Source organism: Desulforamulus putei DSM 12395 (assembly GCF_900129195.1).
In the GTDB taxonomy this organism is placed as follows: Bacteria; Bacillota; Desulfotomaculia; order Desulfotomaculales; family Desulfotomaculaceae; genus Desulfotomaculum; species Desulfotomaculum putei.
The window spans coordinates 346,029-403,085 of record NZ_FQUY01000001.1 but is presented as its reverse complement, the minus strand read 5'-3'; the positions used below and the strand labels follow the sequence as shown (position 1 = coordinate 403,085).

The following is a 57,057-nucleotide window of genomic DNA, read 5'->3' as shown; positions in this document are numbered from 1 at the left end:
ATACTATATAAAAAATACAAAATTTTAAGTGAGAGGAGATAACACTTTGTTTTGTAATGATGATCAACCCATGTTTAACATAGGGGTTATTGCTGATCTTTTAAAGGTACATCCGGAAACCCTGCGCATTTGGGAAAAGCATAAGTTGGTTCAACCATCACGTCGTAACAAGCAGCGTTTATATAGCAACAATGATGTAAAACGGCTGCAGTTTATTCATTATCTTATTAATGAAAAAGGTTTAAACATTGCCGGCGTACTGCAAATCATCAGCATGTATCCCTGCTGGAATACCAAGAACTGTAGCGGCGGAGGCAACAGCGCTAAAGGTGATAACGTGAATGTAAACAAGCCTTGTTGGAAAGAACAGGGTACATATTGCTATGTCATAGAAGACAAAGCAGACCACTGCAGTGCTTGCCCGCATTACAACAAAGATTGTCAGTCCAAATAAGTAAAGGTCGCGTTAAAAGCGACCTTTATATTTTTCTCATCAGACCTACCACCTTGCCCAGGATTTTTACATCACGGACATAAATGGGTTCCATAAGGCTGTTCTCCGGCTGCAGCCGGATTCTGTCTTTTTCCTTATAAAAGGTTTTAACGGTTGCTTCATCATCCAGCAGGGCCACAGCTATCTCGCCGTTATTGACGGATTCCTGTCTTCTTACCAGGAGCAAATCCCCGGGTAAAATGCCTGCATCAATCATACTTTCGCCACGAACTGTCAGTATAAAAAATTCTCCGTACCCGGTAAAGCTCCGGGGAAGGATCACCCTGTCGTCATAATTTTGCACGGCCAGGAGGGGGAGACCGGCGGCTACTTCACCCACAACCGGGACACTGACCAGTTCATCCTGGTTACATGGTTTGGTTTCCGCAGCATGGTGATCCCTACCATTTTCCAACCCAATTACTTCAATGGCCCGGGGTTTTGTAGGATCCCTGCGTAAATAACCTTTTTGTTCTAACCTTTTCAAATAAGAGTGGACGGTAGAGCTGGACGAAAGACCCACAGCCTCACCGATTTCCCTGACGGACGGGGGATAACCTTTTAATTTTACATTTTCTATAATAACATTTAAGACAGCTTCTTCCCGGGGATTTAACATGGAAGGGTTCACAACCTTTCTTAAACACATAGGATAAGACTTGTATTTGGTATATTATAACATTTATCGGCAGGTTATGCAAAACATTTGTTCGACCGGTCGTCATTTTTTTAGCAGGTTTTTGCTGTTAACGGGCGAATAAAGGAAGGGGGGTGATGGTTATGCTGCCCATAGAAATGATCTCCGCCATTTTGGATTCGGTGCAGGAAGCCATTGAAGTGACGGATCGAGATGGTAATATTATTTACGTCAATCCCGCCTTCTGTCGTATTACCGGACTATCCTTTGAGGAACGTACCAGGCAAAACATTTTTCAGGCCTCTCCCGATGGCGCCCTTGCGTTGGCCCTTAAAACAGGCGTACCGGTAAAAGGTTATCGCACCAGGGTCGGGGGAAGCAATGCCGAGGTCATTTCCAATGCCGTACCCATCATAATCGATCATCAAATAGTCGGTGCTGTGGTTATTTTTCAACACATTACAGATATTATTAAATTAATCGAAGAATTAAAGAAAAGCACCAGCATTATTCAAAATCTTTCCGACAAGTATGGTCAGGTTACCAAAAGTAAATATGATTTTGAACAGATCATTGGTCGTAGTCAGGCCATCAAGGAATGTATAATGACCGGGCAGATGGCCGCCAAAAGCAGCAGCACTGTGTTGCTGCTGGGAGAGAGCGGTACCGGTAAGGAACTTTTTGCCCATGCCATTCACCATGCCAGTTCACGAAAAGATGGACCCTTTATCGTCATTAACTGTGCCGCCATCCCGGAAACCCTGTTGGAAAGCGAGTTATTTGGGCATGTGCGGGGAGCTTTTACCGGGGCCATCAAGGATAAGATCGGCAAATTTGAATTGGCCAATTCAGGCACACTGTTTCTGGATGAAATTGGGGACATGAACCCGTTGCTGCAGGCCAAGCTGCTAAGGGTTCTGCAGGAGAGGGAATTTGAACGGATCGGGGGAACCAGACCCGTTTCCGTCGATGTTCGGGTTATCGCTGCCACTAACAGGAACCTTAAACAGTTGGTACGGGAAGGTTTATTCAGGGAGGATCTGTATTATCGCTTGAATGTGGTGGAGATCAACCTACCTCCCCTGCGGGAACGCATTGAAGATATCATGGACCTGGCCAATTACATGATTGTCAGGTTGAACCGGAAATTAGGTAAAAAGGTGATCGGTTTGTCCAGGGAGGCCATGACGGCGCTGCATCACTATCACTGGCCGGGCAACATCAGGGAACTGGAAAATGTTTTGGAAAGGGTTATGGTTTCTTTAGATACTGATATCATTACCTACAAAGAATTGGCGCCCCACCTGTCCGTAAATTACCCGGAGGCAGTAAACACCGAAGCAGACTTGATGCCTCTGGATAAGATGGAGCAGATGATGATTGAACGGGCGCTGAAGAAATACGGGACCGGTGTAGAGGGAAAAAGGGAGGCGGCCCGTCATTTAAATATTTCCCTGGCTACCTTGTATAATAAAATTAAAAAACACAATATAAACATTTCTAATAATTAGAAGGATTGTAATTATTAGAAACAAGTGACCCTGAAATAGTTGTTTTTAGGGCTTTAATTTATAAAAATTAGAACTGCTTTCAGTAAAAATACCGGCACATTTACTTAAATTTGTCACATAATATAGTATATAATACTATATTATGCAGCATTAATGATCTGTTTAAGGGACTGTCATTTAAGACCGGGCGCATTGTGGCTTGTGGTACGAATATTGCATTAAGATGAATCCGTAAATCAATATCATCAAACTTAAGGAGGTTGCCAGCCATTAGGACCATTGATTGCAGTGTCATCATTTCAGAAGTGGCCCGTTTATGCCAGGAAGCGAACTACCGACTGGGAGAAGATGTCATAAACTCCTTTAAAAAATCCTGCGAGACCGAAGTCTCCCAGAGCGGCAAGGAAATTCTCAACTTATTGGTGGAAAACGCCGGGATTGCCGCTGCTGAATCCATTCCCATGTGCCAGGATACCGGGGTTGCGGTGGTTTTTTTGGAACTGGGGCAGGACGTGCATATTATAAACGGCGATCTCTATGAGGCTGTTAACCAGGGTGTCAGGAAAGGGTATCAAGAAGGTTTTTTACGAAAATCCATTGTTGGACACCCATTGGAAAGGGTCAATACCGGTGACAATACACCGGCAGTGATCCACACGAAAATCGTTCCCGGAGAGCAATTAAAGATTACAGTGGCTCCCAAAGGCGGGGGCAGTGAAAATATGAGCGCCCTAAAAATGCTTAAGCCCGCCGAAGGGGTGGAAGGTGTCAAAAAATTTGTTCTGGATACTGTCAAGAACGCCGGACCCAACCCGTGCCCTCCATTGATTATCGGCGTAGGAATCGGCGGTACCATGGAAAAGTGTGCGATGTTGGCCAAAGAAGCTTTGTTAAGGCCGGTGGGGGAGCCGCACCCGCTGCCTGATATCGCCCGGTTGGAACAGGAACTGCTGGAGAAAATAAACAAACTGGGTATCGGGCCCTCCGGGCTGGGTGGCCGAACCACTGCTCTGGCCGTTCATATCGAAATTTTCGGCTGCCACATTGCCAGTCTACCTGTAGCGGTAAACATCAACTGCCATGCTGCCAGGCATAAGTCTGTTGTCATATAGGGAGGATGTAAAAGTGACCCGAGTTCGTTTAACCACACCCCTTACTGATGAAACCGCGGCCAATCTCCGTATTGGTCAACAGGTTTTGATAAACGGAGTCATATATACAGGCCGTGATGCGGCCCATAAAAGGTTGGTAGAGTTATTGGATCAAGGGAAAGAATTGCCGGTGGACCTTAGAGGACAAATTATATACTACGTGGGGCCTTCCCCGGCCCCTCCGGGCAGGGTGATCGGCTCCGCAGGGCCCACCACTGCAGGTCGCATGGATGCTTATGCCCCCAGGCTTATTGAAATAGGCCTCAAGGGCATGATCGGCAAAGGCGCCAGATCAGAGGCTGTGACTGAAGCTATGAAAAAATACGGTGCTGTTTATTTTGCTGCGGTCGGCGGCGCTGCGGCGCTGATCTCCAAATGTATCGAGCAGGCAGAGGTTGTGGCCTATCCGGATTTGGGGCCGGAAGCCATTTATAAATTTACGGTGAAAGACTTCCCGGCCATTGTGGTAAATGACGCCTTTGGTGGAGACCTTTATCAGGAGGGAAGAAAAATCTATGCGGAGGAGTAAACTTGATCAAGTTTACTCCCTTAGGTATGAATCAGTCAATTAACTGGCTAAAGGTCGCGGCAGGTTCCCGGTGGCAGTCCTTCCACTGTCTAACTGTTTTTGATTTAAGTAATCAAAAACAAAAAGGATTGCTAATCCCTCTTGTGTGTATACAGTATACAAAGGGAATAAAGGCGAGGGAATTGTCTTTATGGAAAGGGGACAGATGTATGGAAAAGCTTAAACGTAAGGTGGATGCCAAAAAAATCATTGATAATCCTACCCTGGAAGAGTTGAGAAAACTGGCGTCTCATAAAGAACGAACCACCAAATACGGCAGCGCCAGTTATATTTCCCGGATGAGAAACCGCAGTGCCAGGGCTACCTTTATCGTGGAATGCGAGGGCTTTGAACCGGGGGTAGACCAGCAGGGGATGGCACCGGAAAAGGCCCTGGATCTGGCTGACCAGGTTCATGAGTTTTTAAAGGACAAAGAAGTGATTCGTATGGACCGGCAATTGTGCCTGCACTCGTCCTGCAGTTTTCATTGCCGTTTATACATTACCAAAGACTTCGCCAGTATTCCCTTTCAGTGGAAAAACATGACCTTTGAGCCGAAAAACAAGGATGCAGAACCGGATTTTGTAAGCATTTACGTGCCCGAATGGCCCCAGCGCATTATTTTCTGTCACCCCCTGGAAAAAGTTACTTATATATTGGGGCCGGATTATTTTGGCGAGTGCAAAAAGTCCTTTTTGCGGAAGGCCATGTTTGCCATGAAGGAAAGGGGAGGGCTTGGTTTCCATGCCGGCAGCAAGGTTTTAAGGGTCAAAGCGCCGGATGGTGGACTAAGGGATGTTGGCTTTATTATGTTCGGCTTGTCCGGTACCGGCAAAACCACCCTGACCATGCATGACCACGGCCTGGCAGCTCCGGAAAAAGTCATGATTCGCCAGGACGATGTGGTGTTGATGGATGAGCGGGGTTACTGCTACGGGACAGAAAACGGTTTTTATATTAAGACAGAGGGTCTGGATGAGTCCCAGAGAGTTCTCTACCAGGCTGCCGTTTCTCCCCATGCCATTTTTGAAAATGTGATGGTTCTGGAAGACGGCACCATTGATTTTAACAACGTGGAACTGACCTCCAACGGCCGGGGCGTTATTTTGAGAAGCGAGGTTATCGGAACGGACGATAAAATCGATTTGGAAAAAGCCAATAAGATTATTTTTATCACCAGACGGAACGACATCATTCCACCGGTGGCAAAACTCACGCCGGAACAGGCGGCTGCTTATTTTATGCTCGGGGAATCCATTGAGACATCAGCCGGTGATCCCGGCAAGGCCGGGCAATCCAAGAGGGAAGTGGGCACCAACCCGTTTATCATGGGCCCCGAAGCGGCAGAGGGCAACCGTCTGCTGGAAATATTAAAGGCCAACCCCGACATGGAATGTTATCTCTTAAACACCGGGTCGGTGGGCGCGCAGCCGGGCCGGGAGGGGAAGAAGATCACCATTGGCATGTCCACGGACATCATGAAGGAAATTGCCAGGGGCACCATCCGATGGGAACAGGATCCGGACTGGGGATATCAAGTCCCTGTGGAGATCCCGGGAGTTGATATGACTTCTTATCTGCCCAGGAATTATTATGATTCGGACACCTATCATGAACTGGTTAACAAATTGCGTCAGGAGAGAAGAAACTGGCTCAGCAAGTATAAAGGCTTAAGGGATGAAATACTAATGGCCGTGGAAGCTCACGGCAATTAACGGTTCGTCTTGTATACATGATCTCCGGGGGGTTTTTATTAAGTTTGACTTTAAAAATATGATATAATTTTCCTTGTAAGTTCATTATGGAGGGGTTCTGATGTCGCAAGTGAGCGTAGTACCGTCAGAAAACAGCGGATTGGCCAATTATCATTTCTTTGTTCGGAAACTTCACTCTTTTCTCGGAGTCTTTCCCATCAGTTTCTTTCTAATGGAGCACTTAATCACAAATTCGCTTGCGGCAATTAGCCCGTCATTGTATGATACCGCGGTGAGCCGTCTGCAAAGCATTCCTTTTTTGGGTGTCATGGAAGTCTTATTGATTGCATTTCCTCTTACCATTCATGCCTTGTACGGTCTCTATATTGTTTACGTTGCGAAAAATAACCTTACCCGGTACTGCTACACCAGGAACTGGACGTTTTATCTGCAAAGGGTAACGGCCTTGATTACCTTTGTTTTTGTACTGGTTCACGTTTGGCAACTGCGCATTGCCCATTCTTTGTACGGGCTGGAAATTTCTTATGTCACCATGCAGAACCTGCTGGCAAACCCATGGTGGCTGGCCTTTTACATGATTGGTCTGGTGGCCGCTGCTTTCCATTTTGCCAACGGTCTTTGGAATTTTACCGTAAGTTGGGGCATTGTGGTAGGGGAACAAGCACAGGATTTTATCTGGAAGCTATGCATGATTTTGTTTTTAATCTCTTCCTATGTTGGTCTGACTGCGATTTGGGCCTTTATCCAGTAATCCGGGAGGTTAAGCTATGCAAAGCAAGATAATCGTTGTGGGCGGCGGCCTGGCAGGTCTGATGGCAACCCTGAAAGTTGCCGAAATGGGTGTAAAGGTTCAAGTCTTTTCCCTGGTGCCAGTGAAAAGGTCCCATTCGGTCTGTGCCCAGGGGGGGATTAACGGGGCTGTAAACACCAAGGGGGAGGGCGACTCCCCGCTGATCCACTTTGATGACACCATTTACGGCGGGGATTTTCTGGCCAACCAGCGCCAGGTGCTGGATATGTGCCAGGCGGCCCCGGCCATTATTAATTTGATGGACCGGATGGGGGTCATGTTTAACCGTACCCCGGAGGGGCTGTTGGACTTCCGCCGTTTTGGCGGCAGCAAACACCACCGGACCGCCTTTGCCGGGGCCACCACCGGGCAGCAATTGCTCTATGCCCTGGATGAACAGGTCCGACGCTGGGAAGTGGCAGGTCTGGTAGAGAAATATGAGGGCTGGGACTTCTTATCGGTGGTCCTGGATGACAACCAGGTCTGCCGCGGCATTGTGGCCCAGAACCTGAAGTCCATGGAAATCCAGTCCTTTGCAGCCGACGCCGTCATCCTGGCCACCGGCGGTTGTGGGGTTATCTTTGGCAAGAGTACTAACTCCACCATTAACACCGGCGCTGCAGCCAGCGCTGTGTATCAGCAGGGTGTGTATTATGCCAACGGAGAAATGATCCAAATTCACCCCACGGCTATTCCCGGGGATGACAAGCTCCGGCTCATGAGCGAGTCGGCCAGGGGCGAAGGGGGGCGGATTTGGACATACAAGGACGGCAAGCCCTGGTATTTTCTGGAGGAGTGGTACCCGGCCTACGGCAACCTGGTTCCCAGGGATATCGCCACCCGGGCTATTTACAAGGTTTGTTATGAATTGAAACTGGGCATTGACGGCCAGAATATGGTGTACCTGGATGTCTCTCATATTGACAGAGACATCCTGGATAAAAAGCTGGCGGGAATTCTGGAGATATATGAAAGGTTTGTGGGAGACGACCCGCGCAAGGTTCCCATGAGGATCTTTCCGGCGGTTCATTATTCCATGGGCGGCCTGTGGGTGGATTACGGCCAAATGACAAACATCCCAGGCTTGTTTGCCTGTGGGGAGTGTGAGTACCAGTACCATGGAGCCAACCGCTTGGGCGCCAACTCACTGCTGTCGGCCCTTTACGGCGGTATGATCACCGGGCCCAATGCCGTCAACTACAGTAAATCGTTAAATAAGAGCTGCCAGGATTTGCCCCAATCGATTTTTGATAGGGAAGTCAAGCGACAGCAATCCTTTATGCAGCAAATTTATCAAATGGACGGCAGCGAGAATGTATATAAACTACACCAGGAGCTAGGCAACTGGATGACCGAAAATGTCACGGTGGTCCGTTATAACAAGAAACTCCAGGAAACAGATGACAAGATTCAAGAACTGATCCAGAGGTGGCACAGGATTAAACTGGCCGATAAAGGGGTCTGGGCCAACCAGGAGGCTGCCTTTACCCGTCACCTGTGGCATATGCTGCAGCTGGCCAGGGTCATCACCCTGGGTGCCCTGGCCCGCAATGAGAGCAGGGGGGCCCATTATAAGCCCGAGTTTCCCGAACGTGACGATGTCAACTGGTTAAAGACCACCAAGGCCAGGTTTACTCCCGACGGCCCCGCATTAAGTTATGAAGAGGTGGATACATCATTAATTCCTCCTCGTCCCCGGCGTTATGATGTTGATAAGGAGGCGGTGGGCAAGTGAGCGATCGGTATGTTTCTTTAAAGATTAAGCGGCAGACGGACCCCCGCAAGCCCGCCTATTGGGAAGAGTTTAAGATCCCCTATAAAGATAAGATGAATGTGATTTCTCTTTTGATGGAGATCCAAAGAAACCCGGTCAATGCCAAAGGGGAGGCCACCACGCCGGTGGTCTGGGAATGCAATTGCCTGGAAGAAGTATGCGGCGCCTGTACCATGGTGATTAACGGCAAGGCCCGGCAGGCCTGCTCTGCTCTGGTGGATCAACTGGAACAGCCTATCGTTCTGGAACCCCTGAGCAAGTTTCCGGTGATCCGCGATTTGATGGTGGACCGGACGGTCATGTTTGAAAACCTGAAAAAGGTTAAAGCATGGATTCCCATTGACGGTACCTATGACCTGGGGCCCGGTCCCCGGATGGCTCAAAAGGTTCAGGAAGAGTGTTATCCCATCTCCCGCTGTATGACCTGCGGCTGCTGTATGGAAGCTTGTCCCAACGTTAATAATAAAAGTAAGTTTATGGGGCCGGCGCCCCTGGCCCAGGTGAAATTATTTAATTCCCACCCCACCGGGGCCATGAACCAGGAAGAGCGACTGGATGCCATCATGGGAGTGGGCGGCATTACCGATTGCGGCAATGCCCAAAACTGTGTCAAGGTATGTCCCAAGCAAATTCCCTTAACCAAGTCCATCGCCCAATTAAACAGAGACACCACCATACATGGGATTAAAAGATGGTTAGGCCGTTAATAAAACGTCCTAATCTCACGGCGTGTGGATGTCACTGTCTTGATATGTGATAATTAATCAATATGGGAGGAACTGATAGGATGAAAAGAAAGAAAATTACCATTGTCGGGGCCGGGAATGTGGGAGCCACCTGTGCCCACTGGGCTGCTGCCAAAGAGTTGGGGGATATCGTTCTCATTGACGTGGCAGAGGGTATTCCCCAGGGGAAAGCCCTGGATCTGATGCAGGCAGCGCCGGTGGAAGGATATGACAGCATTATTATCGGTACCAATGATTATGAGGATACCGCTGAGTCCGACGTTGTGGTGATAACTGCCGGCATGGCCCGCAAGCCGGGGATGAGCCGGGATGATCTCTTAAACATCAATGCAGGCATTGTACGCAGCGTTACCGAGCAAATTGTAAAGTATTCCCCAAATGCTTACATACTGGTGGTTACCAACCCGGTTGATGTCAGTACGTACATTGCTTATAAGACCAGCGGTTTTACCCCTAACCGTGTATTTGGCCTGTCAGGGGTGCTGGATTCCGCCCGTTTCCGCACCTTTATTGCCAGGGAACTGAATGTTTCCTTTGAAGATGTGACTTCCTTTGTGCTGGGCGGGCACGGTGACGACATGGTACCGATGGTTCGCTACACCTATGTTGGCGGCATTCCGGTAGAAAAGCTGATTCCCAGGGACCGTTTGGAGTCCATGGTTGAAAGAGCCAGAAAGGGCGGCGCTGAAATCGTCAACTATCTCAAGACCGGCAGCGCCTATTATGCGCCCAGTGCATCCGTCATGCAAATGGCTGAATGTATCTTGAAGGATAAAAAGCGTATTTTACCCGTCTCCGCCTACCTGCAGGGCGAATATGGCGAAACCGACGTATTTGCGGGTGTTCCTGCCATCATCGGTGGCAACGGGGTGGAGAAGGTCATTGAATTGGATTTAAATGATGAAGAAATGACTGCCCTCAAGAAATCCATTAATTCCGTAAGAAACAATATTGCCAAGTTAGGTTAAGATTGAATGATGTAAAATAGTTAGGCCTGTCCTAACTATTTTGCACTTTATGAAATAATACCCGGCCCTATGGATGACCAGGGTTAAGGTATAAAATATCAAAGACGCTTTCTTGTTTAACCAATTCTTAACTAAGTGTTCAGTAAACTTTAACAAATCCCCTATACAATTTAATTAAAAATAAAAACAGAGCAGGGGATCGTGTTGGCGAAAATACTTGTTGTGGACGACGAAACCAATATTTTGGAGTTAATAAAATTTAACCTGGAAAAGGACGGACACCTGGTGATGACCACCACCGGTGGGGAAGAAGGGTTGCGTTTAGCGAAGATGGAACTGCCGGATTTAGTAATCCTGGATGTCATGCTGCCTGAACCCGACGGTTTAGAAATATGCAGAAGGCTGCGCAGTGACCCGGCCACTTCCATGATGCCAATACTGATGGTTTCTGCCCGGGGAGATACTCTGGACAGGGTGGTGGGGTTGGAGATGGGGGCCGATGACTATATTGCAAAACCCTTCAGTCCCAGGGAACTGTCGGCCAGGGTTAAAGCTGCCCTGCGTCGGGTCAAACATGAAAAACCGGCCCTTATGACCGGCCGGGAGCTGAGATCCGGCGGCATCGTCCTGGATACAGAAAAGTTTCAGGTGGAGGTTGAGGGACAGCCTGTCAGCTTTACGCCCAAAGAATTTAAGTTGTTAAAGATCTTAATGTCTCACCCCGGTAAAGTCTTTACCAGGGAGCAGTTGCTGGACAGGGTTTGGGGATTTGACTTTAATGTGGATACCAGAACGGTAGACGTTCATATCCGGTATGTACGCCAAAAGATTGAACCAAACCCCGCCAATCCCACATATATTAAGACCGTCCGTGGTGTGGGTTATAAGTTTTCAGAGAATACCGGCAGTAGTGAATGATCAACAGGCTTACGGCAAAGTCCGTAAGCCTGTTGATTTTATATCAAAATATGTCGATAATTCTTAATTTGTTGTTATAATATAAGAAAGTCAAATTATAACAGAAGCCTAGGAGAGGTGCAAATGCATCAAAACAAAAATGTGTTAAAAATCGTTCCGGGCATTCTTTTAATGTTTGCTATAGCCGTTTTTACCATGGGGGGGCAAGACATAGGAATTCCCTGGCCCGGTTTAGAGGCATATTTTCGCTCAAATCCCATCACTCAAAAAATACTTATTGATATCCTGCGCTTAAATTACATACTCTTGTCTATCATCATCGGTATGCTGATCGGAAATTTATTTACGCTTCCCGATTGGATCTTAGCAGGTGTCTCCACTTCCCGGCTGTTTATCAAACTGGGAGTGATCCTTCTGGGGTCATTGTACAGCTTTGTGGAAGTAGCACAGCTGGGTGTAACGGCAATCATCCTGGTTCTTTCCTTTGTTATAATGACACTGGTTTTCACCCTGTGGCTGGGTAAAAAAACAGGCATGGACCCGGCCTCTGCCGCCGTGCTGGCAGCCGGGACTGCTGTGTGCGGGGTTTCGGCCATTGTCGCCACAGCGCCGGCCGTCAGGGCCAAAACCACTGATGTGGTTTTCTCCATTGCCACCGTTCTGTCCTTTGGGGTGGTTTCTATTTTTTTGTTTCCAGTGATTGGCAATTTCTTAAACCTGAGCCCGCATCAGTTCGGTGTATGGTCAGGAACAGGGATCCTCAGTTCGGGACAAGTTCTGGCGGTTTGTCTCATCTATGACCCCGGGACAGCCAACCATGCCTCGGTTAGCTTGAAAACCGGCGAGATCTATAATCTGGCCAGGGTTTTGTTTTTGCCCTTTGTTGTGTTGGCGCTGGCAGCCCTCAGCAGCCGTTCCGCCCGGCTGCCGGATGACCATATTAATATACACACCGGTTTATGGAGTAAGTTTCCCGTCTTTGTCCTTGGTTTTTTAATTATGGTTTTTCTTACTTCATTCGGACTGCTGGGACAAAACTCGCCTCCATCACCGGAGCTTATCACTATACGGAAACTGTATAACTGGTTTTTTGCCATCGGTTTAACGGGGCTTGGCATGCAGATCTCTTTCTCGGAGTTACGAAAAGCGGGGGGTAAGCCTTTGGCAGTAGGATCGGCGGCCGCGTTGATGAAAGCCGTGCTGGCGCTGATCGTTGTGATGCTTTTTATTTCTGAAAATCCATAAAAATGTCGGGGTGATGAAGTGCCAAAAGAAAGAAAACCAACCAAACCGGATGATTATGAACCCAGGATGTATACGCTCTTTGCCACTGAGAGGATGGAAGATTACGTCGCACTTTCACTGGCGCTGTTTATCGTTATTATTGTTTTAATCGTTCACCAGTAAAAAAACTACCCTTACCGTTTCTCTTATTTAACGGTAAGGGTAGTTTTTATTTTAAAGAACTGCATGTGAGGATGATATCATTTTGTATTACAACCAGTGTTCCCGTATAGATTCCGTCGTCATCATAGACCGGGGTTACCTCACAGGTAAGGCCGCCGGAGAGTTCCAGCCTTTTTGTTGCCCTGGAATCAATATTGTTATAAATAAAGGCAGCCAATTTACGGTCAATGACCTCGATGCTGGTACCAGGGATTAAATTTTTAAGGTAACACTTGGCCATTAAATTTGCCAGGGAAATTTCATGATCCTTGTTGACAAAAATGATTCCCTGGGGCAGGGCATCTATTAATTTGTCCAGGATTTGATGATAAATATTATCTTCCTTGACATCGGTCCTGATGACCGTCAATGAACCTAGTATTTTATTGTTCTTGATGATGGGAGAATGAATTGCTTTAAGCAGTTTATCTCTGAATTTCAGCGTTAAGGTGGTAGATCCTTCATTTTCTCTTTGAAAATCATCTGTATTGCCGAAGAGTTCTTTTAACTTAATATTTCTTAACGTGTTTTTTCGATCGGCAAACATATGATGGGCCGCTTCATTGGCGAAAATGATACGGCCTGAATTGTTGGCGATGATAACTCCCTCGTGAATCTGATTAAAGATGGCAAAGTCGATATTTTCAAAGTATGTCTTTGCAGTATTAACTCCCCAAAATTCAACCAGCAACTCGTAAAGACAGATATAAAGGGCAAATACCAATAATAAAACCGTTATGGCCCTGTACAATTCAAAATTATTGGTTTCAAAGAAAAAATACAATCTCCAGAGACTGTCACCTGCATCTGAGGCTACGATAGTATATCTCTTATTGTCATAGTAAAAAGTCTCTTGCTGAGGATCAAAAACATTTGCCTTTACCTTCTCAAAGGGCCAGATCACAGGATTACCGGAAGAATCAAAAACAGCAACTCGGTAGTTTTGGTTCATAAAATCTTGAATAATTTCATTTTGAAACTGATCAAGCCGGAAGTTAACCGCTAACAATGTTCTTTTGTTTTTTATGGGGACGATCATGGTGATTACTTCATGCCTGGATGAAGGATCCAGGTGCAAACCGGAGACCAGAACTTCGTAACTTTTTAGGCGTTCAGTTTGTTTTGCCAATTCAATGATGAATTGATCCTGACCGTATTGGGAGGTGGTATTTTGTATCGTCCCGTCTGCCTTCACGATATATAGATTCGTTATCCGGGAATCAAAAAAAATAAATTGGTTCAATAATTGTTGGTTGCTCTGTTTGTTCTCAACTCTTTTTGCAATATTTATGGTTACGGTCTTTAGATCTTCATGAAAGGTGTTTGTTTTATTAACAGCGATTTGCATGATTCCGGTCTCATACCTACTGATGATATTCTTGGTATGACGGAATTCCATAATACCAAACAAAATAAAAATGCTAATAAAAAAGATTGTTACGAAAGTAGGAAAGATGCTTTTAAATGGGGGGGATTGTTTCATTTGTATCCTCCGGGTTTAAAGCTTATTTTATGATACCCCTCTTTACTGCGGCGGTAAGAGCTTCTTCCACAGAGTGAACATTCAGTTTGGCAAAAATATCCTTTAATCTCCTTCTAAAGGTAGAGAGACTTATATAAAGATCGGCGGCAATTTCCTTTTGATTTTTTCCACGGGCGAGCAGTTGTAGGATTTGTATTTCTTTTTCCATTAATCCCGTATCGGAAAGATTCAGCAGACTATCGGTATTCAGGCCGGGGTAAAGATAGGAGCCACCCTTATAAGTCATTAAAACAGCGGACTTAATTTCATCAAAGAAAGCATATTTGGGAACAAAGCCCTTAACACCGCATTCCATGGCTTTTTTTATGAAAATCGGATCGTCATAGGTGGTAAGGGCCACATGCTTAATATGAGGGTATTTTTGCTTTATTTTACCGGCCAGTTCCAGGCCGTCCCCATCCGGAAGACCGATGTCCAGCAGAATCACATCGATATCCCCGGATAGCTTTGCCAGAGCCTCCTCACAAGATCCGGCCTCCGCCACCACTTGCATGCTGTCTTCCAGTTCAAGAAGCTTTTTTAAGCCCTCCCGAAAGACGTTATGATCCTCAATCAACATGATCTTGATTTTCTCCATCTTCTTGGCCTCCTGGTTGTATCGGGACAGTCAAGGTAACACAAAAACCTGTTTCACAATACCCAAAAACAATATCTCCGCCAATGAGAGCGGCCCGTTCCTTCATGCCCCATAATCCTTTGCCTACCAGAAAATCCCCCTCAGCTCCCCCGTTATCCATAATTTCTATCTTCAGGGTATCTTGTTGTTTGGTAAAATTAATATCTACTTCCGTGGCTTTGGCATGTTTGACAATATTGCTGAGGGCTTCTTGAATGATTCGGTAAATGATGATTTCATCCTTCTTTTTAACTCGTAAAGCCCTGTCCTGGTAAAAGATATACACTTTAATTTTATTTAACTTTTCATAGGTTTGAATGTAGGATTCCAGCGCCGAAATAAGGCCCACTTTGTCGATTAAATAAGGGTGGATGTCATTCATGATACCCCGCATTTCAATGGCGGCATTTTGACAGTGGTTGCGCAGATCCCTTAAATTTTGCAGTAATTCGTCACCTTTTAAGTGACCGTTTTTATGCAACCGGAGGTTATAATCCAGTGAATGGATGATGGTTGACATATACCTGGCGATCCAGTCATGAATCTCAATGGAGATTCTTTTTCTTTCTTTTTCCAGGGTGTCTAATAAAAGTGACTTGTCTTTTTGTTCATTGGCCAACCTGGCAATCATCATGGCTCCCACTAATTTATTCAACAGGAAAAGAGGAACATAGTCCACGGTCAAATCAATGGTACGCCCGTCATTATTAAAATTGACTCTGGTTCTTAACAGTTCCTTTTGAGTTAACAAAGCATGCAATAACGGTTGAGTAATATTCTGCAAACGGGGGAACAGTTCCGGGAAATGTTCAATGTTTTTATCTAACACCGCCTCCGGGAGTAAACCGAACAAATCCCGGGCGGATTTGTTGACATATTTAACATTACCGGAACTGTCAACAAACATAAAGGCGCTGTCCGTGTATTCAGCCAATTCACCGGTATATATGCATTTGGTCAGAAAAGGTTTTAACAAAAGGTATAAAACATAGGGTAAGAGCAGCAGTGACACGAACAAAAGGACCAGTAACAAAATTATTTTCCTGTTTATATTTGCCAGGGTGGATTGAAAATAATTATCTAATTCCTTGTCATAGGTTTCACTTAAATTTCTTAGTTTTACATTCATTTGCCTGGTAAAGTCCTGGTTCCGCAAATAAAAATCCTGCATTTCTTTTTGTGAATAGTTATTGCTTTGTATGGTAGGGATTACTTCCAGGGAGGCAAAGGACAAATAAGTTTTGCTTAATTCAATTAAATCGTGTATGTTCTGGTTCCTTGGGAGGTTGTCAGAATCATAAAGGTCAGTCTGTTTTTTTATGATCATAGCGCTGTATCTATAGAAGCGATCCAGATACTGCGCATCTGATAATAAGATATAATCCTGCAGGCTGGAAGTCATGGCGTCAATATTACTGGATAATTCTTTAAAGTCAGTTAATTGCTCCTGGTAATCCTCGATCCTACCAATTTGCTGGTAGGTGGTTAAAAAGTTTTGAAAGAGCAAAACAGAACATACACAAACAATAATAAATAATATTAAAGCCAGCTTTGTAAGTTTTTTGTTAAATGACATATTGTCACCATGCCGTGAAAGATTTGGTTTTTAAATTAAAAATGATTATGTGTAGTGTATAAATTATAATATTTTGACGATATATAGTAAATTCCTCTTAAATAAATTCATTTTTGTCCAATGCTTCCTCCTTGTTTAAAAAAGTCATATACAAGACAATTAATAAGTAATGATTACGACAAAAAAAGAATCATGCAAATGACACAAATGTGTCATTTGCATGATTCCTAAATGCCAATCCGCCTGCATTTTATTGACCGTGCCTACCAAAAATATTAAGATCTCATTAAGATCAACCAATTAACAAAAACATTTTGCAGTTCAGAAAGTAACAAAAGTAACAATTGTAACAATATAAAGGTCAATGCAATGGAGGAGGTAATGTTGTGGATAAAATTCACATTCATGTCTCCCGCAGAAAAAAAGAAAAGCTTGTGAAATGGTATGGATGGATTTTTATACTCCTTATTTGTATGACACCGCTGGTAATCATTTTGCTTCCTAAATTGATGTTAAATGTAAATAGAATCAACACTTTGTTAAGGGGATCGCGCGTTCCTGAGGCAGATAGCGTAACTGGTACTGTAAACAAAGTATCCTGGAAAAAAACATACGATGGAGATTTGGGTTGCATAGAAGGGGACATTGAAATAACAAACCATAAAAACGAGATTATCAAATGTAGTTTTAAAAAATATGTTGGACCAAAGTTTAATGAAACAATTGACATCAACTGCAATGACAACTTATATCTTACCGGAATGTTTAAAGATCGATTATTCTTAATCAGGAATGTCCAAAACAACACAAACAATCAAGTGTATACTACGGAACCAATGGTTTCGGTGTACTAATAATTTTAAAGTTTTGTTGAAAGGGGGTAGGGGACAAAAAACAGGTATAATATAATCCCTACTTATGTCATTGAAACCTAAAATTAACCATCAGCATGGAGGTGTGTTAACTTGGCACAAACTCAAATTAGCCAAGCTCAGAGTCAAAGCTTGAGTACTCAAATTGCCAAAGCGATCCCTGGACTTATTCTTGTTGTATTGGTAGCTATCGCCGCAACCTGGGCGGAAGGATACATTAAGGGCAACTTTAAAAAGGTTTATGAGATTGCTCACCTGAACTATGTTTTATTAGCTATTATTTTTGGTATGCTGATTCGTAATACTGTAGGTGTACCTTCTGTATTAGAACCTGGTCTTAAATATTCCACCATTTTAACGAAGACCGGTATCGTCGTGATGGGTACCAAATATACCCTGGCTTCTCTGGTAAAAGTAGGTACCACCAGTATGATTTTTATTGCTGTGACACTGTTCGGTACTGTGGCCTTAATGTTCTGGCTCCGCAAGCGCTATGAAATGACGGACTCCCTAGCCGGTTGTTTGGCTTCCGGTTTTGCGGTCTGCGGTGTTTCCGCTACCGTAGCCACCGGCCCTGCTGTAAAAGCAAAGGGGCAGGAAATGTGTTACACCATTGCTACCATTTTGATCTTTGGTCTTTTAGCTCTGTTTACCTTCCCGGCCTTAGGCCACTTATTTGGCTTAACCCAAAACCAGTTTGGCGCTTGGGTGGGCGTTGGTATTGTTAACTCCGCTCAGGTTCTGGCTGCCGGTATGGCATATGGTGATGAAGCCGGTTTGATGGCCGGTATTTATAACATGGGTCGTGTGGTGCTGTTGCCCTTTGTTGTACTGTATGTTGTAATGCTGGTTCTTAAGAACGACAGCAAGTCTGCCGGTGAGATCAACAAGACCCAGTTTGTGATGGACAAATTCCCTGTTTTTATCATTGCATTCCTGATCGCCGTGCTGGCAAACACCGCCGGTCTGTTCAGCAAAGAAGAAGTCAAGATGGCCAACACCTTTATGACCTGGGCATTTACCTTAGGTTTTGCCAGCATCGGTTTAACCACCAAGTTCTCCGACATGAAAGCTGCCGGTAAAGACGGTATCGTACTGGGCTTTATTGTAGGATTTATTAAGGCAGCCTTTGCCCTGGTAGTTGTAAAATTCATCCTTCCTTTATAATAGCAGGTTCATTACGATGAATGTAGGAGGTGCCTGTTCATGACCGAAAAAAACAGTTGTGCAACAGAAGATCAAAGGGCAGCTGACCGTAAGGTTAGAAAGCAGGATTATATGGTTATAGGTTTGGGCTTACTGTTATTGATACTGTCCAAGGTTTTAGCGTAAGAAACACCAAAAAAGTTTTGATTTTCATGGCAGGGTAGGGACTAACAGAGTCCTTACCCTGCCATACTATATCGGGGCAGAATAATAGGAGAGGTATGCATGTATAAAAATATTTTGGCGGCTGTACACGGGGAAGAAGATGAAGGTTTTTTAACAAAAATCGCGGAACTGGTTATGTTAACAAAACCGCATGTTACGGTGCTGCATGTGTCAGAAACAGGATTAACCCATTATGGTTATGTGGATCAACTGGCAAGCGCCATCACCAAGGAGCAATTTATTCAATATATTTATCATATGGCTGATGAAAGACAAAAGGACATTTATAATAAATTTAGGGAACTCTCTGCAAGCGCCGGCATCCAATTTGAATGGAAGTTGAGGCAGGGGAATCCCTCAAAGGAAATTAGCCAGGAATTGAACACAGGGAACTATGATCTGTTAATACTGGGAACCAAACCCAAATCACCCGGCAACACATCCAGTAAGGTTAAAGAAAAAATACTAAAGGGGCTAACTACTTCACTGTTAATCATTAAATAAAAATATTTACTAAAAGACAAGGGATTTTGTCAAATATTTTGTCATTACACTGTCTCCCCCTTGTTTCACGGCCTAATTATGCTACAATATTCACAAGCATATTTTGCCTGAGAAACGAGGGTGTGGGAATGAAAACAACGGGCAATCCCACAGTAAAAGAGTTTCTGGCCTATCTGTCGAAAGTTTCTCCTTGTCTCTTGCTTTTTGTGCTGTTTTATTGCATCGTTCATTGTTACAGTTATGAAAACACCCTGGTTTTGATACCGCTGGTTGCAAGTATTTTCGTACTGTATTATTTCTTTGGTCAATCCGAAGAGGAGGATCACTGACAACTGACAAAGGAAAAAAAGCAAATGATAAAGCCACCTGAGGGTGGCTTTAATAATTTCTTATTTGCAGGTGGCCTTCATCATCCAGGCTAACTACAATCTTGACCATCTCTTTCTCCAAAGTCCTGCTCACTTTTCCTACCTGTACGGAGACTCCTTCGAAGGCATGGTCGATTTTTATCTTCTTGTCTTTGGCCACCATGACAAGAGATTTTGTTCCCATTTGAGAGCCGATTTCTTTAATATACACATCATCCGCGGCTTGAATGATGCCCCCGCGGACAATCCCGCCAACTTTAACATTTCCGTCGGCAACAATATGGGTATTGAAACAACCCTGGCTTACCGTAACATCTCCGGAACTCTTAATTACGGAGTTCAAGGCCACTTTAATACTCACCACACTTCGCTTGTCCACCAGGCTGTCCACATAATAAAAGAAATTGCTGAGATCTTGCAGGGTTTTTTGAAATTCATCAGCAGTCTGATATTGAAGAATATTTATGCCACTTAGCCGGTTAATTGTTTTTTGCAGGATATGCTCGTAATTGCCAAGGAGCTTTAAATCCAGTACCTTGATCTTTTTGCTTATCTTATCCAGTAAACTGTTTAAATTAATGAATTTCTTCTCAATGAGAAGAACCAGAACATTGCCAAAGATTACTTTGGTATTCGGAGGAAGCTTTTCAATCATCAAATTGGCAGAAATGAACAGGTCCTCAAGGTTTCTTAACAAATCATGGAGTAAGGGTTTTAATGTATTGCATAGTACAATAAAACCACCGCTAACCACTTCGGCATTCACAATATTGCCTTTAATGGTTACGTCTCCGCCGGCCGTTATCTTACATTTGGTAATAATGTTTTGCACCGTAATATTGCCGGTAGCGCTGACACTCATATCATTGTCCACGGAACCCATGATGATAACATCGCCTTTGAAACGAATGTTGCCTGTTTTGACATTTACGTCACCAGGTATTGTTAGCACGGGTTCTATGGAAAAAAACCAGTTGTTACTTGACTTTTGCACCTTGGGTTGTCCCTCGCTGGTGGCAATAACCCTTAATCCGTCCTCAACAATTTCAACGCCGGGTCCGGCAAGCAAACTAATTCTTTTGGGTTCTTTGGCTTTGTAAAGCTGATTGGTAACAGTAATGCCAGGAGAGCCTTCTTGACCAGGCATCTTTCTGGCTAAAGTATCGCCCACGGATACGGATGGTATAGTACCCAGTTCTTTAAAATCGATTGTACCCTTGATATCTTCCTGGGGAGTGCCGGCGTTATGTTCAAACAGAAGTTCAACCATATCATCGGTTGATTGACCGGGGGGAAGTCCCCGGGCGACCAGAATCATACCATCCTTTGAATCTTTTACGATACTGTCAATGGCGCTTAAATCGATGCCATAGGATACTTTGTGTTTGTTTAAAAGATTTACCAATGAGTCCCGGGTCTCATTAAAAATGACTTCTTTTTTGTGCCTGGCCTTTAAAACAAGGTTGGGGGAAGGGGCACAATCAATTAATTCGTATGTATTGCGGTATTCGTTTTTTATTTCCAGAAAGGCCGACATTTTATCCGGGGAAATGTGAACTTTCACAAAACCCGGGTCGTTATGACTAAAGGGTATGGCTTCGATCCGATCTTTTTGGGAAATCTCCGAAATACCGGAGACAGGATTACCGTTCACCAGTATTTGAACTTCCGGACAAGTTATAATGGTGGCTTTCCGACCGCCTTCTTCAGGATCCTGTACATAAATCTTACCACCGGTAACCCAAGCTACACCTTCGTTGTTATTATTGGGGGAGGGCGACGAGGTATCTGTCCCAGGGTTTAAGCTGGCAGTTTTTCGTTCATTTTTTTCTTTCATTGGCAAACCTCCCTAAAATGTCTCAGTTGCAACCTACTTAGGACGAAGGTAGTTAAAGTAATACTTATGAATATTTTCGGATACTTTAATCTTAACTAAATAGGTACAAAACAGGATTTAAAATTCTTTTGAAGAAAAATTAAAGAATATGAAGAAGGAATGGCACACTGCCAATTAACATAAGTTATTTACTTTACTTTACTCCAAAAAGATGGTTTGTTCAACCACTAAAGGTATTTTAATACAGTGATGCAAAATTATTAAGGTAAAAGGCTTAATAATCAAGACCATAATCCCAACTATGCTGGTGAAAAATATTTAATTGATTTTACAGAAAACGTATAAACGTATAATTAACGAGTAGTAGGAGGCAAAATCATGACTGTTGTTTGTGGGGGAACCCCTCTGGAGGCGGGCGCTGTTCTCTGCCCTGTCTGCGGAAGCGGAAGTAAGCCTATGAGACATGAAACTCTACAAAGTCTTATCAAGGAGGACCGCTTACCTCATCTTCTGGAAGGATACAGCATGTGCCTTAATCAAAACTGCCCGGTAGTATATTTTGGGCGGGAAATATTTTATAAAGACGATGTAAAGGTGAAGGTTTGGTTTAAGGAAACCGACCCAACTGTCCCGGTCTGTTATTGTAAGAACGTCTCCACTAAAGATATTATTGACCATGTGAGGATAAAAAACTGCTGCCATAACCTCAGAGACATTCAGGAACATACTGGGGCTAATAGTGGTAAAGAGTGTCTGATAAAAAACCCGGCTGGTACTTGATGTCGTCCAGCAGTGCAATCGGTGATTGCCGAAGCTTTAAGGGGTAAAAATAAGATAAGTTGTTAATGATTTGGAGTCAAGGAGAGTTAAATTTTTAATTTTTTTTTACATTGGGTTTACGAAAAGTTTTGCTTTATGTTGTAAAATGAGCTAGGAGGTAGATGCTGATTATGAAAATAGCAGTCTTTGCGGATGTTCACAGCAATCTTTTAGGTTTAGAAGCAGCTTTGCAAGATATTGAAAAAAGAGAAATTAGCCGAATCTATTGTGCCGGGGACCTGGTAGGCTACGGTCCACGACCCAATGAGGTCATTGCATTGCTCCGCCGGAAAGCTATCCCCACTGTCATGGGCAATTATGATGATGCCATTGGCAATATGAGACTCATTTGCGGCTGTGACTACAAAGATGAAAAGGCCTTAAAACTGGGTGAAAGATCAGTACTTTGGACCAAGGAACATACTTCCGAAGAAAATAAGGCATGGCTCAGGGAATTGCCACAACGGGTAGCGTTTACCGAGGAAGGGTTCCGGTTCCTGATTGTTCACGGCAGTCCCAGACAGCTCAACGAATATCTGTTTGAAAATATACCGGATGAATACTTAAATGAACTTCTGGCTGAAAATAACTGCGATGTCTTAATCTGCGGGCATACCCATTTACCCTTCCATAAAACCCTGGCAAAAGGCCATATCATTAATGTGGGCAGTGCCGGCAAGCCCAAGCATGGCAATCCCAATGTGACTTATGCCATCCTTGATGTTGCGGAAAGGAATTTGACTGTTGAATTCATCCAGGTTCCCTATGACTTTGAACAAACAGCCAGGGAGATTGAAGAAGTTGGTTTACCCTCTGAATTTGCGCAGATGATCAGAACCGGTAAAGCCTAAAATATATAAGCCAGGGTGAAAACATCCTGGTTTTTGTTTTTGTTGTTTGTTAAAAGTACTTTATTGAACTGTCGTAAGGTTTTTTTACTGGGTATCCCCTTTGCCATCATCGCGTCCCCCTGTACCACCCCCATTACAGCCACAGTACTGGCCTACGCTGCTGCCAAAGGCAGCATGTGGTACGGCTTTTCTTTACTGTTTACCTATGCGATGGGCCGCAGCATCCCGCTGCTGGCTGCCGGCACCTGTACCTCTGTACTGAAAAATGCTTCCAAGTTTGATGGCTTTAGCCGGGTGATACAGAAAATTAGTGGGGTGGCCTGATAGCCCTGGGTTTTTACTTACTTTACAGCGTTATTGGTTAGTTGCTAAAGATTCAATCTTCATTTAATTAGATAATACCTGATAGTAGGTTCGCGCCTACTATTTTTTTATGAAAAAATCCGCCATATACAAGAAAATGTCGTTTTAGGGAGTTGAGTTAATGAATATCTTTAAATTTATAAATAAGCACACACATGATTAAACTATTGATGCTGGCTGTGGTGTTAGGACTTATAGTGGGATCGGTCTTTCCAAATTTGGGCCATCAACTGCAAGTACTGTATCCCTTTTCATTGTTTGTTATGCTTTACCCGATGATGGTAGGGATTAAGCTTGGAGAAGTAACCGGGGCGGCAAAGCGGTTGGGTTTTATGACAGTGGTGATGCTCTTTAACTATTTGGTATCTCCTTTGTTAGCAGCTTTCCTGGCTAAAACTTTTCTAGGAAGTTATCCTGATTTTGCGGTGGGTCTCATCCTCACCGGGGTGGTTCCCTGCGCAGGTATGATTGTGGCCTGGACCGGTATGGCCAAAGGTAATGCTCCCATGACTCTGGTGATAACCGTGATGAGTTTACTGGCAGGGATTTTCTTAATCCCCGCCTGGATGCTGGTACTGGCTGGAAAATATGTGCCGGTGGATGCTTTGCAAATGCTTAAGACCATCCTGATAACTATTGTGGGGCCGCTCATTCTGGGCAACCTAACCCGGATTTGGCTAGTCAAGCGTATAGGGTACCAGCGGTTTGCTGAACTGAAACCGGTTTTCCCAGGGATCTCAGCCCTGGGGATGTACATGGTCTTTTTCATATCCATGTGTGCGGAAGCCGTTAACCTCATACAAAACCCCCGGTATATATTGACCATCAGCGTGCCGCTGGTTATCTTTTATCTGCTTCTTTTTAGCAGTTCAGTGCTCTATGCCCGACTGGCCAAATTAAACTACCCCGATATGGTGGCTTTGACTTATGGTGTCAGTGGTAAAAATATCTCCATAGCACTGGCCTTGGCGGTGTTGTTCTTTTCCCCGCTAACAGTGATGATTATTGCTGTTAAACCTTTGATTCAGGTATGTTTTATGGCTGGCTTTTTTCGACTGACAGGAAAATTAAAGGCATACTGGGATAGGGTGTTACCGGCAGAAGGGAACCTGCCTGGGGTAAAAAATCGTCAATAACCTCAATTTACTCTATGGATTGGTAAAAAACCCTGCCGGAACCTGATGTAAGTGCAGTGCAATCTGTGATTACCAGGGCTAACGAAATGAAAACCCGGAAGAGAACAGGGGAGTGTTCCTTTCCGGGTTTACTGTTTTTCTTTTCAGGGAGTTATTATTTCACCGCACCACTTGTGGTAAAGTATTTTTTCTTAATGCCCAAGGCTACATTCACTAGGGCAATCATCACAGGTACTTCAATGAGGGGGCCGATAACTGCTGCGAAAGCGGCTCCAGATTTGATACCAAATATGGCCACAGCCACTGCAATGGCCAGCTCAAAGTTGTTGCTGGCAGCGGTAAAGGCCAGGGTGGTGCTTTGGCTATAATTGATGCAGCTTAGCTTGCTCATGAAGAAGGACAAGAAGAACATGACGGTAAAGTAAATCAACAGCGGGATGGCGATTCGCACCACATCCATCGGTAGTTCAACAATGTATTTGCCCTTCAAGGAGAACATGATGACGATGGTAAATAGCAGGGCAATCAGCGCTAAAGGGCTGATGCGGGGCACAAATTCCTTTTCATACCATTCTTTACCCTTACGGGGAATCAGCAAGGCCCTGGTCAACATACCACCAACAAAGGGTATACCTAGGTAAATCAGCACACTCTTGGCCACCTCAGCCATTGAAACGTGTACTTCAATGGATTTCATGCCCAGCCAGCCGGGTACCAGTGTAATAAAGAAGTAAGAGTTTGCCGTGTTTCACGCAGATATTGTTCCGGGCAGTTGTTGCTGTTTTTCCAGCCCGTATTTACCTGATCTCTTTTGCGAAATGCTTGTGAAAAGCAGAAGGTAAGGAAGTATATAACCTGTCAAAAAAGTAGTTTTAGTTTTTAAGCAGTTTATATTTTTAAGCAGTTTCAGATGGTTTTAGATTCGGCACATTTATGATTCAGCACCATTTATATTGGTTCCGATAATGTATATTATGTTAACTTCTAATAAGAGAAAAGGGCTTCAGGATTGTTTCTACCTGCACCTGCTGCACCTGCCCGCCGGCCTGTCGTCCTTGACTCGTCTGCCAGGTTTTCTGTGGCTGATGGATATGATTCTTACTGGCTTTATGCTAACCCGGTGTCTGCATTTGCATTGTGCAGGCGGTCAAGGATTCGCTGCGCCAGGCCTGGTTGTTGTGGAGATTCCTTTTGGGTTTAATATGCAGGTTTTGGCTTGAACCCATGCTGCCGGTACATCCAGGCATTCCTTCGGGGTCTTTTCGGGTACCGCACCAACGGCTGGCCAGGGCTATTGCTTGCCAGGACGGTGTTGCTGTCGGTTCATTCATTAGCTGGCAAAGATGATGTTCTGCACCAGCCCCTGGTTTCCGCCGGGGTCTTGCGATCACCTGCGCATCCATGAGCCGGTGCAGGTTACGGTTGATCCATAGGTGTGGGCCACTTTACAGGGTTTAATGTCAGTGCCACCGGCCCATGGATGCTTCCGTCCGGGTCATCGGGTACCTTGCACTGCCAAGGCGTTTGGTACATATGTTCGCTGGTTGATCAGCCAGGGAGATTGTGCTTTCTTCCAGGTTCTTCCTACCGTGCTCTCGTCTGGGTCTTTACGGGTACCTCGCCAGAGTGCTGCAAGGGTATTAGCTATCAAAGGTAACATCCAGGTTGTTGTAGCTTATTAGCTAACAAAGATGGGTTCCTTTAGCACCCTGGCTCCCGTCTGGGGTCGGCGCTGAGTGGCATTTGGGACATTTCATCGGGGGTGCCCAGCGGGTGCCGATCCGTCTGGTTTTGTACGCTGTTCATGGTGGCGGTTTATGTAGTGGGGCGGGAGCTTCGTCCACCTTTCAATCCCTGTCCTTGCGTAGGTTTTGTTAGCCTGCACGCCCTTTCTGTTCCAGCTCTGACGCCGCAGGGCAGGTCTACTGGCTCGCTTCAGGCCAAACATTGGAGGCCATCAATTCGCTCCGCAGGGTTACTTTGTTATGGGAGCCAGTGGGTCGTGGCAGCCCGGGTGCCTTTTACGGCGTGTGCTCAGCTCAATTCGCGGCCTCTTTGTTTGGCTGCCTTCAGCATCGCTAAGACCTGCAACCGTTGCTTTGTATGTCGCTGTTCACAGATAGGGACGGCAGGCTGCCAGGTGGCGCCTTGTATACGGGCAGGGAGCTGACGCCCCCTGCCCTTCTGCCTGATCCAGAGGTTAGATCAGGTCGTTTACAGTATTATCCATGATTCTGGCATCTTTCAGTGCCACTAGACCCAGGGGGTTGCTGAAGATATTCTTTTCGATGATAACTGTAGCAGCAGTTTGTACCTGTTCTGCTGTCAGATCATCCAGGGTGGGTCAGGGATGGCTCCTTTTCCTTTGATAGTTATTGCCCTGGGTTATTACCTGGGGCTTTTACATTAATGCGACCCCAGATGATGTGTAGCAATGGTACATCGCTAAAGGGTATTCCTCTGGGGTCGAGCTCCAATAGACAACATATTATGTTAACCCGTGCTTAGCCTGGTGCCTGTCCCCGGGAACGGACGGGCTGTCATGGAATCTGCATTCGCTTCGCAGCAGATTCCACGCCAGCCCTCCTGCCTCTGCATCTGCCAACCCAAAGGTTAGTGGCTGTCCGAGGGACGGCGGTCATGGGGCTGCTATCGCGACGCCCCAAGACCGCCAACTGCCTTGACAGCCTACCAGCCGCAGTAGAAGCCTTTGCCCCATGATATATGAATAATTGTTATATTAAGTATAACCTGTTACAATATAAGCGGACACCCCGGTAGTATCTATCAACAGAGAGGAAAACCCGCTGGCTTTAGCGGAAACTATGTAGAGAACTACCGAGGGGGGGCGGCGGCAATGGCCAGACAACGCAAAAACTTTATGTTAACTTCGAACCAGCCGGGCATCGGGGGTTGTTCCTCTTTACAGTTCTAAGACCGGGCATCCTTGACCGTCTGCTATGATCTTTGTGAGGTTAGCGGTAGTTCGTAGTTCTTAGTAGTTCTTAGTAGTTCTTAGTAGTTCTTAATGGTATCTTTCATCAGCTAAGAATGTGCCAATCCTTTACATTATTTCAATCCCTTAAAAACTTCTGCCAGGCTTATTTCCAAACCCGGTAAAAGTGCTGTGGTTAAAACATCCTCTTGATCAAAGGCACCTATCCAAAGCCATTCCTTTTCACCTGCCACATAAACATCAACAAACTTGACATCCGGGTCTACCAGCCAGTATTCCTTGACCCCGTGTTTAAAATATAACCGGCTTTTTTTCTTTCTATCATAGGCGGCAGTAGACGGGGACAATACCTCAACCACCAGATCCGGTGCCCCCTGGATGTTTAGCTCCCCAATAATTGAAGACCGATCCTTTGAAATATAAAAAATATCTGGTTGAATTACCTGATTGTCTAACACAACATCCATAGGCGCATCAAAAACTTCCCCAAGTTGCTTTTTTTCCGCAAAATCAGAGAGCAGCCTGTAGATTTTCCCGGTAATTCGCTGATGATTAGTGCTTGGCGATGGTACCATAATCAAATTTCCCCCGATTAATTCGTATCGTTGACCGTCATCCAACTTCATATAGTCTTCAACAGTGTAAATCCTGTCCGATAAAACCACTGCCATAAGCTCACCCCTTAAAGGTCTTTAATTTATTATATTTCTCTCCTCAGACTTAGTCCAGTAATCAGGCGCCGGGGTACTGTCCTCACTCATTTTCCTAAAAAGTGTCAAATTCATAACTTTCCTGTTACAATCTTTTTCTATGTCTCAACATAGCTTCCAGAACAGGATACCAGTCTTTATACTTTTTATCTTCTAATAGCCTAGTTAAGTTTGCCGCATACTCCTCACCAAAGGGCATGCCCCAGCTTTGCTCCGCTTCCCCCACCCTGGTTGACTGCAAGTCAAGCTCTCCGGAGCGGCGGGTTAGTTCTTCTCCAACCAGAGCTTTCTTTACGCCGGTTTGTCTCACCTGCTTCTCCAGTTCTTTCTGACGCCCCTGCCAGTATTCATACTCCTGCTTGAGTTGTTCCAATTCAGTTAGGTCCAGGCGGGCCAGTTCCGCCAGGAAATCTTCTAGCGTCAGTTCCAGTTCCCGGATGGTAAACGGTAAAGACAACTGCCCGGCCATATTTTGGTAGCGGGTGGTCTTGTCTGCCAGCCGTCCGGCCCAACCTGACAGTTCTTCCTGTTGCGCCTGTTGTAACCTGATTTCCTCCTCTATGTCTGCCAGTTGCTGCCTTTTGATTTCCAGTTGGCGCACAATGGCCCCGGCCCCGATGTAAGGGATGGCATCCTTGAGGACGGTTAAAAGGGTACCGTTCGTGAATCTCAAAGTTCTGCTTCAAGAGCTCCAGCTGCAATTCCTGGGGTGCCAGTATGTCCAGTATGTAATCATAGACAAAGTCACGCACATTTTGGACGGGCTTAAAGGACAGGGCTTTGGTCACGAAAATAATGCCAGTTAATCAACCGCAGCCTCTTCAACCACTTCATCAAACAGCCCTCCTTCGTTGCCTGCTTCATAGCGCAGGATTTTTTCGTGTAATTGCTCTATTTGATCGGCATCGATGGCGTGCAACAAGGTATGAAACAGGCGAAACCGGTACTCGTCCGAACGGACGTCACCATCCAACGGCTCCAGAAGTTTATAGTGAGAGGCCAGTCGGACCAGTTCCAACAGCCTGGAACCGGTAATCGCCCACAGCAATAATACGGTTTGATAGCTGCGATCCACAATTTTAGCTTTATATTCGTCAAAATGATGGTCCAACACTTCCTGGACGGTGGCTTTACCTGCCACTTGCTCCATATGGTACTTCATATTGTTGACCACACTCTTAATTCTTCCAGAAACTGTTGGGTCATCCTATCTGTTTCCAGAATGGCAAAACTGGGACGCTGTTTGGCTTCTTCTCCCGTTAGCAGTTGATAGGTAACAAAGGCAAAACGCTGGTATTCAACTGACCGTTCCTCACATAATTACTTTAATACGGCCATTATGCGACTGCTGTAGTGAGGGATTACGATATACTGTCGGAAATTGTCCCGCACTTCCACATCAATCCATTGGAGTTCTCTTAATTTACGCAGCTGTGTAAACCGACTTTTGAGAAAAAGGATCACGGTCAAGGTGCCGGAATTCCGGTACTCAAGTCAATCTGGGATTTGTTTGACCTGTCTCTGCTGTTTTCCCAGTCTGGAATACGCAAACACTCCGGTATTTCAGCGTGGCTTCTAGCTTTTGCCTACATTTGCGGCCTAGTTAATCATGCAAGTTCTGTAAATCAAAATGCTAAGTGGCCACAATCTTTAGAACCCAGGTTATGGAATTGGGATTATTATCCTGAAACTGCATAACTACTGAATAATAAATATCAAAATATCTCATATAGTTAATTAATAATTTTGTTTCAATATATGTTATTATTACCCTTTTGGTACATAAAATTTTTATTTTCTCAAAATCAGGCAGTGAGCTGTTCGAATTCTCAGACTTTTTTCAAAAAGGGCTATGCTTCTTTAGCTAATCTCCCTTACGTATTAATATAAAAAAGAAAGACGACTTCTGAAGTGATGTCGTCCTTTTCAGTCTCAAATATTATTCATTGTACAAACTTTATTTTCCTCCAGGGTAGCTGAAAAATGAACCGTCTGTGCCTGGACAAGTTACCTTTTTTCAGTGGTGGCCTACCAAATTCGCCTCTTCACTATGATCGATCCCTTCCAAAGGGGGAGGCTTACCCGCTTCCAGGTAAACCCTGTCGGCCGGGGAACCATACCATGATGTCACAGGTTCCAGGGCTCGAAGGTAAAAATAAAGGTTTTTTGTTATGATTGTATTCTATAGATATTTAAAAATCCTTTTTTTAATAAAAATTTCCAAGAAAAAGGTCAGGTTGTAGACAAACTCAGGAACGGGTGGTTCTTAAAAGGTTTATCTTTTTAGATTTCCCTTTTTCTAAAGAAATAATTTCGTCCCCAAGGAATTCTGCCTCTTCCTCGTCATGGGTTACCAGTATAAAGGGAATCTGCCATCTTCGGTGGAGGTTTTTCAATTCATGTCTTAAACTTATCCTGGTGCGTTTATCTAAAGCACTGAAAGGTTCGTCCAGAAGCAGTAACTCCGGGCGGACCACTAGGGCTCTGGCCAGGGCTACTCGCTGTTTTTCCCCGCCCGATAACTGCCGGGGATAACGGTTCACGAGGTGCCCTACGCCAAAGAAATTAAGCAATTCCATCGGTTCTTGTGCCGAAAGAGCATTATTTCCACTGCGGCTTTTCAAACCGTATAAAACATTTTCCTTCACTGTCATATGGGGAAATAAGGCGTAATCCTGAAAAAGGTAACCAATGTTGCGAAAGCGAGTAGGGACATTAATATTTTGTTCAGATGAATAGATGATTCTGTCGTTAATTCTGATACTACCAGAGGAGGGATTAAACAGGCCGGCCAGGCAGTGTAAGACGGTTGTTTTCCCGGAACCGGATGGACCCCACAGTACCACGATTTGATTGTCTGATTTTATTTTTATCTCCAGGGTGAAATGCCATAATTTTTTCCTGAATGACGCTTCTAACATTGTTATCACCCACTTAGTAATTTTGTCTTTTGGCCCAGCGGTTAACCCAGAAAATAACCAAGAAACTAAAGATGGTCACGATTGTTACCAGAGTTCTGGCGGTATCATTATCTCCGGCATCCACAGCAAAGAAAATGGCCACCGGTATGGTCTGAGTCTGTCCCGGTATGTTACCCGCCACCATTAACGTAGCACCAAATTCCCCCAGAGCCCTGGCAAAGGATAATACGAGTCCCGCCAGGATTCCCGGCCAGGCCAAGGGAAGCGTGATGGTAAAGAAAATCCTCACCTCGCCGGCCCCCAGGGTTCTGGCTGCCTTTTCTAAGCTTATATCCACGCTTTTAAAAGCCGCTTTGGCGCTCTGGTACATAAGGGGGAAGGCCACCACGGTGGACGCCAATGCCGCCGCCCACCAGGTAAAAATGATGGTAATACCCATTTCGCTCAGGACTTTACCCAGTAAACCGTTCTTGCCGATCAATATAAGCAGCCCGTAGCCGATAACCGAAGGCGGCAGTACCATTGGCAGGGTAATGGCCGATTCCAGCAAGTCTTTTCCGGGAAATTCCCTGCGAGCCATAAGTCGAGATAGGGGCAATCCCAGGATAGTAACAACTACAACTGCTATGAGAGCCGTCCGCAAGGAAAGGAACACCGGAGACCAGTCAGTTAATTGTATGAACATAACACCACCCTGTTATCTCTTTAGTGATTTAAAGCCATATTTTTCAAACACCTTGGCTGCTTCCTCACTGGCCAAGAATGAGGCGAACTCCTCCGCTGCTTTTTGCTGTTTTGTGTTCCTGAGAATTGCCATCGGGTAAACGATAGGCTTGTGGGAACTGGCTGGAGCCGGAGTGACTATTTTCGATTCCTTTGCGGTTATGGCATCTGAGCGATAGACCAGGCCAGCATCAGCATTACCGGTTTCCACATAGGTCAGCACCTGCCATACATCCTTGGCCAGTACCAACTTAGGCTGAAGAGCATCCCATAATTTCATGGTTGTCAGAGCCTCCTGGGCATATTTACCGGCCGGGACAGACTCCGGTGTGCCTATGCTGACCTTGCCAACTTCCGGTTTGGCCAGATCTTCGAATCCGGCAATCTTGGAATCTTTTCGGGCCACTAATACCAGTTCATTCCCCAACAGATCCTTACGTGAACCATCTACAATTAAACCTTTTACAGCCAGTTCATCCATTTGTTTTTGGCCGGCCGAGATAAACATATCTACCGGGGCACCTTCTTCAATTTGTTTTTGCAACGTACCGGATGCTCCAAAATTATAAGCAATGGTTACATTAGCATGTTGCTTTCCATAGAGTTCCTTTAACTCCAGGGCCGCATCCTTTAAACTGGCTGCTGCTGAAATAGTCAGGTTTACCGGTTGAGCCTGGGGTTTTCCTTTTTCTTTTTCATCCCCGCAGCCGGTTAAAGCAGCAAACGCAAATATCATAATACCTAGCATTACCCATATTTTCTTCATCAGCCGTTACCTCCTTATTATTTTTTGTATTTTAATCATCAAGGTGTTAGAATTTCCTGTTTCTATCACCTTGTTTTGCGGTTAAGACATACTGAAAACAAAAAACCGCTGAGAAGACAGCGGCTTAACGTAGGCGCTAATTTACTGGGTATGAAATTTTCTTCCTTTCCATTAAGGAAGGTCTAAACGTTTCCATTTAAACCCTTAGGCCGCTTCGCCTTGGCATGAGGTCCCATAGCTAATCCTTAGGAACACAGCCCGGAAATGGTTGAATGGTTAGCAACCACTCAGTCCTATAGTCCTTTAATATGGAGTCTTTTAAAACACTACTCTATGGTAAAGCTAAGGAAAAGGTCATTACTTTTCTTTTACAGTATCAAAATCAGGAGGGATAAGCAATGGCCAGATGACAAGAATACATAATATTTGCTGAAAACTCAACAAACAACAGGTAAAAATAACATAATCAAAGTAACTTTCCTGGTCGATAACCAGGTCCTTAAAGGCCTGGTCAAAGGATTTCAACAGGATGACCTGATCAGCAATGGTAAAACGATCCCGGTTGGCAAATGACAGGACGATTCTGTGCAATAATTCTATGCAATTTAAATTATCCCTTTTAAAAAACAAATAAGCTATGATGTCTGCAAAATAATATTAGGAATAAAGTTTGCATAATGAAGGAATGAAGAAAAAATACAGAAAAAATATCAATGTTTAAAGGAATCTGAATGTTTTAATAGAATTAATTTAATAAAATTAATATTGTACCTTAAAAGTCAAAGAAACATAATAGGAAAAATTTAATATTTGCTCCGAGCTTATGGGCCTACGATCACAACCGGTTATGGCCCTTAAGCCGATAGGGTTTGTTTGGAAACGGACAGGCCTCCCGGTGCGGAAAGGAGGGATTTGACAGCGGTCATGTCGCCGTGTACTTGTCTTTTCGCACAGTACACGGCTTTTTATTTATTTTTTAGTGTACTGTGTTAACCAATAACCATATGGTGATGGTTTACGCCAGGGCACTGGAAGAAAAATTCAATTCTGAGGAAGGCAAAAAATTATAAAACCCGGAGGTTGTTATCATGAAAAAACGTATCACCACGCTGATTGCCCTGTTGTTAACACTGGTTATGCTGGTATTTGCCGGCTGTGCCCGGCAGCAGGCTTCCAAGGAAGAAGCCAAAAAGGAAGAAACCAAACCTGCAGCCAACAAGGAAGTAATTCTGGCCACCACCACCAGCACCCAGGACAGCGGCTTATTAGACGTACTGCAACCTGAATTTGAAAAGAAAACCGGCTATAAACTTAAGGTAATTGCCGTTGGTACCGGTGCTGCCTTAAAGATGGGTGAAAAAGGTGAAGCTGACGTACTGCTGACCCACGCCCCCAAATCTGAAAAACCCCTGGTGGACAGCGGTGTGGCTGTCAACTACTCTCTGGTGATGCATAACGACTTTATTTTGGTCGGTCCCGAAAATGACCCGGCCGGTATCAAGGAAGCAAAAACCACTGCTGAGGCTATGAAAAAGATCTTTGACAAGGGTGCCATCTTTATTTCTCGCGGTGACGACTCCGGCACCCATAAAAAAGAGCTTAGCCTGTGGCAGGAAGCGAAATTGGAACCCAAGGGCCGGAAGTGGTACCAGGAATCCGGGACCGGCATGGGAGCAACCCTTAATATTGCTTCCGAAAAACAGGGCTACACCCTGACAGACCGGGCTACCTACCTGGCTCAAAAGGGTAAACTTAAACTGGCTATCCTTAAACAGGGCGACAAGTCCTTACTCAACATCTACCATGTAATGAATGTGAATCCTGAGAAGTTTAGCAAGGTAAACGCCGAGGGTGGCAAAGCTTTTGTAGACTTTATGGTGTCTAAGGAAACCCAAGAAATTATCGGTAAATTCGGCGTTGATAAATACGGTGAACCACTGTTCTTCCCCGATGCCGGCAAAGATAAATAAAATTATACTCTTGCAGAGAAACTCCCGTATTGAATGCCGGGAGTTTCTCCTTCATAACAAAAAATGCCGGGAAATAATCCCCTATGGCAAGTTCAATTAGGGTTTGCTGAAAGGATCGCAACCCCATATAAAACAAGGGTTTACAAGCATGATTGTCGAAATAAGGTGCAAGGAAAATGCGGCAAAGGCCGGAAAAATTGTGCACCTGGAGGAAGAATATGTTCCATAAATTGGAAAAACAGCTGTATCTCGAAGAATTCATACTCCCCTTTGAAGGTAAACTGAGGGCTGACAATCGTTGGGTCAAATTGGCTAAGATCATCCCCTGGGATACCATTGAAGACCGATACGCTAAACATTTTAAGGGCAACCGTGGACAGGTAGCTAAACCCGTTCGAGTGGCTCTTGGGGCTCTCATCATCCAAGAAAAGTGTAGATACAGCGACCGCGAGACGGTTGAGCAGATCACAGAGAACCCATATCTGCAGTATTTCATCGGCCTCCGGGAATACCAGGACAAACCTCCGTTCGATCCTTCTCTTATGGTGCACTTCCGTAAGCGTTTTGACGCGGAAAAAACTTTACACTGGCAGTCAAGACGGCATGATCATCGATAACTCTTTTTTAAGACTTTCCACCGTTCCAATTATTTCAGTGGAGATCCGCTGGCTGCCGTGTTTTTTATAAAAAATGATTTTTCCTTTTCGCGTGTCAGCATAATAATGAACCGGCGCCTGTTCTTGTTCCATGAGTTTAACGATGAGAAATCCTTGATTTCTGTAAGCAAGGTTATATATTTGACTTAAAAATGCCCGGGGACAATATGGCATCGGGTCCTGTGCTTTAATTTGAAAAAATTTTTCAATTATAGTCACGACAACCACTTCCTAACTTAACGTAGTGGTCTTGTATTGATAATTAGTATAAATCTTTCTGGCAGAGATTTCTATAGCCATTAGTCATTGCCCCGTCGATCAAGCGCTGCTTTTTAAACTGCAATTAAGCGCTACCGGACTCTCCGGTGGCGCTTTCATGAAATCATTGGGCAAGGGTTCTGATAATGTCCGCCCTACTGACGATGCCGATAATTTTACCGTTCTCTACAACAGGGATGCGTTTAATGTTATGTTCAATCATTCATTCAATCCTTTTGGATGTTTTATATTTTTCAAAGTCAATGACTTGCGGCCTCTTATCTTCGGAAAGACCGGATAGCAAGACGGTTAAATTTAATAACAAATTGACCTCTTCGGAGTCGTACACCAATTTATTACAACCGTCACATATGTATGCCTTCACGCCGTTTATCTTCACCTGATATTCTCCCCACTTTGCATGGTACACCTCTGATGTTTCCCGCATCGGTGCGCCACAGAAACAGTTCATCTCCTTACCCCCTTGCATTTATCATAATAAACAAAAATCTGCATTCTTAATCCTTTCTATATTTCACTAGATAGTCAGAAAAACCTGCATCCCAAGTCCTTAAATATACACAGAAATGTATTCTGTCTGTGATTTTTCAGGAATATGTAAGGTTTACTGTAGAGGATAAAATGATTTTTTATGGAACCTAACAACAGGAGGTGTAAATAATGAATACAAATGAACAACTGTATATTGACCTGATGATGGTTCGTACGCCGGGAGATCCGGAAACCAAGTTTTTGATCAGCCAGGGTTATTTAACCGAGAATATGCAGTATACCGAGAAAGCCATTCAATTTATTAACTCTTTTTTAGATGAAAAAAAGGAGGTTGTCTACCAGGCTTTCAAAGAGTTGGGGCCGGATGCCAGGAAAAGTGAGGTCCTGAAAAAAGCCGGCATTGTACAAATGGGCGTCCTAGTGGATGTTGCCAACAGGCTGGTTAAGGAAGGCAGGCTGAAAAAAGAAAACGGAAAGGTTTATACATTGGACTAAATTTATCAAGCCAGGAGCATTTATAGAGCTCCTGGCTTTGGTGTTTCTGTGTTTCGCGACAGTTTGACTAATTCAGTTCCCCATTACAGTTTATTCATTTATATTGCATATCGGTCAATGTATGGTACAATTAATTTTGTGTGTAAAAACAAAAGTTTTTTCTTCGGGGGAATGACCGGTGAAACAACCCTTTAAATTATCTTGGAACGCAGTGGAAAGACTTGCTGAACGTTATGCTACCCCAATCCTCGTATTGTCACTAAGTCAGGTGGAATACAACTATAAGTTTTTCCAACAGCACCTTCCCGGTGTGAAGGTTTTTTATGCCATGAAATCAAATCCTGAACCTCGCCTTATCAAAAAACTGGCTGATTTGGGTTCCTCCTTCGATGTAGCGTCCGACGGTGAGATTTATGCGTTAAGTGAAATGGGGATTCCTCCGGAACGAATGGTTTACGCTAATCCGGTAAAAACCCCGAGGGGGTTGGCTGCTGCCCAAAAAATGGGAGTGCGGCAATTTACTTATGACAGCGAAAGTGAAATCGACAAAATTGCTGGTTTTATACCCGGGGCTACGGTATTACTGCGTATCAGAATTGATAATAACACCTCCCTGGTTGATTTAAACAAAAAATTCGGTACTGACCCACGGGAAGCCCTTGCACTGCTTCGCCGGGCCAGGGATAGAGGTCTGGATGCGGCCGGTCTTTGCTTTCATGTAGGAAGCCAGAATACCGCTGCGGAAGCGTATCTCTACGCCTTATCTGTATCACGCCGGATCTTTGATGCAGCCGCCCGCGAGGGAATTAAACTTCGCATTTTAGATATCGGTGGGGGTTTTCCCATTCCGACGGGTGATTTAAATATCGACGTGATCGCCATGGTGGAACAAATTCAGAAACAACTGGCCAAGCTGTTCCCCCATACCGAAATTTGGACGGAGCCGGGCAGATTCATCAGCGGGACAACCATGAATTTAATTACCAGGGTCATTGGTACTCAGGTAAGAAACGGTAAACAATGGTATTATCTGGATGAAGGCCTGTACGGCACATTTTCCGGGATTCTTTTTGACCATTGGGAATACGAAATGGAAACAGCTAAAACGAAAAAAGGTCCTGAAATTGAAGCAATCTTTGCCGGACCCAGCTGCGATTCTTTGGATATTGTGTTCCGCGACCGGAAGACTGTCCCCCTGGAAGTGGACGATTTAATCCTTGTTCCCAACTGCGGCGCCTACTCTTCGGCATCTGCCACCACATTCAATGGCTTTGCCAAAGCTGAGATTGTGGTCTGGGAAGAAGTGAAAGAAAAACTGCAGCAAAATATGGCGGCAGTCAGTTAACCACAAACAGCATCATAAGGGCTAAGACTTGAAGATAAGTCTTAGCCCTTATGTATTTTATTGCATTGTCGGGTTCAGGGTGTTATCAGGTTGCGGCGGCGGGCCGGGATATAGTATATTTACGGTATGGCATTTCTTAGACTATAAACCTTCTTTGGTAATAAAACGAAAAACCGGCCAAACATGGCCGGGTGTAAAATAAATGTAAACTTAGAGTACAATTTGAATTAAAAATACTATTCCTACCAGGGCTGTGAAAATGACAAATTCGATCACGGGACTTACAGAAAACACCGATAACAAGCTGCAAATGGCTCTGAGCAAGGCTAAACACCTCCTAAATCGTTGGTCAACCAGTTATATTTTATATATTCATGCTGGAAGTTCTTTTTCCTTTCAGATATATAAACATTTTTAAAAAGATTTCGCCAAATTATTCCGCCAATAAATTCTTTTCAATCCACTCCCGGATTTCCTGGTTAATTTTGTATATACGTTCTCTGGTCTCCTTTTGCGCCTGCATGGCTGCTTCCAGCATTTCAACAGGGGGTTGAATCTCTGTGTGGTCGCATTTGATGCCAAAGGGTGTAAATTTATACAAGGCAAGCTTAGGACTTTCCCAGGCATCAATAACGAAGGTATATCCCTTTTCTCTGTTTTGAAATTCCTTTTCAAAATCATAGTCCCAGTCAATTAAAGCTTTTAATATTGGTAATACCATCTTGGATCTCCTCTCTCCATTTGTATTACGTTCTACTTTATTTTTTTCCACGTCGTAATTTTAATTCCTTCAAAGGATAGAGAGAACTCTTATTGAACCTTTGTACCGGGGTATAATAGCAAGAAGAAAATCTTCAAGGAGGAAGTTTTTAATGACGGAGCAAAATAACGTGGTTCATTTGGAGCAAGAAGTCATTAATAAAAATACAGAAATATTTAGCGACATTACTGCAATTGTAGGGCGATTGATGAAACAGGGTTTGGCCACCTTTTCCTTTAATTATAAAGAAACAGCCATCTCCTTTGATGCTTCTCCGCAAATCAGGGAGGCCTTTGCACAATACTCTTCGGCCAGGGTTCAAGCGGTCACGGAGGAAGTTGTGGATATCACAGTAAAGCTGCTGGATAACCAGGAAGAGCAGATGTTAAAGCAGGCCCAGGACGAAGGCAAGACAAATTACGGTATTTTGCAGAAAAAAATAAATACTGTCAAACAACAGATCATAACCACCGGTCTGCAGAATGCCTACAATTTTTACCGTACCTGCATCGGCAATGTTTTGGAGCAGTTCGCTGCCCAACGGGTGGTAAAACCGGCCAGCCCCCAATACCCCTCTCTGGAAACCGTTCTGGTAAAAATCACCACCAGGGACAATATGGATGGGGCCAGCAGGCAGACCATCTCTTTCGAGTTATATGAGGACCAGTTGGACGAGATGATCAATGTACTTACACAGCTAAAAAAGGAGCACCGGTCTTGTAAAAATAAACCCCAATGAGGGGGTTATTTTTGTGCTTTCACCTGTACTTTTACGCTGTTTGAATCACTCAACAGACATTCATAATAAGTGATTAATTTTTCCGCGCACTTGCGGGAAGAAAGTTGTTGTACATTTATTAGCGCCCTTTCACTCATCCGCTTTCTCAATGCAATGTCTTCTATGAGAAGAATCATTTTATCAACGAAGGAATGGAGTTCGGGGCTGACCAAAAAACCGTCTTCCCCGTCCACCACCATATTGGCCACCCCGTAGGCATTGACAGCCACCACCGGCAGACCTGCCGCCTTGGCTTCGGCAATTACGATGCCCTGGGTCTCGGTCATTGAACCAAAGATAAACAAATCCGCCCCGCCATAGGCTTTAATCAGGTCATCCCGGGTTAATTTGCCGGTAAAAATGACGTGGTTTGTTAAACCAAGATTTCGGGCATATTTTTTTAAATTCTCCAATTCGGGGCCTTCCCCCACCAATACCAGTTTTGTATTGGGATATCGCTTACGAACCTCCGCAAAGCAATCCAATAAAAAGGGGATATTTTTTTCTTTGCCGGTTCGCCCCACCGAAAGCAAAATGATTTCATCGTCCCCCAGGCCATATGTTTGTCTGAGCCAGGCCCTGTCCACACCGGCAAACTCATCCAGTTGAATACCCGTAGGAAGCCATTTGACGTTGGACTTTACACCCATGTTTCGGATGTGGTTGCTGATGTTTTCAGTGGGTGTAATTACCAGATCACAGCGATTGCAAAAATCTACGCACATTTTGCGGGTGATTCCTTTGCTGAGTTCCCTGGCAAAGGGAACATAATGGGTATACTGATCATACAGAGTATGAAATGTGAAGACTAAAGGGACGCCCAGTTTTTTGGCCACCCTCGCCCCCAATCTGCCCAGCATAAAAGGAGAATGAACATGGATCACATCCGGCAGGTTTTGTTCCAAAAAATGTTCCAGACCTGTTGCAAAGGGAATGGCCAGGTAAAATCCTTTGTATGTGGGGGTAGGAATGGCAGGAAACCGGAAGACATCCTTCTCTTTATCCACCCCTGGGTAGTTAGGAGCATATATGGTAACCTTATGACCAAGATTTCTCAGTTCCTCGGTAAAGATTTCAATGGAGCGAACCACGCCGCCAATATAGGGCTTATAGCTGTCTGTGAAGATGCCAATTCGCATAAAAAACACTCCTTTTTAATAACAACTAATAGAAGTATTAACAAAGGAGTATATTGGTAAACATTTTTATCTGATATACGCTTTACTTTGTCTAAACTTTAGTGTCTCGGGTTATTTTTTACAATTTGTATGGCGTTTAAGATGGCGGCTGCAATCTCGGCCCTGCCCCCCACCTGTTCCATGGCTACCTTTGTGTAAATACTGCCTTCGTCGGTGGCAACATAGCGGGTTGGCAGGTTATTCAGGGCAATGGCCATGATATCCAAGCGGCACCTTGGACAGAGACAGGTATCTGGATTTTTTTCGGCATATTTTTTTAATAGATCATCCAGCATTTCTTCCACAGCCAATTCAATGTAATTGCGAATCATACCGAACACCTCTCGTTTGGGATTTTAAACAGATTAATCGCCCAGGCATATGCCAATTTTCCTGGCAGCTTTCACCAGTTCCCCTTCTACATCCACTTTGCGAATACCTTTGGCAACCTCCGCCAGGGGAACGGGCTTGAGGTGTTCCCCGTCCAGGGAAACCACGTAACCAAACTGTCCCCGGGCAGCCAAATCCATGGCGGCCACGCCATACCGGGTGGCCAGGATGCGGTCATAGGGGGTGGGGCTGCCACCACGCTGCAAGTGGCCTAAAACGGTGACCCGCGATTCGATACCCGTTCTTCTTTCCAGTTCCCTGGCCACCACTTCACCGATCCCGCCCAGCCGGATGGGGTCTGTGCTTTGCGTAATAACCTTTTGCACCACCATTTCTCCCCCCAGAGGTTTGGCGCCCTCGGCAACCACCACCAGACTAAAACGTTTATTCTGACTTAACCGTTCGTTAATTTTAGCTATTATTTTTTCGTAGGTAAAGGGTATTTCAGGAAGCAGAATAACATCCGCCCCGCCCGCCAGTCCGGCGTGCAGGGCGATATGCCCGGCGTAGCGGCCCATTACTTCCAGAACAATAATCCTGTGATGAGATTCAGCCGTTGCATGGAGCCTGTCCAGGGCTTCGGTGGCAAAGGCGTAGGCGGTGTCAAAACCAAAGGTCTTGGCCTGCCCCACCGCCAGGTCATTGTCAATGGTTTTAGGACATCCTACAACATGGAGACCCTTTTGGGCCAGGTCGTACCCGATGGAAAGGGAGCCGTCCCCACCAATAACAATTAAAGCATCGGCATATTCTTTAATCGTCTCGATGCACTGATCGGATCTGTCCTCGAATTTTCCTTCAGCAACCTGGTAATGAAATGGGTTGTCGCGGTTGGTGGTTCCCAGAATGGTACCACCACGAGGCAAGATGCCCGACACCTCTGCCTCAGTTAATAAAGTAACACGGTTTTCCATTACACCTTTAAATCCGTCCCGAAAACCGATCACCTCAATACCATATTCCCTGACGGCAGTCTTAACAATGGCACGAATCACTGCATTTAAGCCGGGGGCATCCCCACCGCCTGTCAATACTGCAACACGTTGAATCACCCTATCACCCCTCTGTTTCGCCTTTAGGCTATTTTACCATAAGTTTAAATTATTGGATACAAAACTTGCATTTGAAAGCAGAAACAGAACCAGTTACAGAATTGGGCAGGTAGGTAAATTAATGCCTTCTTAAATTAAGTAAAAAAGCGGTGGTTGCTAAAAAATAATAACGGGCTTCTCTTGATAAAAGCCCGTCATTACTTATAGCTTTAAAGGATTATGGATATACGTTTAGGGATTGATTTGCTCCTTAAATACCTGCTTGCCGTCTTTTAATTCAAGGATGGCGGCGCCCTTCACGGGGTTGTGGTTGGCGTCGAAGGTGTATTTGCCGGTCACCGCCTGCACATCTTTCAAGCCGGCCAGAGCGTCCTTAATCTTTTCAGGTTCCGCAGAGCCGGCCTGTTCAATGGCCTTCACAATCAGGATGGCTGCATCATAGGCCAGGGCTGCCAGGGCATCGGGGGTTTCGTTGTTATACTTGGCCTTGTACTTTTTCACGAATTCCTGTACAGCAGGATCCTGGGAATCCGGAGAGTAGTGGTTGCTGAAGTAGCAGCCGTTAAGAGCTTTGGCCCCGGCAATTTCGACCAGCTTGGGAGAATCCCAACCGTCGCCGCCCATGAAAGGTACCGTAATGCCCAAGTCACGACCCTGCTTGACAATTTTACCTACTTGTTCGTAGTAGGCAGGAACGTAAATTACATCGGGCTTTAAGGCTTTAATTTTGGTCAGGGTGGCGCTGAAATCCTGGTCCTCGGTTAAGAAGGCTTCTTTGGCTACGATTTTGCCGCCCTGTTTCTCAAAGGATTTAATAAAGAAATCGGCAAGACCTTTACTGTAGGGAGAATTGTTCTCCACATAAACAGCTGCGGTTTTAGCGCCTAAAGTTTTGGTGGCAAAGGTTGCCATTACCGTCCCCTGGAAGGGATCGATAAATACCGAACGGAAAACATATTCACGAACTTTACCGGTAGCGGGATCCACAGTGACGTCCGGGTTTGTGCCGCCGGTGGTGATGACGGGGATCTTGTTATCCATACAGATTTGGGAGAAGCCCATGGTGTTGCCGGAGGTAATGGCGCCAAGGATAGCAACCACTTTTTCCTGGTTGATCAATCTGGTAGCTACGTTGGCAGCCTCTGTGGCCTCACTTTTGTTGTCAAGGCAGATAAATTCTATTTTCTTGCCCAACACTCCACCCCTGGCGTTCACTTCATCAAAATACAAATTAATGCCGTTTTTGGCTGAGTTACCAAAGGTGGCCACCTGTCCGCTTAATTCATAGTTACCGCCGATCTTGATCACATCGGCTTCCTGTGCTTTGGGTTTGCTTTCCTGGCTGCTGCAGCCGGCAATCAGGCTCAGGATTAAGAGGGCTACCAGTAATAAAATACCCTTGCTCACTCTCACTCTTCTCATCATATTACCTCCACGTTGATTACTTGGACAGTTAAACAGAAAGAACATTTAGAATAAAGTTTACAGACTTCACGCCACCCCCGTATTCCGTTAAAGTTATTATGAACAACTTAAAACAATTGTAGCCGAGCCGGTCAAGGGCTGTCAATATAAATGTCAATCAATTCAGTGCAATTCTTAAACGATAATTTGTACAATTTATTAAACATAAAAAACGGGACTGCATTGTTTGCAGTCCCGTTGTCCTACTGAGATGTTTGCTCTTGAAGTTTTGTCAGAATTTCTTTGAGCTGGTTTAAGGATTGGCCGTAACCGGACCAGTCTCCGGCTTTAAGTCTGGCCTGGGCCTCATCGTAAAGTCGGTTTGCTTCGGCAGCCAATTCTTTTAGGGTGGCCTGAGGAGCAGGCTGCTGTTGGCCCGTTTGTCCGGTTTGGGGAGGCGCCCCCTGTTTTGGCGGGGCAGGCAAAGCTGCTCCTTCACCAAAGATCCTCTGCAGGGCCAGGTCCAGGGTGGGTTCCATGACGATTTTGTCGCCGGAGGCCACAATGACCCTGCGCAGTTCCGGCATTTTACTTTGTTCGGACTGCAGGTACAGGGGTTCAACATAAAGCAGCGAGTCTTTCACCGGAATCACCAGCAAGTTCCCCCGGATGACCGATGAACCCCGCTGATCCCAGAGGGTTAGCTGTTGTGAAATGGTGGTATCCTGGTCGATTCTGGCTTCTATCTGCATGGGGCCGTAAACAAGTTCCTGTTTGGGGAACTCGTAGACAATCATCTTGCCGTAGTTCTCCCCGTCGGAGCGGGCTGCCAGCCAGGCGATCATGTTTTTCTTGTTCTGCGGGTTAAAGGGCATTATTAAGATATATTCCGGCTTTTGCTCCCCGGGTAATACCGTAATGGTGTAGTAGGCCTCCATGGGCTTTTCTTCGGTGCCAACCTTTTCGGTGGGCAGCGTCCACTTGTCTTCCCTGTTATAGAAGACCTGCGGGTCGGTCATATGATACAGTGTATACATGCGGCACTGAATCAGGAATAAATCTTCTGGATACCGGATATGGGACCGCAAATCCGAGGGCATTTGATCCAGGGATTTAAACATACCGGGGAATATTTTGCTGTAGGTTTGAATGATGGGGTCTCTGGCATCGGCAATGTAGAAATTGACATCCCCGTTATAAGCGTTTACGGTCACTTTGACGGAATTTCGGATATAGTTGTTGCCCCTGTTGTCAAAGGGCTCGGAATAAGGATACATGTCACTGACGGTATAGGCATCCCACAGCCAGATAATTTCGCCCCGGGCGTTGATGACCGGGTAAGGATCGCTGTCGTAGCTCAGGAAAGGCGCGATTTTGGGAACCCGTTCCTTAATATTCCGGTAAAACAGCACCTGGCTGTCATTGGTAATGTCGCTGGTCAACAGCAGCTTGTAATCCGCAAAGTTGATGGCAAACAGAAGTTTTCGGAAAATGGAGTTGATCTTCACCCCGCCGGTACCCTCATATTTGCTGTAGGCGTTGCCGTCGCCCTTGGGGTAGTCAAACTCTTCTGTTTTGGTGTTGACAATGACGTAGCCGTCATCGGATTCGCCGTAATATATCTCCGGCCGGGTTACTTTAATGCCGGTGGTGGCCACCGGGGGAATGTCTTTCAGGAAAAAATGGGGCAGTCCCTCACCGGATACTTCGTTGACCGGACTCATGGCGACCCCGTACCCGTGGGTGTATTTTAAACGCTGGTTGATCCAGGTCTTGGCCTGCTGGGGCAGTTGGTCCTGATTCATTTCCCGCAGGGCCAGCATCACCTGGCGGTATTGACCGTCTATTTGGTAGCGGTCAATATCAATGTTCTTAAATTCATAATACAACCGCATCTCCTGCAACTGGCTGTAGGTCTGCTGCAGCGGGCGCCAGTCCCACAGGCGAATGTTCTCAATGGTGTTGCGGTTTTCCTGGATGTCCCTAGCCTGTAAAGTACGTCCGGCGGGAAAGTCCCTTTGCTCAATGGTATCTAATTGATAGGCCTGTTGGGTTAACTTGATATTGTTGGCGATATAGGGCGCTTCCCGGGTGAATTCGTTGGGCAGAACCACAAATTTTTGAATAATTGCCGGGTAGACGCCGCCCAGCAGAATGGAGGCCAATAATAAACCTCCGATGGCATAGGCAGCCAGCCGAAACCGCTTGAGAAAAATGTTGGCAATGATCACCAGGGCAGTGATCAGCGAAAGGACGGTTAAGACCTTATAGGCCAGCAAAGTGGCATGAATATCCGTGTAACCGGCTCCATGGACCACTCCTCCGGTTGAATACAGGAGACCGAACTGGTCCAACCGGTACCCCCAGCTCTTCAAAATAAAGAACAGGGCTGCCAGAACAGACAGGTGATACCTGGCGGCAGGGAAACGGAAGATCTTGGCCAGGCCTCCCCTGGCTGTGTCGGTGACCAAGTAAACCAGGGCCACTAACAGGATGTTGATAAAGATTGCAGAGGCCAATAATCTGTAAAGGAATTCATAAAAGGGCAAACTAAAGACATAAAAACCAATATCTTTGTTAAAAATTGGATCTGCAGAGCCAAAGACCGTTTGATTAAAATACTTGAGTACAGTGGTCCATTGACCGGTAACGGTGGTGCTGTAGAGAAAACCCAGCACCAAACTGACAGCGGCAAAAACGGCAGTCAACCGCCCGGGCGTTATTTGTTCGCGCCAGTTCGGATAATTGGGCTGATTAATGGTGATGACATTGTCGTCGTCATGGTAAAAGGGACGGAAGGATTTTGAGGACTGTATTGCTTGCAGCACTGACTTTTTGGTCAACATCAGGTTGACAAGCAACAAAACAAACATAATGGCTCCAATGAGAACCCGTAGTCCGATTTCAGATAGGATTTTAGTTATAAAGACCTGTGGATACTTTAAAGCGCTAAACCACAGCCAATCGATGTATAGTCCAGCCCCCCAGCCAACCAGTGAAAGGAGTAAAGCTCCCACAAGAATAACAAGGCCAAGGGAAAACCGTGACCCACGCTGCACGACAACACCTCCGGTCAATTAATAAGGGTTTTACCTTTTATCTTTACATGGGTTTGGTACCCTTCATCTGATCGTCCGATTCTTTGCGTAACTTGGCTTCGCAAAGCTGGCAAAAGGATACGGATTTCTTGGGTTTCGGAATAAAATCATCCTCTTCTTCCCACGGGTCAAAGGATTTCTCAATCACGATCACCCGGCCACACATAATGCAACGGACTTCCTTTTCTTTGTTTTCCAATTCTGCCACCCCCGTTAGTGCGCCCTTCAAATGGGCAGATTAGTAAGACAATTCTGCCTGGGATGACCAAAATCCTGCCTGGAATTGCATAAAGTTAATAAAATCACAACCCTTGCAGTATGTTTAACCATTTTTCAGTGGTATAAACAGAAAAAGACGGACTGGATCCGCCTCTCTCTGATGATTCTCCGGTGATTACGATTGTTCCCAGGCCAGTTGAACAATGCGACGAACCAACTCCGGAAACTCGATGCCGGCATGTTTTGCCGCGTCCGGAAACAGGCTGGTGGCAGTCATACCCGGTAAAGTGTTGATTTCCAGGGCGAAGGCTTCGCCGCCTTTTACCATAAAATCAACGCGACCCAAACCTCTGCAACCCAGGGCTAAAAAGGCCTTTACTGCCAGTTCCCGAATTTTCTTTTGTGTCTCTTCCGGCAGTCTGGGTGGAATGATATGGTCACTCATGCCAGGGGTGTACTTGGCCTCATAATCGTAAATTCCCTTGACGGAGGTTATCTCTATCAGAGGTAACGCAATGGGATCATGGTTTCCTAACACCGATGCGGTCACTTCCATACCGGATATAAATTCTTCAATTAAAACGTCATGATCATATTCCAGAGCGCTTTGTATGGCAGCGCTCATTTTTTCTTGCTCATGGACAAAGGAAATTCCGATGGTAGAACCCTGGGTGTTAGCTTTTACCACAGCGGGAACGCCCACTTCCTTTAAAGCCCTGGCGGCTGCTTGTTCCAAGCCTGTATCCAGCACTTCCCTGCGGGTGACCACAGTGAAGTGCGGGGTCGGAATCCCCTCCATCTTAAATATTTTCTTAGTGGCAATTTTGTTGATGGCCAGTGCACTGGCCAGGACGCCGCTTCCGGTATAGGGGATATTCAACATCTCCAGCAAACCCTGAATGGTTCCGTCCTCACCGTACTTTCCATGCAAGGCCAGAAAAGCCAGTTCAATTTTATTTTCCTTTAGCTGCTCCACCAGGTCAAAACCTACATCTATCTTAGTTACATGGTTATACCCGGCTGCAAGCAATGCTCTGTAAACAGCTTCGCCGCTTCGTAAAGAAACCTGTCTTTCCGCTGACCGACCACCACATAGGACTCCGATACGCAATGTCAAGATCTCTCACCTCCCAACCGGTGCATGCACGGCAATACTACAATTCTATTATATTCTGAGGATAAGTACAAAATCCTTGCCAGAATCCGGAGTTTTCATTTTTCTTTAAGAAACCGGCCATGCCTGGTATCTTATTACAAAACTTCAAATACTTTTAAATAAAAAATGACTTACATTTTGTAGTATGACGTATTAAACTATTTATGTGCGTCGACTATCTTATATGCTAAATCATTTCAACTATATAAATCAACATGCGAAATACAAAAAACATAACATTATCTCCAATTGGCAATTGTTTAAATATTTTATCAACAATAGATTGCTATCATTGTATTTTCTAAATCAATTGATATTTTGATAAATTACAACATATTGCTATCAAATTGACTTCTACCTGAAAAACATGAGATAATTTGCACAAGCAGATACTATTGGGAGGAGATTGCATGAATCCTGTTTCGGAAGTAACAAAACTCCGCAGAGATAACTTTACCAGGATCGCCCGCTGGGCTCTTAACCATCCTTTGGATGCTCCCTTTGAGATGGATATATCGGCATTGGTTAAGGAAATCATTCCCGATGGACCTGCACGTTACCGGTGCTGTATTCATAAAGAAAGAGCCATTGTAGAAGAACGGATTAAAATCGCTGTTGGGTTAACCCAGGTCAATCACCCGGTTACCGTAATTTCCGAAGCTTGCAACGGCTGCTCGTTAAATAAGTATATCGTAACGGACGCCTGCCAAAACTGTGTGGCTCACCCCTGCCGCAACAGCTGCCCTAAAAAAGCAATTTCTGTGATCCAGAACCGGGCCTTTATTGATCAAGTTTCTTGTGTGGAATGCGGCAAATGCGCCAAAGCTTGTCCCTATAACGCCATTATTGAAATTACTCGCCCCTGTGAAAGGGCCTGTGCCATAGGGGCTATCAAGGTTGACGACTCCCGTAAGGCGATCATTGATAACGATGTATGTGTATCCTGCGGTTTATGTGTAACGGTTTGTCCCTTTGGAGCCATCACCGATCTTTCACAAATGTTGGACGTCATTTGCTCCCTGCGGGTTAAAGAACAACACCATGTGGCCATCATTGCCCCCTCCATCGCGGGCCAATTTGGTCCTAAAATCACACCGGAACAAATTAAAACAGCCTTGCTGCAGCTGGGCTTTGATGATGTGGTTGAAGCGGCCCTGGGTGCGGATATTGTTTCTAAGAAAGAAGCGCATGAAATTAAGGAGCAAGCGGGAAAAACAAATTTAATGACCAACTCCTGTTGCCCTGCCTTTACCAATGCTGTGGCTAAAAAATTGCCCGAGCTGAAAGACAAAATTTCCACTACCTTATCCCCCATGCGGGTTGCCGGCCAGTTAGTTAAGGACAACTATGACAATAAGGTGACCACTGTATTTATAGGACCCTGCATCGCTAAAAAGGCAGAAGCTGCTCAGGGTGATGAAATTGACCTGGTCTTAACCTTTGAGGAACTGGCAGCCATTTTCTCTGCCTTGGACTTGGATCTCTCTGCCCTTCCTCCCACCGAGATGACCGGTGCGTCGCCCAACGGAAGGCTTTTTGCGAGGGCCGGCGGCGTAAGCACCGCCGTTCGGAAGCATTTAGGCGATATGAACCTGGAAGTGCTGCAGGTGCAGGGGTTGGGACAATGCCTCTCTACCCTGAAAACAGCCGCCAAGAAAGTAAAGGATGCAGGCTTTACCTTTATCGAATGCATGGCCTGCGAAGGCGGTTGCGTGGGCGGACCGGGAACCATGGTAACCCCTGCGGTAGGTACCAAAGCGGTGGAAAAACATGCAGGTGAAAGCATTATATTACCCAAGTAACAAACCGGCCCCGGGGCCGGTTTTTGCTGCTGTTTTATTTTCTTTTCTTACGGCGTTTTTTCTGTTCGAGCGATTCCGCCTGGGGGGCAAACAAAACGTAAAACAGTTTATCCCAAATAGGTATTGTGGTAAACTTCGCGGTAAGGATGCCCACAAACAGCAGGCCGATAAACAATTTCCAGTCATAAAATAACAAAAAACCCGAGAAACCAATAAATAACAGGATGGAAAGTTTTAAAATATATTGAACCGTTGGATTGCGATAGACCAATGGGGTTTCTTGTATGTTATCTTTCTCATGGGTGCCCTTTGTCATTACTAAACCAAGGATTAAAAGAAAAACAGTTGATACAATAATTTTTGTTGCCATCCTTTAGTCCCCCCAGGTGTCGTTATACCATTTATATTAATAATATCAATAGATTTTGAAATTTTTGCAAGGTCTTTTTTATTACCGGAGTTAAAACTTTCCTCCCCATCTTATAAAACCCATGTTATAATTGCTAAAAGGAGGGATTCCGGTGGTTGAAAACAAAAACATGGAGCAAATGGTAAGCCAGTTGATTACCATGGTGGGCAAGGTTCTGGAGGGACAGAACGATCTAAAAGCAGAAATGACCGGCATGAAGGTAGAAATAAACGAGATGAAAGCAGAAATGGCTGGTATGAAGGCAGAAATAAACGAGATGAAAGCAGAAATGGCCGGCATGAAGGCAGAAATACATGAGATCAGGGCAGAAATGAATGAGATGAAAGCAGAAATTATTGAAATCAAAAACCGACTGAACGACATAGACGGCAAACTGGTTTACTTGACAGCGGACGTTGAATTATTAGAACACGAAACACGCCAAAACAAAAAGGAAATTAATCGTATAAAAAAGCAAATTGAAGCTTAACGGGTTAACAGCCCTTTTTTTCGTAAACAGAACTACCCGCTGTCCCTTGAGACGGCGGGTTTTTATTTACCGGGGTGATATTTTTATAAATTATTCGGTTTGATTATATAAAAAAAGAAATCAGCCCCTCACAGGTTGCTGATTTCCTAATTGGCGGGGGCACTAGGACTCGAACCCAGAACCAACGGTTTTGGAGACCGCTACTCTACCAATTGAGCTATACCCCCGTATAACATTTACTTCCCTGACGCAAGAGTTAGTATATCAAAAACCCGGTTGTTAGTCAACATAAAAAATGTCACCTTTTACTATAAAATAGCATTCAACCTTTTCCTAATTTTCCCATCCCGGCAAAACAGATTTGATTTGTTTTAATACCTGAGAATAAATATATTTTATCAGCTAAAACTAATTATGACAAGGAGATGTTAAGCAACAATATTGACTCAGGCAGGTGAGTGAAAATGGGGCATTTTATCTATTTTGACCCCAATAAAAGTAATATGGAGACCGCGGAGGAACTGCAGCCGAAGCCCAAACCCAAAAGAGTCAACCTGATATCACCGGAAGACTGGACCTATTGTGAAAAAGAACAGGAATTAACCCGTTTTGCGGAACGCAACAAAGGATAGTTTTTCCAAAGATGAAGAAACCCAGGAGCATGCGCCCCCTGGGTTTTATTACTACTTGTTGGCTTCCTTTTCTTCCCGGGCCTTTTTAATAACCATTTCAGCTTCGCGACCGGAGAATTCTTCGTAACTGTAGAATTCCATGGTAAAGGAACCGCGGCCCTGGGTCATAGACTTCAGGTCGATGGCATAACGGTACATTTCAGACAGAGGAACCTGGGCACGGATTTTTACCAGTTTGCCCATGGGTTCGGTGCCCAGCACACGACCGCGCTTGGTGTTGAAGTCACTGATGATGTCGCCCATGAACTGTTCCGGTACGGTTACTTCTACGTTTTGAATGGGCTCCAGCAAAACCGGGCTGGCCTGCTCGCAACCTTTCTTGAAGGCTAAATGGGCTGCAATCTTAAAGGCCATTTCAGAGGAGTCCACCGGGTGGTAGGAGCCGTCATACAGGGTGGCCTTCAGACCGGTGACAGGGAATCCTGCCAGCACGCCTTCTTCCATTGCTTCTCTCAGGCCCTTTTCAACGGCCGGGAAGTAGTTCTTGGGAACGGCGCCGCCGAAAACTTCTTCGGCAAAGACGAAGTGTTCATCGGTGGGCTCAAAACGAATCCAGACATGGCCGTATTGACCGCGACCGCCGGATTGTTTCTTGTGCTTGCCCTCCACTTCAACCTTCTTGCGAATGGTTTCGCGATAGGGAACTTTAGGTTCTTCCAGTACCACATCAACACCGTATTTCTTCTTTAGGCGATCAACCATGATCTGGGTCTGGGCTTCGCCCATGGTAATCAGCAGGGTTTGCTTGGTTTCAGTATTCTTCTGGACCTTAATGGTGGGATCTTCTTCGGTTAACTTTAACAGGGCATCCCCCAGTTTATCTTCGTCGTTTTTACTCTTGGGAGCAACCGCAGTGGTCAGGGTGGGAACCGGGAATTCAATGCCCTCTAACTCCATGGGCTTATCTTTATCGGCCAAGGTGTCCCCGGTGTTGGTATCCTGCAGCTTCACCAGTACCGCCAGGTCGCCGCAAGGAACAACGTCGGTTTGGCTGGTGGCTTTGCCGCGCACATACAGGATCTGCCCAATTTTTTCGGGTTTATCTTTGGTTACGTTAACAATGGCAGAGTCATTCTTTAATTGCCCCCGGAAGACCCGGATAAAGTTCATCTTACCTACATAGGGGTCGGCGATGGTCTTAAATACCAGGGCAGCCACAGGACCTTCCTCAACCTTGGGAGCCGGGAAATAAGCAGCCAGAAAATCAAGGATTTGGGCTACACCAATATTCTTGGTGGCGCTGCAAGCCAGTACAGGTACAACCTTACCCTGGGCTAGGCACTTGCGGAAGCCGTCTTTAATTTCATCCGGGGTCAACTCTTCCCCTTCCAGATATTTCATGGTCAGTTCATCGTCGCCCTCAGCGGCAGCTTCCACCAGGGCCTCACGGTACACTTCAATTTGGTCAGCCAGATCTTCCGGAACAGGTGTTTCTTTGCCCTTGCCGTCACCGGTAAAGGCCTTTTGGTCCATTACGTTGACAACACCGCTGAAGTCGGTGAAAGCGCCAATGGGAAGTTGGATCGGCACAAAGTTAGCCCCAAACTTTGCTTTCAGGTCTTCTAAAACCTTATCAAAGTTCGCATTTTCACGATCCATTTTATTAATAACTACAATCTTGGGCATCTCGTTGCACATATCCCAGATCACTTCATGCTGAACCTGAACACCGTCTACAGCGGAAACAACAAATAAAGCGCCGTCAGCCACACGTAAAGAACCTTTTACTTCACCTATGAAATCGGAGAAGCCCGGGGTATCCAACAGGTTGATCTTTGTATTATTCCACTCCACGGGGACCAAACTAGTATGAATGGTCATTTTACGGGCAGTTTCTTCAGGATGGTAGTCTGAAACAGTGGTGCCGTCTTCTACTCGGCCAAGTCGGGAAAGCGTTCCGGTGTTAAACAGCATGGCTTCTACCAGAGAAGTTTTGCCAGAACCACCGTGGGCAACCACTGCGACATTGCGGAGTTGATTGGATTGGTAATTTTTCAAAGTTCAGGCCTCCTTTTGTTTATAATGGTATCCTCTCTTAGCAAATTATATACATTTAACCAGAACCAGGTAAAAATGGCAACATGCTACCATGTTGGCTGTTTTTTCACCCAAAATCAAGGTTTACGGTATTAAATTTATGTTAACATTTCTACACGCTTTATCCAAATCCTCTTAATATATTGAAAATTGACTTTTATTTTTTTGCGTTGCTATTTTTTCTTTTGGCTTACTTTTCATACCAGTGTATCCACTGTCATAAACATAACATAGTGGAATATCCGGCCTTGTCATGGCGAAAGGAAAGTGGACATGTCTCGACAATCCTTTGTTATCGGCGCTTTGATTTTACTGTCAGCAAGCTTTGTTAACCGTATCATCGGTTTCATTTATCAAATCGTTATGATCAGGTTAATCAAACCCGAGGGAATCGGCTTGTTTAATATGGTTTTTCCTTTGTATATCCTGGTTCTGGTCCTGGCAACCATGGGCATCCCGGTGGCCATTGCCAAGCTGGTGGCGGAGGAAATGGCAAAGAATAATGTCAGAGGGGCGAACCGGGTTTTTAAAATAAGCCTTTCTATTTTGATTCTCTCCAGTGTTATCTTTACTGCTCTGCTGGTGATGGCTTCTCCCCTGCTGATGAAGCTTGTTTTTCCCAACCCAAAAGTGTACTATATCTTCCTCTGCCTGATTCCCGGGATCATTGTGGTTTCCATCTGTTCCGCCTTTCGAGGGTATTTTCAGGGTTTACAGCAGATGACCCCCACGGCCATTACCCAGACCCTGGAACAGATCGTCCGGGTTGTGGCAGGACTGTGCATTGCTTACCTGCTGCTGCCAAAGGGAGTTGAGTACGCTGCCGTAGGCGCTTCCCTGGGTGTGGTGATTGGCGAGTTCACAGGCTGTTTAACCATGATTTATCTCTATTTCACAAGGAAACAACGGGTTACTGCCAGGTCAAGGCCGGTATATGAACCCTTTAGGCGGACCATTGCCAGCATTTTTGGCCTGGGGGTCCCGGTTACTTTGACAAGGTTTGTCAGCACACTGTTGATGTCGGCGGATGCCGTTTTGATCCCCCAGCGGCTGCAGGCTGCGGGAATGTCTGTCCACCAGGCAACTTCTGTCTATGGCCAACTGGTAGGTATAGCAGAAACCCTGCTTTTTACTCCCACCATGATTACCATTGCTCTGGCCACTGCTCTGGTACCGGCCATCTCGGACGCTCTGGCTCTGGAAAACCACAAGTTGGTGCAAACCAGAACATCCCAGGCTTTGCGCATTACCATCGGCGCCGGTTTACCCTGTACCGTTGCTTTTTTGTTATTACCCAAAGAAATGTGCGGCATTCTGTTTGGCTATGCCGATGCGGGGATCATTCTGGCAGCATTGGCCTTCGGAGGTCCCTTCCTCTATTTCCAGCAGACAACCACCGGCATATTGCAAGGGATGGGCGAAGCGGTAAAACCTTTTAAAAACCTGGTCATTGCTTCGGTCTTTAAAATACTGGGGCTTTATTACTTAACAGCCATTCCCTCCCTGGGAATCCTGGGTTCCGCCCTGGCACTAAACGTTTTTTATGTGTTAATAGCTTTATTAAATTATCTTGATTTAAATAAATTAATCGGTTATCGACTACATTTATCACACGATGTTGTCAAACCCTTCCTATCAGCCCTGGGCATGGCTATGGTGATCTGGCAGATTAAGTTATTTTTATCCTTTTCTCCTTTATTAACCTTGATTGTATCATTGGTGGCAGGTTGCCTGGTTTATGTAATTCTCCTGTTTTTGCTGGGAGGAATTCACCGCAAGGATTTTCTGCACGTTGTACGACTGGTAACCAAACGATTTTAAATTTATAAGTATTTTTCGTATTGGTTGGTTTTGTGACCAATTTTTTTGCAAAATAATTTTGCCAAACACATCACATACTATGGTTAACGTAAGGATAAAATAATTATTTTAACTCGATTTACATCGTTCTGGTTTTGCTGCCTGGAGCCTTCTAAAAAGGCAATCCAACGGTACATTTGCCGAATACAGGCCTCTCAGGTTAAAATCACCCAGGACGAGATCTAGCCTGAGCGGAAAGAAATTCGGCACAGCGAAATTTTTGCAAAGGAGGAAACAATCATGGCAAGGCGTAATAAAGTAATGGATTACAGAATGAAGCACTATGCAGCCAGGGTGCAGGGTGTGGAAGGATTAATTCTAGGCGAAAAAAGCGATTACGGCAATTTGACCTCCCGTCAGTGCGGTAATTTTGTGCGGATCGCTTTGGAAAAGGCCAATGAATTGGTGTAAAAAAGCTCTCCGGAAAGAGAGCTTTAAAAAAACTACTTGGTCGGCAACCAGCCGGCCATTTTTTTTCGATAAGCATAATCGGTGAGGTCCAGATGCAGCGGGGTAATGGATACGAACCCGTCGTTAATGGCTGCAGCATCGGTTTCCGGATCGTCTTCGTCCAGGTTATAGGGTTCCCCGGCCATCCAGAAATAGATTTTGCCCCTTGGGTCCACCCGCTTGTCAAAGCATTTGATATAACGGCGCCGGGCCAGCCGGGTGATCCTGATGCCGCGCCCGTCGTAACGGTTGGGAATGTTGATGTTTAATAAAATGCCGGGGTCCAGGGGATTGGCCATCACCAGCGGCACAAATTCCTTCATAAATTCGGCGGCTGCTTTGTAATCAAGGTCTTCCCAAGCGGCCAGGGAAACGGCAATGGCCGGCACGTGATTAATCACGCCCTCAAAGGCGGCGGAAACCGTACCGGAGTACAAAACATCGGTGCCCAAGTTGGGACCCAGGTTGATGCCGGATACCACCAGGTCCGGCGGGCCTTCTAAGATGGACTCCAGGCCCAGCTTGATACAATCCGCCGGGGTGCCGTCCACAACCCAGCCCTTTGCCTTGCCGGACTTAAACTTATGAACTTTGGCCCTGAGTGGCCGGGTCACCGTAATGCCGTGACCGCAGGCGCTTCGTTCCCGGTCCGGCGCCACCACATAGACTTCGTCCGCAATTTGTTCCATGGCTTTGCGAAGTTCACCGATGCCGTCGGCATAAATCCCGTCATCATTGGAAATGAGTATCCGCATAAATCCTCCTATGTTTCATAAATCGAGATGGTCATTTTGCCGTCTTTCGTTTTGGTTAAGCCAAAAATGATTTGTTTATCCTTCAACGTCCTGTTTAAAAAATCTACTATTTTATACATTTCCGGATAAGCGGTAAAACTTTGCTGGGCAATCATTTCAAGCTTATCCGAACCTTTACTTTCGGCGCTCACAAATTTCCCTCCCGATTATTCACTCTTCATAATTAAACTTATAGCTTCAGCCCGGGAAGCCTCGTTCTTTTTAAAGATGCCCCGGACTGCCGAGGTAACCGTTTTAGCCCCCGGTGCTCTGACCCCCCGCATAGACATGCAGAGGTGTTCCGCTTCCACCACCACCAGTACGCCGTAGGGGTTTAAGCGGGACATAATGGCATCGGCAATTTGCTTAGTCAGTCTTTCCTGGAGCTGCGGGCGGCGGGCATACCCGTTAACCAACCTGGCCAGTTTGGATAAGCCGGTGACATTGCCGTTTCTCGGAATGTAGCAAACGTGTGCCTTGCCAATGAAAGGAATCAAATGATGTTCACACATGCTAAACAAACGAATGTCCTTCACCAGCACCATTTCCTCATGTTCCTCGGAAAAGGTTTTATCCAGATGCGCCTCCGGGTCTTCTTCCAA

The 57,057-nt window shown here is 45.3% G+C and carries 61 protein-coding genes, 1 tRNA gene, 2 pseudogenes and 3 riboswitches (1 of these 67 cut by a window edge); of the genes and pseudogenes, 31 read left to right on the top strand and 33 right to left on the bottom strand.

The window, feature by feature from the left end:
• Positions 1-46: 46 nt before the first annotated feature.
• Positions 47-454, top strand: a complete 408-nt coding sequence (locus BUB67_RS01830; RefSeq protein WP_073234771.1) for a MerR family transcriptional regulator — start codon at positions 47-49, stop codon at positions 452-454.
• A gap of 25 nt (positions 455-479) precedes the next feature.
• Here the strand turns inward: BUB67_RS01830 and lexA are convergent, their stop codons facing one another.
• On the bottom strand, positions 480-1,112 hold the full coding sequence (gene lexA, locus BUB67_RS01825; RefSeq protein WP_073234767.1) for a transcriptional repressor LexA: 633 nt from the start codon (positions 1,110-1,112) through the stop codon (positions 480-482).
• A gap of 161 nt (positions 1,113-1,273) precedes the next feature.
• On the opposite strand from lexA, the gene BUB67_RS01820 reads away from it, so the two are divergent.
• From BUB67_RS01820 to BUB67_RS16310, 11 genes are all read left to right on the top strand, one after another.
• A complete protein-coding gene (locus tag BUB67_RS01820; RefSeq protein ID WP_073234764.1) occupies positions 1,274-2,641 on the top strand; it encodes a sigma-54 interaction domain-containing protein in 1,368 nt (455 codons plus the stop codon).
• A 260-nt stretch (positions 2,642-2,901) separates the two neighbouring features.
• The gene (locus tag BUB67_RS01815) at positions 2,902-3,753 is read left to right on the top strand and encodes a fumarate hydratase (RefSeq protein WP_073234761.1); all 852 of its coding nucleotides are present in this window, start codon (positions 2,902-2,904) and stop codon (positions 3,751-3,753) included.
• 13 nt (positions 3,754-3,766) lie between these two features.
• Positions 3,767-4,321 (top strand): Fe-S-containing hydro-lyase, encoded by a 555-nt coding sequence (locus BUB67_RS01810; RefSeq protein ID WP_073234758.1) that lies wholly within the window; start codon positions 3,767-3,769, stop codon positions 4,319-4,321.
• A 209-nt stretch (positions 4,322-4,530) separates the two neighbouring features.
• The gene (locus BUB67_RS01805) at positions 4,531-6,075 is read left to right on the top strand and encodes a phosphoenolpyruvate carboxykinase (ATP) (protein ID WP_073234755.1); all 1,545 of its coding nucleotides are present in this window, start codon (positions 4,531-4,533) and stop codon (positions 6,073-6,075) included.
• Positions 6,076-6,175: 100 nt separating this feature from the next.
• A complete protein-coding gene (locus tag BUB67_RS01800; RefSeq protein WP_084127609.1) occupies positions 6,176-6,826 on the top strand; it encodes a succinate dehydrogenase cytochrome b558 subunit in 651 nt (216 codons plus the stop codon).
• Positions 6,827-6,842: 16 nt separating this feature from the next.
• Positions 6,843-8,600, top strand: coding sequence for a succinate dehydrogenase flavoprotein subunit (gene sdhA / locus BUB67_RS01795; protein ID WP_073234750.1), 1,758 nt, complete (start codon positions 6,843-6,845; stop codon positions 8,598-8,600).
• A complete protein-coding gene (sdhB, locus tag BUB67_RS01790; protein ID WP_073234747.1) occupies positions 8,597-9,346 on the top strand; it encodes a succinate dehydrogenase iron-sulfur subunit in 750 nt (249 codons plus the stop codon). Before sdhA ends, sdhB begins: the two co-directional genes overlap by 4 nt.
• 80 nt (positions 9,347-9,426) lie before the next feature.
• Positions 9,427-10,353, top strand: a complete 927-nt coding sequence (gene mdh, locus BUB67_RS01785; RefSeq protein ID WP_073234744.1) for a malate dehydrogenase — start codon at positions 9,427-9,429, stop codon at positions 10,351-10,353.
• 204 nt (positions 10,354-10,557) lie between these two features.
• Positions 10,558-11,271, top strand: coding sequence for a winged helix-turn-helix domain-containing protein (locus BUB67_RS01780; protein ID WP_073234742.1), 714 nt, complete (start codon positions 10,558-10,560; stop codon positions 11,269-11,271).
• Positions 11,272-11,394: 123 nt separating this feature from the next.
• Positions 11,395-12,516 (top strand): YeiH family protein, encoded by a 1,122-nt coding sequence (locus tag BUB67_RS01775; protein WP_073234739.1) that lies wholly within the window; start codon positions 11,395-11,397, stop codon positions 12,514-12,516.
• A gap of 18 nt (positions 12,517-12,534) precedes the next feature.
• Positions 12,535-12,678: a hypothetical protein gene (locus tag BUB67_RS16310; protein ID WP_159431799.1), complete on the top strand. Its 144-nt coding sequence runs from the start codon at positions 12,535-12,537 to the stop codon at positions 12,676-12,678.
• Positions 12,679-12,724: 46 nt separating this feature from the next.
• Here BUB67_RS16310 and BUB67_RS01770 read toward each other — a convergent pair whose 3' ends face one another.
• The 3 genes from BUB67_RS01770 to BUB67_RS01760 form a co-directional block, all read right to left on the bottom strand.
• The gene (locus BUB67_RS01770) at positions 12,725-14,065 is read right to left on the bottom strand and encodes a PAS domain-containing protein (protein WP_238456908.1); all 1,341 of its coding nucleotides are present in this window, start codon (positions 14,063-14,065) and stop codon (positions 12,725-12,727) included.
• Positions 14,066-14,222: 157 nt separating this feature from the next.
• On the bottom strand, positions 14,223-14,837 hold the full coding sequence (locus tag BUB67_RS01765) for a response regulator transcription factor (RefSeq protein ID WP_073234732.1): 615 nt from the start codon (positions 14,835-14,837) through the stop codon (positions 14,223-14,225).
• Positions 14,809-16,452: a PAS domain S-box protein gene (locus BUB67_RS01760; protein ID WP_073234729.1), complete on the bottom strand. Its 1,644-nt coding sequence runs from the start codon at positions 16,450-16,452 to the stop codon at positions 14,809-14,811. Before BUB67_RS01760 ends, BUB67_RS01765 begins: the two co-directional genes overlap by 29 nt.
• 386 nt (positions 16,453-16,838) lie before the next feature.
• Here BUB67_RS01760 and BUB67_RS01755 point away from each other — a divergent pair, with 386 nt between their 5' ends.
• From BUB67_RS01755 to BUB67_RS16700, 5 genes are all read left to right on the top strand, one after another.
• Complete coding sequence (locus BUB67_RS01755) at positions 16,839-17,306, top strand: hypothetical protein (RefSeq protein ID WP_073234726.1); 468 nt, start codon at positions 16,839-16,841, stop codon at positions 17,304-17,306.
• A 111-nt stretch (positions 17,307-17,417) separates the two neighbouring features.
• Positions 17,418-18,491: a YeiH family protein gene (locus BUB67_RS01750; RefSeq protein WP_073234723.1), complete on the top strand. Its 1,074-nt coding sequence runs from the start codon at positions 17,418-17,420 to the stop codon at positions 18,489-18,491.
• Between the two features lie 39 nt (positions 18,492-18,530).
• Positions 18,531-18,656, top strand: a complete 126-nt coding sequence (locus tag BUB67_RS17125) for a hypothetical protein (protein ID WP_274377212.1) — start codon at positions 18,531-18,533, stop codon at positions 18,654-18,656.
• A gap of 99 nt (positions 18,657-18,755) precedes the next feature.
• The gene (locus BUB67_RS01745; RefSeq protein WP_073234720.1) at positions 18,756-19,199 is read left to right on the top strand and encodes a universal stress protein; all 444 of its coding nucleotides are present in this window, start codon (positions 18,756-18,758) and stop codon (positions 19,197-19,199) included.
• Positions 19,200-19,327: 128 nt separating this feature from the next.
• The gene (locus BUB67_RS16700) at positions 19,328-19,528 is read left to right on the top strand and encodes a hypothetical protein (RefSeq protein ID WP_073234717.1); all 201 of its coding nucleotides are present in this window, start codon (positions 19,328-19,330) and stop codon (positions 19,526-19,528) included.
• Between the two features lie 49 nt (positions 19,529-19,577).
• On the opposite strand, the gene BUB67_RS01735 is transcribed toward BUB67_RS16700, so the two are convergent.
• A complete protein-coding gene (locus tag BUB67_RS01735; protein WP_073234712.1) occupies positions 19,578-21,404 on the bottom strand; it encodes a FapA family protein in 1,827 nt (608 codons plus the stop codon).
• Positions 21,405-21,782: 378 nt separating this feature from the next.
• Here BUB67_RS01735 and BUB67_RS01730 point away from each other — a divergent pair, with 378 nt between their 5' ends.
• The 4 genes from BUB67_RS01730 to BUB67_RS01715 all read left to right on the top strand — a co-directional run bounded on the left by BUB67_RS01730 (position 21,783) and on the right by BUB67_RS01715 (position 24,573).
• Positions 21,783-22,250, top strand: a complete 468-nt coding sequence (locus BUB67_RS01730) for a (2Fe-2S)-binding protein (protein ID WP_274377211.1) — start codon at positions 21,783-21,785, stop codon at positions 22,248-22,250.
• 104 nt (positions 22,251-22,354) lie between these two features.
• Positions 22,355-23,074 carry a metallophosphoesterase family protein gene (locus BUB67_RS01725; RefSeq protein ID WP_073235077.1) on the top strand — a complete coding sequence of 240 codons (720 nt, stop codon included), beginning with the start codon at positions 22,355-22,357 and terminating at the stop codon, positions 23,072-23,074.
• Between the two features lie 63 nt (positions 23,075-23,137).
• On the top strand, positions 23,138-23,398 hold the full coding sequence (locus BUB67_RS01720) for a cytochrome c biogenesis CcdA family protein (RefSeq protein WP_159431798.1): 261 nt from the start codon (positions 23,138-23,140) through the stop codon (positions 23,396-23,398).
• Between the two features lie 194 nt (positions 23,399-23,592).
• Positions 23,593-24,573 (top strand): arsenic resistance protein, encoded by a 981-nt coding sequence (locus BUB67_RS01715; protein WP_073234700.1) that lies wholly within the window; start codon positions 23,593-23,595, stop codon positions 24,571-24,573.
• 154 nt (positions 24,574-24,727) lie between these two features.
• Here BUB67_RS01715 and BUB67_RS01710 read toward each other — a convergent pair.
• The 11 genes and pseudogenes from BUB67_RS01710 to BUB67_RS01665 form a co-directional block, all read right to left on the bottom strand.
• Positions 24,728-25,309 (bottom strand): annotated as a pseudogene (locus tag BUB67_RS01710) (arsenic resistance protein); the annotation flags it as partial.
• Between the two features lie 376 nt (positions 25,310-25,685).
• The gene (locus BUB67_RS01705) at positions 25,686-25,964 is read right to left on the bottom strand and encodes a hypothetical protein (RefSeq protein ID WP_143156979.1); all 279 of its coding nucleotides are present in this window, start codon (positions 25,962-25,964) and stop codon (positions 25,686-25,688) included.
• Positions 25,965-26,773: 809 nt separating this feature from the next.
• Positions 26,774-26,902 (bottom strand): DUF2922 family protein, encoded by a 129-nt coding sequence (locus tag BUB67_RS17380; protein WP_416358850.1) that lies wholly within the window; start codon positions 26,900-26,902, stop codon positions 26,774-26,776.
• Between the two features lie 740 nt (positions 26,903-27,642).
• Complete coding sequence (locus BUB67_RS01695) at positions 27,643-28,200, bottom strand: Uma2 family endonuclease (RefSeq protein ID WP_073234693.1); 558 nt, start codon at positions 28,198-28,200, stop codon at positions 27,643-27,645.
• A 124-nt stretch (positions 28,201-28,324) separates the two neighbouring features.
• On the bottom strand, positions 28,325-28,912 hold the full coding sequence (locus tag BUB67_RS01690; RefSeq protein WP_073234691.1) for a hypothetical protein: 588 nt from the start codon (positions 28,910-28,912) through the stop codon (positions 28,325-28,327).
• Between the two features lie 129 nt (positions 28,913-29,041).
• On the bottom strand, positions 29,042-29,401 hold the full coding sequence (locus tag BUB67_RS17120; RefSeq protein ID WP_200798103.1) for a hypothetical protein: 360 nt from the start codon (positions 29,399-29,401) through the stop codon (positions 29,042-29,044).
• A gap of 158 nt (positions 29,402-29,559) precedes the next feature.
• Positions 29,560-29,631 (bottom strand): hypothetical protein, encoded by a 72-nt coding sequence (locus tag BUB67_RS17115; protein ID WP_274377215.1) that lies wholly within the window; start codon positions 29,629-29,631, stop codon positions 29,560-29,562.
• Between the two features lie 647 nt (positions 29,632-30,278).
• Positions 30,279-30,400, bottom strand: a riboswitch (molybdenum cofactor riboswitch).
• Between the two features lie 88 nt (positions 30,401-30,488).
• The gene (locus BUB67_RS01680; protein WP_200798102.1) at positions 30,489-31,160 is read right to left on the bottom strand and encodes an ABC transporter ATP-binding protein; all 672 of its coding nucleotides are present in this window, start codon (positions 31,158-31,160) and stop codon (positions 30,489-30,491) included.
• A gap of 13 nt (positions 31,161-31,173) precedes the next feature.
• Positions 31,174-31,845 carry a molybdate ABC transporter permease subunit gene (gene modB / locus BUB67_RS01675; protein WP_073234682.1) on the bottom strand — a complete coding sequence of 224 codons (672 nt, stop codon included), beginning with the start codon at positions 31,843-31,845 and terminating at the stop codon, positions 31,174-31,176.
• Positions 31,846-31,857: 12 nt separating this feature from the next.
• Positions 31,858-32,649: a molybdate ABC transporter substrate-binding protein gene (gene modA / locus BUB67_RS01670; RefSeq protein ID WP_073234679.1), complete on the bottom strand. Its 792-nt coding sequence runs from the start codon at positions 32,647-32,649 to the stop codon at positions 31,858-31,860.
• A 145-nt stretch (positions 32,650-32,794) separates the two neighbouring features.
• Positions 32,795-32,924: riboswitch (molybdenum cofactor riboswitch) on the bottom strand.
• A gap of 82 nt (positions 32,925-33,006) precedes the next feature.
• On the bottom strand, positions 33,007-33,240 hold the full coding sequence (locus tag BUB67_RS01665) for a hypothetical protein (RefSeq protein WP_143156978.1): 234 nt from the start codon (positions 33,238-33,240) through the stop codon (positions 33,007-33,009).
• A gap of 210 nt (positions 33,241-33,450) precedes the next feature.
• Positions 33,451-33,573: riboswitch (molybdenum cofactor riboswitch) on the top strand.
• Between the two features lie 164 nt (positions 33,574-33,737).
• Here BUB67_RS01665 and BUB67_RS01660 point away from each other — a divergent pair.
• Both BUB67_RS01660 and BUB67_RS01655 read left to right on the top strand, forming a co-directional pair.
• Positions 33,738-34,619 carry an ABC transporter substrate-binding protein gene (locus BUB67_RS01660; RefSeq protein WP_073234673.1) on the top strand — a complete coding sequence of 294 codons (882 nt, stop codon included), beginning with the start codon at positions 33,738-33,740 and terminating at the stop codon, positions 34,617-34,619.
• Positions 34,620-34,837: 218 nt separating this feature from the next.
• Positions 34,838-35,194, top strand: a pseudogene (locus BUB67_RS01655) (transposase); the annotation flags it as partial.
• A gap of 18 nt (positions 35,195-35,212) precedes the next feature.
• On the opposite strand, the gene BUB67_RS01650 reads toward BUB67_RS01655, so the two are convergent.
• The 3 genes from BUB67_RS01650 to BUB67_RS01640 all read right to left on the bottom strand — a co-directional run bounded on the left by BUB67_RS01650 (position 35,213) and on the right by BUB67_RS01640 (position 36,005).
• Entirely contained in the window at positions 35,213-35,494 is a 282-nt protein-coding gene (locus BUB67_RS01650; protein ID WP_073234669.1) for a hypothetical protein, read from the bottom strand.
• 163 nt (positions 35,495-35,657) lie between these two features.
• Positions 35,658-35,756, bottom strand: coding sequence for a CBS domain-containing protein (locus BUB67_RS01645; RefSeq protein WP_238456907.1), 99 nt, complete (start codon positions 35,754-35,756; stop codon positions 35,658-35,660).
• Complete coding sequence (locus BUB67_RS01640; RefSeq protein ID WP_073234666.1) at positions 35,757-36,005, bottom strand: hypothetical protein; 249 nt, start codon at positions 36,003-36,005, stop codon at positions 35,757-35,759.
• 209 nt (positions 36,006-36,214) lie between these two features.
• Between BUB67_RS01640 and BUB67_RS01635 the strand changes: the two genes are divergently transcribed.
• On the top strand, positions 36,215-36,541 hold the full coding sequence (locus tag BUB67_RS01635; RefSeq protein ID WP_073234663.1) for a hypothetical protein: 327 nt from the start codon (positions 36,215-36,217) through the stop codon (positions 36,539-36,541).
• A gap of 178 nt (positions 36,542-36,719) precedes the next feature.
• Positions 36,720-37,886, top strand: a complete 1,167-nt coding sequence (locus BUB67_RS01630; protein ID WP_073234660.1) for a type III PLP-dependent enzyme — start codon at positions 36,720-36,722, stop codon at positions 37,884-37,886.
• Between the two features lie 433 nt (positions 37,887-38,319).
• Here the strand turns inward: BUB67_RS01630 and BUB67_RS01625 are convergent, their stop codons facing one another.
• Positions 38,320-38,607 carry a DVU0772 family protein gene (locus tag BUB67_RS01625; RefSeq protein WP_073234657.1) on the bottom strand — a complete coding sequence of 96 codons (288 nt, stop codon included), beginning with the start codon at positions 38,605-38,607 and terminating at the stop codon, positions 38,320-38,322.
• A gap of 151 nt (positions 38,608-38,758) precedes the next feature.
• Here BUB67_RS01625 and BUB67_RS01620 point away from each other — a divergent pair, with 151 nt between their 5' ends.
• On the top strand, positions 38,759-39,385 hold the full coding sequence (locus BUB67_RS01620; RefSeq protein ID WP_073234654.1) for a hypothetical protein: 627 nt from the start codon (positions 38,759-38,761) through the stop codon (positions 39,383-39,385).
• Positions 39,386-39,390: 5 nt separating this feature from the next.
• Here BUB67_RS01620 and BUB67_RS01615 read toward each other — a convergent pair whose 3' ends face one another.
• From BUB67_RS01615 to BUB67_RS01585, 7 genes are all read right to left on the bottom strand, one after another.
• The gene (locus BUB67_RS01615; protein ID WP_073234651.1) at positions 39,391-40,563 is read right to left on the bottom strand and encodes a glycosyltransferase family 4 protein; all 1,173 of its coding nucleotides are present in this window, start codon (positions 40,561-40,563) and stop codon (positions 39,391-39,393) included.
• Between the two features lie 98 nt (positions 40,564-40,661).
• Complete coding sequence (locus BUB67_RS01610) at positions 40,662-40,934, bottom strand: late competence development ComFB family protein (RefSeq protein ID WP_073234648.1); 273 nt, start codon at positions 40,932-40,934, stop codon at positions 40,662-40,664.
• Positions 40,935-40,967: 33 nt separating this feature from the next.
• Positions 40,968-42,044, bottom strand: a complete 1,077-nt coding sequence (locus BUB67_RS01605) for a 6-phosphofructokinase (protein WP_073234646.1) — start codon at positions 42,042-42,044, stop codon at positions 40,968-40,970.
• Positions 42,045-42,275: 231 nt separating this feature from the next.
• Positions 42,276-43,466, bottom strand: a complete 1,191-nt coding sequence (locus BUB67_RS01600) for an ABC transporter substrate-binding protein (protein ID WP_143156977.1) — start codon at positions 43,464-43,466, stop codon at positions 42,276-42,278.
• A gap of 245 nt (positions 43,467-43,711) precedes the next feature.
• The gene (locus tag BUB67_RS01595; RefSeq protein WP_073234640.1) at positions 43,712-46,507 is read right to left on the bottom strand and encodes a UPF0182 family membrane protein; all 2,796 of its coding nucleotides are present in this window, start codon (positions 46,505-46,507) and stop codon (positions 43,712-43,714) included.
• Positions 46,508-46,550: 43 nt separating this feature from the next.
• Positions 46,551-46,745, bottom strand: a complete 195-nt coding sequence (locus BUB67_RS01590) for a hypothetical protein (protein ID WP_073234637.1) — start codon at positions 46,743-46,745, stop codon at positions 46,551-46,553.
• A 195-nt stretch (positions 46,746-46,940) separates the two neighbouring features.
• Positions 46,941-47,882 carry a D-alanine--D-alanine ligase gene (locus tag BUB67_RS01585; protein WP_073234633.1) on the bottom strand — a complete coding sequence of 314 codons (942 nt, stop codon included), beginning with the start codon at positions 47,880-47,882 and terminating at the stop codon, positions 46,941-46,943.
• 449 nt (positions 47,883-48,331) lie between these two features.
• Between BUB67_RS01585 and BUB67_RS01580 the strand changes: the two genes are divergently transcribed.
• Positions 48,332-49,723 (top strand): monomeric [FeFe] hydrogenase, encoded by a 1,392-nt coding sequence (locus BUB67_RS01580; RefSeq protein ID WP_073234630.1) that lies wholly within the window; start codon positions 48,332-48,334, stop codon positions 49,721-49,723.
• A 34-nt stretch (positions 49,724-49,757) separates the two neighbouring features.
• Here the strand turns inward: BUB67_RS01580 and BUB67_RS01575 are convergent, their stop codons facing one another.
• Positions 49,758-50,093, bottom strand: coding sequence for a hypothetical protein (locus tag BUB67_RS01575; protein ID WP_073234627.1), 336 nt, complete (start codon positions 50,091-50,093; stop codon positions 49,758-49,760).
• A 151-nt stretch (positions 50,094-50,244) separates the two neighbouring features.
• Here BUB67_RS01575 and BUB67_RS01570 point away from each other — a divergent pair, with 151 nt between their 5' ends.
• The gene (locus tag BUB67_RS01570) at positions 50,245-50,622 is read left to right on the top strand and encodes a hypothetical protein (protein WP_073234624.1); all 378 of its coding nucleotides are present in this window, start codon (positions 50,245-50,247) and stop codon (positions 50,620-50,622) included.
• A 151-nt stretch (positions 50,623-50,773) separates the two neighbouring features.
• On the opposite strand, the gene BUB67_RS01565 is transcribed toward BUB67_RS01570, so the two are convergent.
• A tRNA-Trp gene (locus BUB67_RS01565) sits at positions 50,774-50,849 on the bottom strand.
• Between the two features lie 237 nt (positions 50,850-51,086).
• On the opposite strand from BUB67_RS01565, the gene BUB67_RS16305 reads away from it, so the two are divergent.
• The gene (locus tag BUB67_RS16305; protein WP_159431797.1) at positions 51,087-51,254 is read left to right on the top strand and encodes a hypothetical protein; all 168 of its coding nucleotides are present in this window, start codon (positions 51,087-51,089) and stop codon (positions 51,252-51,254) included.
• Positions 51,255-51,305: 51 nt separating this feature from the next.
• Here BUB67_RS16305 and fusA read toward each other — a convergent pair whose 3' ends face one another.
• Positions 51,306-53,312 carry an elongation factor G gene (gene fusA / locus BUB67_RS01560; protein WP_073234621.1) on the bottom strand — a complete coding sequence of 669 codons (2,007 nt, stop codon included), beginning with the start codon at positions 53,310-53,312 and terminating at the stop codon, positions 51,306-51,308.
• 312 nt (positions 53,313-53,624) lie between these two features.
• Between fusA and spoVB the strand changes: the two genes are divergently transcribed.
• A complete protein-coding gene (spoVB, locus tag BUB67_RS01555) occupies positions 53,625-55,172 on the top strand; it encodes a stage V sporulation protein B (protein ID WP_073234619.1) in 1,548 nt (515 codons plus the stop codon).
• A gap of 279 nt (positions 55,173-55,451) precedes the next feature.
• Positions 55,452-55,622 (top strand): small, acid-soluble spore protein, alpha/beta type, encoded by a 171-nt coding sequence (locus BUB67_RS01550; protein WP_073234617.1) that lies wholly within the window; start codon positions 55,452-55,454, stop codon positions 55,620-55,622.
• A 32-nt stretch (positions 55,623-55,654) separates the two neighbouring features.
• Here the strand turns inward: BUB67_RS01550 and surE are convergent, their stop codons facing one another.
• The 3 genes in view from surE to folE are tightly spaced (at most 51 nt apart) and all read right to left on the bottom strand, a layout consistent with a single transcriptional unit that may run on beyond the window.
• A complete protein-coding gene (surE, locus tag BUB67_RS01545; RefSeq protein WP_073234615.1) occupies positions 55,655-56,416 on the bottom strand; it encodes a 5'/3'-nucleotidase SurE in 762 nt (253 codons plus the stop codon).
• An 8-nt stretch (positions 56,417-56,424) separates the two neighbouring features.
• The gene (locus tag BUB67_RS01540; protein WP_073235073.1) at positions 56,425-56,571 is read right to left on the bottom strand and encodes a YpmA family protein; all 147 of its coding nucleotides are present in this window, start codon (positions 56,569-56,571) and stop codon (positions 56,425-56,427) included.
• A 51-nt stretch (positions 56,572-56,622) separates the two neighbouring features.
• Positions 56,623-57,057 carry the 3' portion of a GTP cyclohydrolase I FolE gene (folE, locus tag BUB67_RS01535; RefSeq protein ID WP_073234613.1) on the bottom strand. 132 nt of this gene lie beyond the right edge of the window, so 435 of the gene's 567 nt are visible here — the last part of the coding sequence; the start codon falls outside the window, past its right edge; its stop codon occupies positions 56,623-56,625.

What these genes read in the sequence shown, in the direction of transcription:
- modB (WP_073234682.1), bottom strand. Translation starts at nt 31,845, where the DNA reads ATGTTCATACAATTAACTGACTGGTCTCCGGTGTTCCTTTCCTTGCGG.
- BUB67_RS17125 (WP_274377212.1), top strand. Translation starts at nt 18,531, where the DNA reads ATGACCGAAAAAAACAGTTGTGCAACAGAAGATCAAAGGGCAGCTGAC.
- BUB67_RS01575 (WP_073234627.1), bottom strand. Translation starts at nt 50,093, where the DNA reads ATGGCAACAAAAATTATTGTATCAACTGTTTTTCTTTTAATCCTTGGT.
- BUB67_RS01765 (WP_073234732.1), bottom strand. Translation starts at nt 14,837, where the DNA reads ATGGAGAAAATCAAGATCATGTTGATTGAGGATCATAACGTCTTTCGG.
- BUB67_RS01580 (WP_073234630.1), top strand. Translation starts at nt 48,332, where the DNA reads ATGAATCCTGTTTCGGAAGTAACAAAACTCCGCAGAGATAACTTTACC.
- BUB67_RS01770 (WP_238456908.1), bottom strand. Translation starts at nt 14,065, where the DNA reads ATGCAAATCGCTGTTAATAAAACAAACACCTTTCATGAAGATCTAAAG.
- BUB67_RS01760 (WP_073234729.1), bottom strand. Translation starts at nt 16,452, where the DNA reads ATGTCATTTAACAAAAAACTTACAAAGCTGGCTTTAATATTATTTATT.
- BUB67_RS01640 (WP_073234666.1), bottom strand. Translation starts at nt 36,005, where the DNA reads ATGAACTGTTTCTGTGGCGCACCGATGCGGGAAACATCAGAGGTGTAC.
- BUB67_RS01660 (WP_073234673.1), top strand. Translation starts at nt 33,738, where the DNA reads ATGAAAAAACGTATCACCACGCTGATTGCCCTGTTGTTAACACTGGTT.
- lexA (WP_073234767.1), bottom strand. Translation starts at nt 1,112, where the DNA reads ATGTTAAATCCCCGGGAAGAAGCTGTCTTAAATGTTATTATAGAAAAT.
- BUB67_RS01645 (WP_238456907.1), bottom strand. Translation starts at nt 35,756, where the DNA reads ATGATTGAACATAACATTAAACGCATCCCTGTTGTAGAGAACGGTAAA.
- BUB67_RS17120 (WP_200798103.1), bottom strand. Translation starts at nt 29,401, where the DNA reads ATGAAGTACCATATGGAGCAAGTGGCAGGTAAAGCCACCGTCCAGGAA.
- BUB67_RS01635 (WP_073234663.1), top strand. Translation starts at nt 36,215, where the DNA reads ATGAATACAAATGAACAACTGTATATTGACCTGATGATGGTTCGTACG.
- surE (WP_073234615.1), bottom strand. Translation starts at nt 56,416, where the DNA reads ATGCGGATACTCATTTCCAATGATGACGGGATTTATGCCGACGGCATC.
- BUB67_RS01620 (WP_073234654.1), top strand. Translation starts at nt 38,759, where the DNA reads ATGACGGAGCAAAATAACGTGGTTCATTTGGAGCAAGAAGTCATTAAT.
- BUB67_RS01735 (WP_073234712.1), bottom strand. Translation starts at nt 21,404, where the DNA reads ATGAAAGAAAAAAATGAACGAAAAACTGCCAGCTTAAACCCTGGGACA.
- BUB67_RS01615 (WP_073234651.1), bottom strand. Translation starts at nt 40,563, where the DNA reads ATGCGAATTGGCATCTTCACAGACAGCTATAAGCCCTATATTGGCGGC.
- BUB67_RS01540 (WP_073235073.1), bottom strand. Translation starts at nt 56,571, where the DNA reads ATGATTGCCCAGCAAAGTTTTACCGCTTATCCGGAAATGTATAAAATA.
- BUB67_RS01725 (WP_073235077.1), top strand. Translation starts at nt 22,355, where the DNA reads ATGAAAATAGCAGTCTTTGCGGATGTTCACAGCAATCTTTTAGGTTTA.
- BUB67_RS01610 (WP_073234648.1), bottom strand. Translation starts at nt 40,934, where the DNA reads ATGATTCGCAATTACATTGAATTGGCTGTGGAAGAAATGCTGGATGAT.
- BUB67_RS16700 (WP_073234717.1), top strand. Translation starts at nt 19,328, where the DNA reads ATGAAAACAACGGGCAATCCCACAGTAAAAGAGTTTCTGGCCTATCTG.
- BUB67_RS01800 (WP_084127609.1), top strand. Translation starts at nt 6,176, where the DNA reads ATGTCGCAAGTGAGCGTAGTACCGTCAGAAAACAGCGGATTGGCCAAT.
- BUB67_RS01745 (WP_073234720.1), top strand. Translation starts at nt 18,756, where the DNA reads ATGTATAAAAATATTTTGGCGGCTGTACACGGGGAAGAAGATGAAGGT.
- BUB67_RS01600 (WP_143156977.1), bottom strand. Translation starts at nt 43,466, where the DNA reads ATGAGAAGAGTGAGAGTGAGCAAGGGTATTTTATTACTGGTAGCCCTC.
- BUB67_RS01695 (WP_073234693.1), bottom strand. Translation starts at nt 28,200, where the DNA reads ATGGCAGTGGTTTTATCGGACAGGATTTACACTGTTGAAGACTATATG.
- BUB67_RS01820 (WP_073234764.1), top strand. Translation starts at nt 1,274, where the DNA reads ATGCTGCCCATAGAAATGATCTCCGCCATTTTGGATTCGGTGCAGGAA.
- BUB67_RS01680 (WP_200798102.1), bottom strand. Translation starts at nt 31,160, where the DNA reads ATGTTAGAAGCGTCATTCAGGAAAAAATTATGGCATTTCACCCTGGAG.
- BUB67_RS01550 (WP_073234617.1), top strand. Translation starts at nt 55,452, where the DNA reads ATGGCAAGGCGTAATAAAGTAATGGATTACAGAATGAAGCACTATGCA.
- BUB67_RS01805 (WP_073234755.1), top strand. Translation starts at nt 4,531, where the DNA reads ATGGAAAAGCTTAAACGTAAGGTGGATGCCAAAAAAATCATTGATAAT.
- BUB67_RS01775 (WP_073234739.1), top strand. Translation starts at nt 11,395, where the DNA reads ATGCATCAAAACAAAAATGTGTTAAAAATCGTTCCGGGCATTCTTTTA.
- BUB67_RS01715 (WP_073234700.1), top strand. Translation starts at nt 23,593, where the DNA reads ATGATTAAACTATTGATGCTGGCTGTGGTGTTAGGACTTATAGTGGGA.
- mdh (WP_073234744.1), top strand. Translation starts at nt 9,427, where the DNA reads ATGAAAAGAAAGAAAATTACCATTGTCGGGGCCGGGAATGTGGGAGCC.
- sdhA (WP_073234750.1), top strand. Translation starts at nt 6,843, where the DNA reads ATGCAAAGCAAGATAATCGTTGTGGGCGGCGGCCTGGCAGGTCTGATG.
- BUB67_RS16305 (WP_159431797.1), top strand. Translation starts at nt 51,087, where the DNA reads ATGGGGCATTTTATCTATTTTGACCCCAATAAAAGTAATATGGAGACC.
- BUB67_RS01625 (WP_073234657.1), bottom strand. Translation starts at nt 38,607, where the DNA reads ATGGTATTACCAATATTAAAAGCTTTAATTGACTGGGACTATGATTTT.
- spoVB (WP_073234619.1), top strand. Translation starts at nt 53,625, where the DNA reads ATGTCTCGACAATCCTTTGTTATCGGCGCTTTGATTTTACTGTCAGCA.
- modA (WP_073234679.1), bottom strand. Translation starts at nt 32,649, where the DNA reads ATGAAGAAAATATGGGTAATGCTAGGTATTATGATATTTGCGTTTGCT.